At 70.5% G+C, this 57671-nt stretch carries 53 protein-coding genes and 1 tRNA gene (1 of these 54 cut by a window edge); 36 read left to right on the top strand and 18 right to left on the bottom strand.

Annotation, left to right across the window (positions count from 1 at the left end):
• The 4 genes in view from ACFVN5_RS11855 to ACFVN5_RS11840 are tightly spaced (at most 40 nt apart) and all read left to right on the top strand, a layout consistent with a single transcriptional unit that may run on beyond the window.
• A protein-coding gene (locus ACFVN5_RS11855; RefSeq protein ID WP_376955348.1) for a cyclase family protein crosses the window boundary here: on the top strand, window positions 1-231 show its final stretch. Its footprint begins 783 nt before the window's first position; 231 of the gene's 1014 nt are visible here — the last part of the coding sequence; its start codon lies beyond the left edge, outside the window; the stop codon is at window positions 229-231.
• 40 nt (window positions 232-271) lie between these two features.
• Window positions 272-1405 carry an FAD-dependent oxidoreductase gene (locus tag ACFVN5_RS11850; RefSeq protein ID WP_376955346.1) on the top strand — a complete coding sequence of 378 codons (1134 nt, stop codon included), beginning with the start codon at window positions 272-274 and terminating at the stop codon, window positions 1403-1405.
• Window positions 1402-2451: an amidohydrolase family protein gene (locus ACFVN5_RS11845; protein WP_376955345.1), complete on the top strand. Its 1050-nt coding sequence runs from the start codon at window positions 1402-1404 to the stop codon at window positions 2449-2451. Before ACFVN5_RS11850 ends, ACFVN5_RS11845 begins: the two co-directional genes overlap by 4 nt.
• Window positions 2448-3485, top strand: coding sequence for a fumarylacetoacetate hydrolase family protein (locus tag ACFVN5_RS11840; protein ID WP_376955344.1), 1038 nt, complete (start codon window positions 2448-2450; stop codon window positions 3483-3485). Before ACFVN5_RS11845 ends, ACFVN5_RS11840 begins: the two co-directional genes overlap by 4 nt.
• 10 nt (window positions 3486-3495) lie before the next feature.
• On the opposite strand, the gene ACFVN5_RS11835 is transcribed toward ACFVN5_RS11840, so the two are convergent.
• Complete coding sequence (locus ACFVN5_RS11835) at window positions 3496-4428, bottom strand: LysR family transcriptional regulator (protein ID WP_376955343.1); 933 nt, start codon at window positions 4426-4428, stop codon at window positions 3496-3498.
• Window positions 4429-4552: 124 nt separating this feature from the next.
• Here ACFVN5_RS11835 and ACFVN5_RS11830 point away from each other — a divergent pair, with 124 nt between their 5' ends.
• Complete coding sequence (locus ACFVN5_RS11830; RefSeq protein WP_376955342.1) at window positions 4553-4780, top strand: YkvA family protein; 228 nt, start codon at window positions 4553-4555, stop codon at window positions 4778-4780.
• Window positions 4781-4804: 24 nt separating this feature from the next.
• Here the strand turns inward: ACFVN5_RS11830 and ACFVN5_RS11825 are convergent, their stop codons facing one another.
• From ACFVN5_RS11825 to ACFVN5_RS11800, 6 genes are all read right to left on the bottom strand, one after another.
• Window positions 4805-5362, bottom strand: a complete 558-nt coding sequence (locus tag ACFVN5_RS11825) for a putative immunity protein (protein WP_376955340.1) — start codon at window positions 5360-5362, stop codon at window positions 4805-4807.
• 18 nt (window positions 5363-5380) lie between these two features.
• Window positions 5381-6262, bottom strand: a complete 882-nt coding sequence (locus ACFVN5_RS11820; RefSeq protein WP_376955338.1) for a nucleoside hydrolase — start codon at window positions 6260-6262, stop codon at window positions 5381-5383.
• Entirely contained in the window at window positions 6259-7314 is a 1056-nt protein-coding gene (locus ACFVN5_RS11815) for a restriction endonuclease subunit R (RefSeq protein WP_376955337.1), read from the bottom strand. Before ACFVN5_RS11815 ends, ACFVN5_RS11820 begins: the two co-directional genes overlap by 4 nt.
• Window positions 7311-7715: a hypothetical protein gene (locus ACFVN5_RS11810; RefSeq protein ID WP_376955336.1), complete on the bottom strand. Its 405-nt coding sequence runs from the start codon at window positions 7713-7715 to the stop codon at window positions 7311-7313. The genes ACFVN5_RS11815 and ACFVN5_RS11810 overlap by 4 nt, the downstream gene beginning before the upstream one ends.
• 6 nt (window positions 7716-7721) lie before the next feature.
• Entirely contained in the window at window positions 7722-8540 is an 819-nt protein-coding gene (locus ACFVN5_RS11805) for a ThuA domain-containing protein (RefSeq protein WP_376955644.1), read from the bottom strand.
• A 139-nt stretch (window positions 8541-8679) separates the two neighbouring features.
• Entirely contained in the window at window positions 8680-9945 is a 1266-nt protein-coding gene (locus ACFVN5_RS11800; protein WP_376955335.1) for an ROK family protein, read from the bottom strand.
• A gap of 125 nt (window positions 9946-10070) precedes the next feature.
• Here ACFVN5_RS11800 and ACFVN5_RS11795 point away from each other — a divergent pair, with 125 nt between their 5' ends.
• The 8 genes from ACFVN5_RS11795 to ACFVN5_RS11760 all read left to right on the top strand — a co-directional run bounded on the left by ACFVN5_RS11795 (window position 10071) and on the right by ACFVN5_RS11760 (window position 20541).
• Window positions 10071-11126, top strand: coding sequence for a Gfo/Idh/MocA family protein (locus ACFVN5_RS11795; protein WP_376955333.1), 1056 nt, complete (start codon window positions 10071-10073; stop codon window positions 11124-11126).
• On the top strand, window positions 11123-11947 hold the full coding sequence (locus tag ACFVN5_RS11790; protein WP_376955332.1) for a hypothetical protein: 825 nt from the start codon (window positions 11123-11125) through the stop codon (window positions 11945-11947). Before ACFVN5_RS11795 ends, ACFVN5_RS11790 begins: the two co-directional genes overlap by 4 nt.
• A gap of 128 nt (window positions 11948-12075) precedes the next feature.
• Window positions 12076-13590, top strand: coding sequence for an MDR family MFS transporter (locus ACFVN5_RS11785; protein ID WP_376955331.1), 1515 nt, complete (start codon window positions 12076-12078; stop codon window positions 13588-13590).
• Window positions 13591-13619: 29 nt separating this feature from the next.
• Window positions 13620-15215, top strand: coding sequence for a GMC oxidoreductase (locus tag ACFVN5_RS11780; protein ID WP_376955329.1), 1596 nt, complete (start codon window positions 13620-13622; stop codon window positions 15213-15215).
• Between the two features lie 37 nt (window positions 15216-15252).
• On the top strand, window positions 15253-16554 hold the full coding sequence (locus ACFVN5_RS11775) for a DUF6379 domain-containing protein (protein WP_376955328.1): 1302 nt from the start codon (window positions 15253-15255) through the stop codon (window positions 16552-16554).
• A 44-nt stretch (window positions 16555-16598) separates the two neighbouring features.
• Window positions 16599-18083, top strand: a complete 1485-nt coding sequence (locus ACFVN5_RS11770; RefSeq protein WP_376955327.1) for a DUF6379 domain-containing protein — start codon at window positions 16599-16601, stop codon at window positions 18081-18083.
• Window positions 18080-19060 (top strand): alpha/beta hydrolase, encoded by a 981-nt coding sequence (locus ACFVN5_RS11765; protein ID WP_376955326.1) that lies wholly within the window; start codon window positions 18080-18082, stop codon window positions 19058-19060. Before ACFVN5_RS11770 ends, ACFVN5_RS11765 begins: the two co-directional genes overlap by 4 nt.
• Window positions 19057-20541 carry a family 43 glycosylhydrolase gene (locus ACFVN5_RS11760; protein WP_376955325.1) on the top strand — a complete coding sequence of 495 codons (1485 nt, stop codon included), beginning with the start codon at window positions 19057-19059 and terminating at the stop codon, window positions 20539-20541. Before ACFVN5_RS11765 ends, ACFVN5_RS11760 begins: the two co-directional genes overlap by 4 nt.
• Before the next feature lie 24 nt (window positions 20542-20565).
• Here the strand turns inward: ACFVN5_RS11760 and ACFVN5_RS11755 are convergent, their stop codons facing one another.
• From ACFVN5_RS11755 to ACFVN5_RS11740, 4 genes are all read right to left on the bottom strand, one after another.
• Window positions 20566-21807, bottom strand: a complete 1242-nt coding sequence (locus tag ACFVN5_RS11755) for a BtrH N-terminal domain-containing protein (RefSeq protein WP_376955323.1) — start codon at window positions 21805-21807, stop codon at window positions 20566-20568.
• Window positions 21808-21987: 180 nt separating this feature from the next.
• On the bottom strand, window positions 21988-24168 hold the full coding sequence (locus tag ACFVN5_RS11750; RefSeq protein WP_376955322.1) for a glycoside hydrolase family 3 N-terminal domain-containing protein: 2181 nt from the start codon (window positions 24166-24168) through the stop codon (window positions 21988-21990).
• Window positions 24169-24262: 94 nt separating this feature from the next.
• Window positions 24263-25504, bottom strand: coding sequence for an ABC transporter substrate-binding protein (locus ACFVN5_RS11745; protein WP_376955321.1), 1242 nt, complete (start codon window positions 25502-25504; stop codon window positions 24263-24265).
• 194 nt (window positions 25505-25698) lie between these two features.
• Window positions 25699-28962 carry a glycosyl hydrolase gene (locus tag ACFVN5_RS11740; RefSeq protein ID WP_376955320.1) on the bottom strand — a complete coding sequence of 1088 codons (3264 nt, stop codon included), beginning with the start codon at window positions 28960-28962 and terminating at the stop codon, window positions 25699-25701.
• Window positions 28963-29116: 154 nt separating this feature from the next.
• On the opposite strand from ACFVN5_RS11740, the gene ACFVN5_RS11735 reads away from it, so the two are divergent.
• The 12 genes from ACFVN5_RS11735 to ACFVN5_RS11680 all read left to right on the top strand — a co-directional run bounded on the left by ACFVN5_RS11735 (window position 29117) and on the right by ACFVN5_RS11680 (window position 40946).
• A complete protein-coding gene (locus ACFVN5_RS11735) occupies window positions 29117-30082 on the top strand; it encodes a carbohydrate ABC transporter permease (protein WP_376955319.1) in 966 nt (321 codons plus the stop codon).
• Window positions 30083-30085: 3 nt separating this feature from the next.
• The gene (locus ACFVN5_RS11730; RefSeq protein WP_376955317.1) at window positions 30086-30922 is read left to right on the top strand and encodes a carbohydrate ABC transporter permease; all 837 of its coding nucleotides are present in this window, start codon (window positions 30086-30088) and stop codon (window positions 30920-30922) included.
• Between the two features lie 5 nt (window positions 30923-30927).
• Entirely contained in the window at window positions 30928-31302 is a 375-nt protein-coding gene (locus ACFVN5_RS11725) for a nuclear transport factor 2 family protein (RefSeq protein ID WP_376955316.1), read from the top strand.
• 15 nt (window positions 31303-31317) lie between these two features.
• Complete coding sequence (locus ACFVN5_RS11720) at window positions 31318-32112, top strand: TIM barrel protein (RefSeq protein WP_376955315.1); 795 nt, start codon at window positions 31318-31320, stop codon at window positions 32110-32112.
• Window positions 32109-33686 carry a GMC oxidoreductase gene (locus ACFVN5_RS11715; protein WP_376955314.1) on the top strand — a complete coding sequence of 526 codons (1578 nt, stop codon included), beginning with the start codon at window positions 32109-32111 and terminating at the stop codon, window positions 33684-33686. Before ACFVN5_RS11720 ends, ACFVN5_RS11715 begins: the two co-directional genes overlap by 4 nt.
• 103 nt (window positions 33687-33789) lie before the next feature.
• Window positions 33790-34209: a DUF6379 domain-containing protein gene (locus ACFVN5_RS11710; protein WP_376955313.1), complete on the top strand. Its 420-nt coding sequence runs from the start codon at window positions 33790-33792 to the stop codon at window positions 34207-34209.
• The gene (locus ACFVN5_RS11705; protein ID WP_376955312.1) at window positions 34206-35306 is read left to right on the top strand and encodes a sugar phosphate isomerase/epimerase family protein; all 1101 of its coding nucleotides are present in this window, start codon (window positions 34206-34208) and stop codon (window positions 35304-35306) included. The genes ACFVN5_RS11710 and ACFVN5_RS11705 overlap by 4 nt, the downstream gene beginning before the upstream one ends.
• A 5-nt stretch (window positions 35307-35311) precedes the next feature.
• Window positions 35312-36352, top strand: coding sequence for a sugar phosphate isomerase/epimerase family protein (locus tag ACFVN5_RS11700; protein ID WP_376955643.1), 1041 nt, complete (start codon window positions 35312-35314; stop codon window positions 36350-36352).
• On the top strand, window positions 36345-37145 hold the full coding sequence (locus ACFVN5_RS11695) for a nuclear transport factor 2 family protein (RefSeq protein WP_376955311.1): 801 nt from the start codon (window positions 36345-36347) through the stop codon (window positions 37143-37145). The genes ACFVN5_RS11700 and ACFVN5_RS11695 overlap by 8 nt, the downstream gene beginning before the upstream one ends.
• Before the next feature lie 11 nt (window positions 37146-37156).
• On the top strand, window positions 37157-37573 hold the full coding sequence (locus ACFVN5_RS11690) for a DUF6379 domain-containing protein (protein WP_376955310.1): 417 nt from the start codon (window positions 37157-37159) through the stop codon (window positions 37571-37573).
• Window positions 37574-37632: 59 nt separating this feature from the next.
• Complete coding sequence (locus ACFVN5_RS11685; protein WP_376955642.1) at window positions 37633-38799, top strand: Gfo/Idh/MocA family protein; 1167 nt, start codon at window positions 37633-37635, stop codon at window positions 38797-38799.
• A 233-nt stretch (window positions 38800-39032) separates the two neighbouring features.
• Window positions 39033-40946: an FAD-binding monooxygenase gene (locus tag ACFVN5_RS11680; protein ID WP_376955308.1), complete on the top strand. Its 1914-nt coding sequence runs from the start codon at window positions 39033-39035 to the stop codon at window positions 40944-40946.
• Window positions 40947-40961: 15 nt separating this feature from the next.
• On the opposite strand, the gene ACFVN5_RS11675 is transcribed toward ACFVN5_RS11680, so the two are convergent.
• Both ACFVN5_RS11675 and ACFVN5_RS11670 read right to left on the bottom strand, forming a co-directional pair.
• Window positions 40962-41678: an IclR family transcriptional regulator gene (locus ACFVN5_RS11675; RefSeq protein ID WP_376955307.1), complete on the bottom strand. Its 717-nt coding sequence runs from the start codon at window positions 41676-41678 to the stop codon at window positions 40962-40964.
• A gap of 48 nt (window positions 41679-41726) precedes the next feature.
• A complete protein-coding gene (locus ACFVN5_RS11670) occupies window positions 41727-42377 on the bottom strand; it encodes a uracil-DNA glycosylase (RefSeq protein WP_376955306.1) in 651 nt (216 codons plus the stop codon).
• 177 nt (window positions 42378-42554) lie between these two features.
• Here ACFVN5_RS11670 and ACFVN5_RS11665 point away from each other — a divergent pair, with 177 nt between their 5' ends.
• Both ACFVN5_RS11665 and ACFVN5_RS11660 read left to right on the top strand, forming a co-directional pair.
• Window positions 42555-43601: a CorA family divalent cation transporter gene (locus tag ACFVN5_RS11665; protein WP_376955305.1), complete on the top strand. Its 1047-nt coding sequence runs from the start codon at window positions 42555-42557 to the stop codon at window positions 43599-43601.
• 116 nt (window positions 43602-43717) lie between these two features.
• Window positions 43718-43903, top strand: coding sequence for a hypothetical protein (locus ACFVN5_RS11660; RefSeq protein ID WP_376955304.1), 186 nt, complete (start codon window positions 43718-43720; stop codon window positions 43901-43903).
• A gap of 28 nt (window positions 43904-43931) precedes the next feature.
• Here the strand turns inward: ACFVN5_RS11660 and ACFVN5_RS11655 are convergent, their stop codons facing one another.
• A complete protein-coding gene (locus ACFVN5_RS11655) occupies window positions 43932-44159 on the bottom strand; it encodes a hypothetical protein (protein ID WP_376955303.1) in 228 nt (75 codons plus the stop codon).
• Window positions 44160-44613: 454 nt separating this feature from the next.
• On the opposite strand from ACFVN5_RS11655, the gene ACFVN5_RS11650 reads away from it, so the two are divergent.
• The gene (locus tag ACFVN5_RS11650; protein ID WP_376955301.1) at window positions 44614-45903 is read left to right on the top strand and encodes a glycosyltransferase; all 1290 of its coding nucleotides are present in this window, start codon (window positions 44614-44616) and stop codon (window positions 45901-45903) included.
• Window positions 45904-46065: 162 nt separating this feature from the next.
• Window positions 46066-46539: a hypothetical protein gene (locus tag ACFVN5_RS11645; protein WP_376955299.1), complete on the top strand. Its 474-nt coding sequence runs from the start codon at window positions 46066-46068 to the stop codon at window positions 46537-46539.
• Window positions 46540-47481: 942 nt separating this feature from the next.
• Here ACFVN5_RS11645 and ACFVN5_RS11640 read toward each other — a convergent pair.
• Entirely contained in the window at window positions 47482-47916 is a 435-nt protein-coding gene (locus ACFVN5_RS11640) for a hypothetical protein (RefSeq protein WP_376955298.1), read from the bottom strand.
• Between the two features lie 454 nt (window positions 47917-48370).
• On the opposite strand from ACFVN5_RS11640, the gene ACFVN5_RS11635 reads away from it, so the two are divergent.
• From ACFVN5_RS11635 to ACFVN5_RS11620, 4 genes are all read left to right on the top strand, one after another.
• Window positions 48371-48913, top strand: a complete 543-nt coding sequence (locus ACFVN5_RS11635; protein ID WP_376955297.1) for a hypothetical protein — start codon at window positions 48371-48373, stop codon at window positions 48911-48913.
• Window positions 48914-49031: 118 nt separating this feature from the next.
• Complete coding sequence (locus tag ACFVN5_RS11630) at window positions 49032-49340, top strand: hypothetical protein (RefSeq protein WP_376955296.1); 309 nt, start codon at window positions 49032-49034, stop codon at window positions 49338-49340.
• 94 nt (window positions 49341-49434) lie between these two features.
• Window positions 49435-49950 carry a hypothetical protein gene (locus tag ACFVN5_RS11625; RefSeq protein WP_376955294.1) on the top strand — a complete coding sequence of 172 codons (516 nt, stop codon included), beginning with the start codon at window positions 49435-49437 and terminating at the stop codon, window positions 49948-49950.
• Window positions 49951-50423: 473 nt separating this feature from the next.
• The gene (locus tag ACFVN5_RS11620) at window positions 50424-50687 is read left to right on the top strand and encodes a hypothetical protein (protein WP_376955292.1); all 264 of its coding nucleotides are present in this window, start codon (window positions 50424-50426) and stop codon (window positions 50685-50687) included.
• 552 nt (window positions 50688-51239) lie between these two features.
• On the opposite strand, the gene ACFVN5_RS11615 is transcribed toward ACFVN5_RS11620, so the two are convergent.
• Window positions 51240-51896 (bottom strand): hypothetical protein, encoded by a 657-nt coding sequence (locus tag ACFVN5_RS11615; protein WP_376955291.1) that lies wholly within the window; start codon window positions 51894-51896, stop codon window positions 51240-51242.
• 339 nt (window positions 51897-52235) lie between these two features.
• Window positions 52236-52317, bottom strand: a tRNA-Leu gene (locus ACFVN5_RS11610).
• Between the two features lie 120 nt (window positions 52318-52437).
• Here ACFVN5_RS11610 and zwf point away from each other — a divergent pair.
• The 3 genes from zwf (at window position 52438) to ACFVN5_RS11595 (ending at window position 55716) form a co-directional block, all read left to right on the top strand.
• Window positions 52438-53979 carry a glucose-6-phosphate dehydrogenase gene (zwf, locus tag ACFVN5_RS11605; RefSeq protein WP_376955289.1) on the top strand — a complete coding sequence of 514 codons (1542 nt, stop codon included), beginning with the start codon at window positions 52438-52440 and terminating at the stop codon, window positions 53977-53979.
• Window positions 53980-54054: 75 nt separating this feature from the next.
• Complete coding sequence (locus ACFVN5_RS11600) at window positions 54055-54453, top strand: PPOX class F420-dependent oxidoreductase (RefSeq protein WP_376955287.1); 399 nt, start codon at window positions 54055-54057, stop codon at window positions 54451-54453.
• Between the two features lie 120 nt (window positions 54454-54573).
• The gene (locus ACFVN5_RS11595) at window positions 54574-55716 is read left to right on the top strand and encodes a hypothetical protein (protein ID WP_376955286.1); all 1143 of its coding nucleotides are present in this window, start codon (window positions 54574-54576) and stop codon (window positions 55714-55716) included.
• Window positions 55717-55719: 3 nt separating this feature from the next.
• Here ACFVN5_RS11595 and ACFVN5_RS11590 read toward each other — a convergent pair whose 3' ends face one another.
• The gene (locus tag ACFVN5_RS11590) at window positions 55720-57543 is read right to left on the bottom strand and encodes a serine/threonine-protein kinase (protein WP_376955284.1); all 1824 of its coding nucleotides are present in this window, start codon (window positions 57541-57543) and stop codon (window positions 55720-55722) included.
• Window positions 57544-57671 lie beyond the last annotated feature (128 nt).

The following is a 57671-nucleotide window of genomic DNA, read 5'->3' as shown; positions in this document are numbered from 1 at the left end:
ACCGACACCTGGGGCTTCGAGGTGCGGCCCAACGAGTTCGACGACGCGTTCCAGCCGCTGCACCAGGTCGTGATCCCGAACCTCGGCCTCACGATCGGCGAGATGTGGGACCTCGAGGCGCTCGCCGCCGACTGCGCGACCGACGGATGCTACGAGTTCCTGCTCGTGGCGCCGCCGCTGCCGATCACCGGGGCCGTCGGCTCGCCCGTCAACCCCATCGCCTTGAAGTAGTTCCCGAACCACTGGCACGAATCCAACGGAGGATCCCCTGATGTCCGCAGTCTCACGCGTCGCGATCGTCGGTTCCGGCGTCGCCGGCACCGCCGCCGCCATCCTGCTCGCCGAGGGCGGCGTCGAGGTCGACGTCTTCGAGCGCAAGCCCGACCTGTCGGCCCTCGGCTCCGGCATCACGCTGCAGGGCAACGCCCTGCGCGTGTTCGACCGGCTCGGCGTCTGGGATCGGGTGCAGGAGGCGGGCTACTCCTTCGACCAGACCGGCCTGCGGGCCCCCGGCCCCGACGCGCCGTTCATCGCGCAGATCCCCGATGCGCGCACGGGCGGCCCCGAGTACCCGGCGGTCGCGGGCATGTACCGCCCCGACCTCGCCCGCATCCTCGCCGATCGCGCGACCGAGCTCGGCGCCCGCATCCACTACGGCACCACCGTGACGAGCTTCACGCAGGACGACGACGGCGTCGACGTGACGATCTCGGACGGCTCGACCGGCCGGTACGACCTGCTCATCGGCGCCGACGGCCTGAACTCCGACATCCGCCGGCAGCTCGGCATCGACGTCGAGCCCGAGCGCACGGGCATGGGCATCTGGCGCGCGTTCGTGCCGCGCCCGGAGGACGTCACGCAGACCGACCTCTACTACGGCGGCCCCGTCTACATCGCCGGGTACACCCCGACCAGCGACGAGATGATGTACGCCTTCCTCGTCGAGCCCGCCCAGGACCGGCATCTGAACTCGCCCGAAGAGGGCGTGCAGGTCATGAAGGAGCTGTCGCAGGCCTATGGCGGGCCGTGGAACGAGATCCGCGAATCCCTCGATGCGGCGTCGCGCGTGAACTACACGTGGTTCACGCAGCACGTCGTGCCCGACGCGTGGAACCGCGGCCGGGCGGTCATCATCGGCGAGGCGGCGCACAGCTGCCCGCCCACGATCGCGCAGGGTGCGGCGCAGGCCGCGGAAGACGCCCTCGTGCTCTCCGAGCTGCTGCTCGAGCGCGACGCCGTCGACCAGGCGCTGTGGGACGAGTTCCACGCACGGCGACTGCCGCGCGCGACCGAGGTCGTCGAGGCATCCGTGCAGCTCGGCCAGTGGCAGATCGACCACGTGCAGGACGCCGACGTGCCCGGCCTGATGCGACGCATCGCGATCCTCGTGAGCGAGCCCGCATGAGCGCCGCAGCGTCGTTCCAGCGCGAGACGGCCGTCGTCGACGTGCACGCGCACCTGCTCCTGCCCGCGCTGCAGCAGGCCGTCGCCGGTCGCGATCCCGAAGGGTTCGCCGCTGCGCAGGCGCTCGAAGCGCGCCGCAACGGCCCCGAGAGCCTCGCCGCGTCGGGGCGCATGATCCAGGAGCGCATCCCGCTGCTCACCTCGCTCGACGCGCGGCTCGCCGAGATGGACCGGCAGGGTGTCGACGTGCAGGTCGTGTCGCCGTCGCCGAGCCACTACTACCCGTGGGCGGGCGAGGAGCTCGCCGCGTGGGCGGCGCGAGAGGCCAACCGCGCCATCGCCGAGCACGTCGCGGGAGCGCCCGAGCGCCTGCGCGGCCTGGGGCTCGTGCCGCTGCAGCATCCGCAGCTCGTCGTGGACGCGCTCGAGGACGCCGTCGTCGGCCACGGACTCGCGGGCGTCGAGCTCTCGTCGTTCGCCGGCGACGTCGAACTCTCGGACGAGCGGCTGGAGCCGTTCTGGGCTCGCGCCGTCGAGCTCGACGCGGTCGTGTTCCTGCACCCCTTCGGCTGCAGCCTCGACGAACGGCTCGACCGGTACTACCTCTCGAACACGGTCGGGCAGCCCGTCGAGAACGCGGTCGCGCTCTCGCACCTGGTCTTCTCGGGCGTGCTCGACCGGCACCCCGACCTCACGCTCGTGGCCGCGCACGGCGGAGGCTACCTGCCGACCTTCCTCGGCCGCAGCGACCACGCGTGGCACGTTCGCCCCGAGGCGCACGGATGCCGCGAGCTCCCGTCGTCGTACCTGCGGCGCCTGCGGTTCGACTCGCTCGTGCACGCACCCGGCGCGCTGCGCGCCCTCGTGGACGCCGCCGGCGCGGACCGGGTGCTGCTCGGCACGGACTACCCGTTCGACATGGGCGTCGACGACCCCGTGGAGCGCGTGCGCGAGGCCGGGCTCGACGCGGACGCCGAGGCGGCGATCCTCGGCGCGAACGCCGCGGAGCTCGCGGCGCTGCGGCTGCCCGTCGGGAGCCGCGCATGAGGTTCGCGCGGTGGCGTGCGGCGGGGGAGCACGGGTCCGCCGGATCCGTCCGCGAGGGCGTCGTGGCCTCCGTGGAGGGCGTCGACCGGCTCGTCGCGTTCGACGACGGCACGACCGTGCGCGACCTCACGCGGGCCGGGCTGCCCGCGGCGCTCGAGCGCGGGCAGGCCGCGATCGACGCGGCCGCGGCATCCGGAGCGCTCGACCGTGCGCCGGTGCTCGCCGACGTCGAGTTGCTGCCGCCCGTCGAGCCCGCGAGCGTGCGCGACTTCGTGGCGTTCGAGGAGCACGTCGAGGGCGTCGTGAAGTCCGTCGGCGGGGGAGCGGTGGTCGACGCCGAGTGGTACGACGCGCCCACGTTCTACTTCACGAACCCGCACACGCTCGTGGGCAGCGGCGCGACCGTGCGTCCGCCCGCGACCGAGCGCCTCGACTTCGAGCTCGAGGTCGCCGTCGTGATCGGCGCCGTCGACGGGCGCGAGGGCCGCGACCTCTCGCCCGAGGAGGCGGGCGACCACGTGTTCGGCTACGCGATCTTCAACGACTGGTCGGCGCGCGACATCCAGGCGCGCGAGATGAAGGTGCGGCTCGGCCCGTGCAAGGGCAAGGACTTCGCGTCGACGCTCGGCCCCTGGATCGTGACCGCCGACGAGTTCGCCGGGCGGCACGACGACGAGGGCTTCCTGCCCATCGGCATGGAGGTGCTCGTCAACGGGGAGCGCATCGGCGTCGACCTGCTCTCGAACATGGGCTGGCCGTTCGCCGAGCTCGTGGCCTACGCGTCGCGCGACTCCGTGGTGGTGCCGGGCGACGTGCTCGGCTCGGGCACGGCCGGCAACGGCGGATGCCTCGGCGAGCTCTGGGGCCGACGGGGCGAGCTGTCGCCGCGGCCGCTGCGCGCGGGCGACGAGGTCGTCATGCGCGTCGAGGGCATCGGCGAGATCCGCAACGTGGTCGGGGCGGCAGCGCCCGCTCCCGAGATCTCGCGCGCGCGGCCCCGGCCGCGGAACCGGCCCGCGGCTGTCGTCGCCTAGCGGCGAGCCCTCAGGCCGCCGCAGGCTCGATCCCGCTCGCCGCCTCGACGGCGAGCGTGCGGAGCCACTCGTGCTCGGGGTCGCGACGGTGCACCGGGTGCCACCACATCGCGTTGTGGATCGGCGTCGCGTCGAAGGGCGGTTCGAGCACCCGGATGCCGCCCACGTTGCGGGCGTAGTCGGCGAGGCCCGCCTGGAGGAGTCCGAGGCGGTCGGTGCCGGCGATGAACAGGGGCATCGCGAGGAAGCTCTCGACGACGGCCTCGACACGCGGCTCGATGCCGAGCTGCTGGATCTGCCGCGTCGCCGACGTGAACGCCGAGCGCGAAAGGTACGTGAACACCCAGGGCAGCCGCCCGACGTGCTCGAGCGTCACGCCGTCGGCGACCGCCTCGTTGTCGTCGGAGGCGATGACCACCCAGGTGTCGTTCCACAGGTCGGTGAATGGCAGGTCGGTGAGGAAGCCGTGCGGCATGAGGAGCGCGTCGGCGCCGCGCAGCCGGTTGACGGCCTCGTCGACGATCTGCGGGTTGTGCATCATGAAGCGGAACCGCACGCCCGGTGCGCGCTCGGCGGCAAGGGAGGCGATGCGTCGTCCGGTCGTGGCGAAGCTGTAGTCGGAGCCGTAGATCGCGAACTCGCGGGTCGACTGGCTCGGGTCCCACTCGGCCTGGCTGTCGAACACGCGCTGCGCGGCATCCAGCGCAGCGGCCGTGTGCTCGGAGAGCCGGGAGGCGAGCGGGGTGAGCTCGTAGGTGTTGCCGGTGCGCGCGAGGATCGGGTCGTTGAAGTGCGTGCGCAGCCGTGCGAGCGACGCGCTGAGCGCGGGCTGGCTGAGGTGCAGCCGCTCGGCCGCGCGCGTCACGCTGCGTTCGGTGAGGAGCGCGTCGAGCGACACGAGCAGGTTGAGGTCGAGCCGGGAGAGCGAGGACTTGTCGGACACGCCGTTGTGTTCCTTCGATGAGGGCTGGGATGCCAGTCTATCAGCGGGATCGATCCCGACCCTAGCGTCATCGCGGTGAGTGATGCGCGATCGAGACCTCTCCGACGTACCGCACACTTGATGCATGTGGGGATTCCTCAAGGCGATCAAGCGCAAGGAGCACCGCGTCGCGCCGACGACCTGGGCCGCCGCGATCGCCGCCGTCGTCTACACGTTCGCGCCGATCGACCTGATTCCTGAACTCGTGCTCGGCCCGTTGGGGCTGGCCGACGACATCGGGCTGTGGAGCGTCTTCGCCGTGCTCTTCCTCCGCGAACAGGAGCGGTGGCGGGCCGGCCTCGCATCGGAATAGGCATCCGAGGCGCGGAGGTGGTGGCTACCCAGCGCCCTCCTGCGGGGACGCATCACCCAGTGCGGCTTGCATCTCCCGGATGATCGATCCGAGGACGCCCGACGCGAGCAGTCCGGCGCCGAGCGGGCCCGCGGGGTCCTCACCGACGGGAGGCAGCTGCCGAAGGGCCGACCTCGTACGGTCGGTCATGTGCCTGAGCTGCCAGGCGATCTCGTCCTCGAGCGCCTCGGGCCGATCCGGGGCGGCGAGCCCGGCCGCGTTCGCGGCGTAGGCGGCTGCGCCGAGTGCATGCGCGCCCATGTGCGCGACGCCGGCTGCCTGGGCAGCGGCCCGAGCGGCAGCCACCGCCGCCGGAGAGCTCACGGCTCGCGCAGCCCGACCGGCGACGAACCGGCGGCGTATCTCACCGGCCGTGTCGAGCTCGCCGCGAGCGAACCCCCGAGCTCGAGCGATCGCATCACGGGGTCGGCCATCCTCCGGCGCCTCCGTCTCGAACACGACCAGGACCCGCTCCGCGCAGTCGGCCGCCCACGCGGCGACCTCACGGCGATCCGATTCACTCAGCGACTGCGACGAGGGCATGCCAGCAGCCTCGCACTCTCAGGGAATGCGTGTGTGCAGTCGCAGCCGCGCGGCGAAGTCGCCCAGCAGGAGGCGCGTGTCGACGAGCTCGCAGACGACGAGGTCGCGCGGGTCGGGATGGTCCTCGTACGACAGGTCGTCGGCGATCCACGGCATCGGGACGGAGCGCCAGCGCGACGACTCGACCCCGAGCGCCGTGGCCAGGATGACCGGGCTGTCGCCCATCGGCCACGAGTCGCCGATGCGGATCATCTCAGGCGGCGTCGTGAAGTGGTCGTACAACCAGCTCCCGAACTCGCCCGCGTCGGCGAGCACGAGCTCGAGCTCCGCCACCGAGAACGCGCACTGCCGGTAGGCGCCGACCGGGAACTGGATGACAGGCACCCTCGACGCGTTGAACACGAACTGCGCGGCCTCGGGGTCGAGGGCGAGGTTGTACTCCCAGCCGCCGGCCGGATGGTCGCCGCCGCCGATCCACGCGACCGTCATCCGCTCGGCGATCGAGGGGTCGGCGCGCAGCGCGGCGGCGACGTTGGTGAGCGGGCCGCCGCACGTGACGAAGAGCGGCAGGTCGCTCGCCCGGTTCGCCTCCTCGACGATCGCCGCCGCACCGGCCGGCAGCTCGGCGAGGTCCGCGAAGCGATCGCTCGTGTCCTCGGTCACGAGCGGCCGTCGCACGGGAGCGAGGCGATCGATGAGCTCCTCGGCGACCGCTCGCGCGGCGCCGCGTCCGCCCCCGGGCAGGCCGTGCGGCGGCTCGAGCGACGTGCCGCACACGACGCGCACGTCGGTCGATTCGGTCAGCAGCTGGTGCGCGAGCGCCACGAGTCCGTCGGGGTCGCCGGCGAAGTCGTTGTCGACGATCACGCGCGCGAGCGTCGAGATCGGGATCCGCCTCACGCGCGCGCCAGCCCCTCGGCCAGCGCCTCGCGGGCGAGGGCGAGGTGCCGGCGCGTCATCTCCCCGGGGTCGTCATCGAGCCACTCGTGGCCGCCCCACTCGCTCGCGAGCGTGCCGGCGAAGGCGCCGCCCGCCAGGAGCTCGCCGAGGTCGCGGATGGGCGCGGAGACCCGGCCGTCGGCGTCCTCGAGGTCCCAGAACTTGAGGTGGAATCCGGAGACGAGCGGCAGCACGTCGTGCAGCACTGCGGCGTCCGAACGGCCGAACCGCACGAGCATGTCCATGTACAGCGTGTGCGCCTGGTGCGGCACCTCGCCGGCGCGGAGCGCGGCGACCACGACCTCGGCGGTGGCCGGATCGCGCCACTCCGCGGCGATCCGCTCGAGCAGCGTCGGCGAGACGCCTGCGGCGGCGAGCGCCTCGACGTAGGTCACGGGCAGCGCGGGCATGAGCATGCTGAGGTCGATGAGCACGCGCACGTGCGGGTCGTCGATCACGGCGATCGCCTCGAACGCCGCGGCGGTGCCGGGATCCGACGGCGTCTGCCGGCCCTGAGCCTCCTCGAACAGCACGAGGTCGAGCTCGTGCAGCACGGGCAGGAGTCGCGGCAGCAGCGCCGGGCCCGCCTGGCCGATCGGCAGCCGAACGCCGGTCGCACCGAGCCGGCTCGCGGCGCGCAGCTGCGGCACGAGGAACGCGAACCGCTCGTCGTCGTCGCGACGCCGACGCTCGGGCAGCGCCCAGTCGTCGATGCTCGCCCCCACGATGCTCACCCGGCCGCCCGCCGCCTCGAGGTCGCGCCGGAGCGCATCGACCTCGCCGTCGTCGGGATCGGGGAACGAGCGCCAGGCCTGGCCGGCCTCGAGCTCGATGACCGGCGCGACGCCTCCGCGCACGATGCCCACCGCGATGTCGGTGGCCGGATGCTCGGCGCGCACGACGTCGGGCGTCCAGTTGAATGCGCTCGCCGTCAGCGTCCAGGTGTCGGGCAGCCGGGGCATGGTGGTCTCCGGGGTGCCGGCCCGGTGCGTGGTCGACGTGCCAGCGCTCATGCGACGTCCCGTCCGGCGAAGGCTCCGGCCGCGGCATCCGCGGTCAGCGTGCGCTCGGTGCGGAAGGGCAGCTCGAGCGGCCCGTCGGGGCCCGCCTGCAGGTACGGCACGGCGAGCCGGAACGACACCGCGACGTAGTGCGGCCCCTCGTCGAGCGGGCGGTCGCCCTCGACGACGAGGCGGTCCTGCACGTACCACCAGCCCGTGACGTCGGCCGTGTCGGTCACGAGCCGCTCGCCGACGCGCAGTCGGATGCCGCGGACAGGCGCACCGTCGACGGCGACCTCGAGGTCCGACAGGCTCGCGAGCGGCAGCGAACGGATCCACGGCAGGCCCACGCGCAGTGCGAAGCCGTCGGGCGTGCGGGTGAGCGCGTCGTCGCGCAGCGCGGAGAGGCTCACGATCGCCTACTTCTGCGCCGCGGGCTCGCCGGCGGCCACCCACTCGTCGAACATGGTGCGCACCATCGGCTCGAGCGTCGTCGGCCACCAGTCGCCACCCTCGACCGCCTCGCCGAGGTCGTCTGGGGTGGGGATCGTCACCCGGCCGGTCGCCGCCCACTCGGCGCTGCGCGGGAACAGGGCGCGGAAGGCCGGGTGGCCGATGGCCGCGACGTTGTGGCCGATGCCGATCGACACGGCACGGCCGGCGCCGTACTCGACGGTCCAGGCGACCGGATGCTCCTCGCCCATGCCGGGAAGGGCGCGCCACTGCGACGGCACCTGTGTGTAGCGCAGGGGGTTGTCCCAGCCGGTGAGGAGGACGGTCTTCCGGACGCCCTCGGGCCACTCGAGGCCGACGTAGAGGTCGTCGCCGTAGTGCGGGAACTCGGCCGGCCAGCCCGCCGTGATCGGGTGGTCCTCCGCCGTGTGCAGCAGGAAGTCGTTGTTCGGCGCGCGGCGCGAGGTGGTCTCGCGCATGACGCCGCCGAGGAGGCGCTCGTACTCGGGGTCCCAGCCGACGCCGCCCGCGAGCGTGGGGTGGTAGGCGATGAAGCCCTTGCCGCTCGCCACGAAATCGAAGAGCGCCTGCTCGGCCTCGGGGCCGAAGCGCTCCTCGGGCACGTCGCGCCACGGGTCCTGGCGCCCGTAGTAGTTCACGATGACGAGGTCGTACGGCTCGAGCGTGGCGGCGGACGCGCCGCGGAACTCCTCGGTGACGCGCACGTCGAAGCGGCCGGTGCCTTCGAGCAGCTGCGTGAGGGCCGGCGTGGTCGCCCGCCAAATCGTGGTGGACGTCCGTCATCCCCGTGATGATGAGCGTCCGGATCTTCGACTCGGGCATGGCACTCCTTCGTGTCTCGGCGAGCGTGGGCTCACTTGAGACGAAAAGGTACACCCTTATGTCTGAAAAGGAAGAAGCCGGTCAGGATGCCGCCATGACCTCGGTGATCGTCGGCCGGCCGTCGGCGAACCAGCGCGGGAACGTCGCGTCGAACAGCTGCTCGCGCACCATCTCCGCGCCGCCGCGCAGCGGCTCCTTCTCGTCGCCGAGCGATCGCACGATCTGGAGGTCGCGCGTCGCGAGGGGGAGCGAGAGCTCGTAGACGCGCTGGCGGATCTCGGCGAGGAACACCTCGCCGGCCGACGAGACGGCGCCGCCGACCACGATCACGCCGGGGTTGAACATGTTGACGAGCGCCGCGATCGACTCGCCCACGAGTCGCGCTGAGCGCTGGATGAGCGAGATCGCCAGGGCGTCGCCGTCCATGGCCGACACGGCGATGGCCTCGGGCGTGATCGGCGCCCCGCCGTCGACGAGGCGTGCGAGCGCGCCGCCGCCGCCCTCGGCGACCGCGAGCTCGGCGTCGCGCACGAGCGCCCAGCCGCCGGCCTCGGCCTCGAGGCATCCGATCTTGCCGCAGCGGCACTGGGCGTCGGAGTCGCGCACCCGGACGTGCCCGATGTCGCCCGCCGCGCCGTTCGCACCGCGGTGGATGCGCCCCCGCGAGAGCAGGCCCGCGCCGATGCCGCTGCCCACCTTGCAGAAGATGAGGTCGAGCGTGTCCTCGTCGCGGCGCGCGCGCTCGCTGAAGACGAGGAGGTTGACGTCGTTGTCGACCCAGGTCGGCGCGTCGAAGCGCTGCTCGAATCGGCGGCGCACGTCGAAGCCGTTCCAGCCGGGCATGATCGGCGGTGCGACCGGGCGGCCGCTCTCGAAGTCGACAGGCCCGGGGATGCCGACCGCGACGCCCCACACCGGCACGTCGGGGTGACGGGCGAGGATGCCGTCGAGCATCTCGAGCGCCTGCTCGATGGTCTCGGCGGGGCCCTTCGCGATGTCCCACTGCTCGTGGCTGTGGTCGATGATGTCGCCGTCGAGCGAGGCGATGCCCACGCGGATGTGCAACGCGCCGAGCGCGCACACCACGATGCGGCCCTGCTCGGAACGGAACCGGAGCGTGCGGGGAGCTCGGCCGCCCGACGAGGGTCCGAACTCGCCGTCGGCGAGGAAGCCCATGTCGATCGCCTGGTCGACGCGCTGCGTGACCACGCCTCGGCCGAGGCCGGTCACGCGCCCGATCTCGGGGCGGGTGGTGGCCTCGCCGGTGCGGACGAGGTTCACGATGCGAAGCAGGCTCGTGACCTCATCGGTCTGTGCCCCGAAACGAAGGGTTGACTCGCGTGTCATGCACAAGATTCTGACACAACCCACGTCACTCAGCGTCGATTTCGACTCGACTATGGACATTCGGGTCGGGAACTTTTGTATAGTCGAGGCGGAAGTCGACGGCGATGAAGGGCGGGAGTGCGCGCATGACGTGGGGTGTCGGAGTGATCGGTGCCGGTCCGGGAGTGGCCGCGCTGCACCTGCCGACCCTCGAGCGCCTGCGCGAGCTGTTCAGCGTCGTGCACGTCGCCGACAACGGCGGCGGACGTGCCGACGAGCTCGCCGCCCGGGTCGGCGCGACCGCCTCGCAGGGCACGGCCGAGCTCCTCGCGGATCCGGCCGTCGACGTCGTCGCCATCTGCAGCCCGCCCGGCGAGCACGCCCGGCAGATCCGCGAGGCCATCGCGGCGGGCAAGCGCGCGATCCTCTGCGAGAAGCCGCTCGCGACCAGCGAGGCCGAGGCCGAGGAGGTCGTCGACGCCTGTCGTCGCGCCGGCGTCGTGCTGCTCGTCGCCACGAACCACCTGTACGACGAGGCATGGGACCGTGCGAAGCGCCACCTCGTCGCCCTGCAGTCGGAGGTCCGCTCGATCTCCGCGACCGTCGCGCTGCCGCCGAACGGCCGCTTCCATGAGCTCGTGACCGAGTTCGCCGCCGTGCCCGCGGCGACCGGAGCCGGCGGCGCGCGTGGCGCGCCCGACCTCGCCGACCCGGAGGTCGCGGCATCCGTCGTACGCCAGCTGGTCGTCGGGCTGGCCGTGCACGACCTGCCCGCGGTACGCGACCTGGCGCCCGACCTCGAGGGCGTCGACTTCGCGGCGGCGCTCGCGCCGATCGGGTACACGGTCGGCTTCAGGTCGAGCGGCATCCCCGTGCTGCTCACGGCCCTCATGCTGCCCGACGGCCCCGACCCGGTGTGGCGGCTCTCGATCGCGACCGCGGTCGACCGCGTCGACGTCGACTTCCCGCCCGCCTTCGTGCACGCGGGCAGCGCCGTGGTGCGCGTGCGCGGCGGCGACGTGCGCGAGACGACCTACCGGCGCGACGCCGAGGACGGGTACGTGCGCGAGTGGCGCGCCCTGGCCGCCCTGATCGACGGGACGGCGACGACGGAGTACCACGAGATCCTCGACGACGCGCGGTTCGCGATCGCCCTCGCCGACGCGGCGGCCGACGCGGTGCGCCGCGGGGTGGCGGCATGAGCGGCGCCGGGCCGGTTCCCGTCGTCACCAGGTTCGACGCCTACCGGATTGCCGTCGCCGGCCTGCCGATGCGAGCGCGGCTCGCGACCGACGCCGATGTCGAGGCCGCGTCCGGCGCGATCGTCGTCGTCGACGGCGTCACCGGCTGGTGGGATGCCGCGGCGACCGCCGTGGAGGCGGGTGCCCGCGCCGTGCTGGTGTCCGAGCCTCGCGCGGTGCCGGCTGAACCGGCGACCGAGCTGCTCGAGCGGACGACGGTGCCGATCGTGGTGCACCGCGCGCGCCTCCGCCAGGACCTCGTCGCGCAGGCGGTCGCCGCGCGCGACGGCGTCCCGCCCCGGATCGTGGTCGCCGAGGCCCGCGGGTCCACCGCCGCGCTGCACGCGATCGTGCGTGACGCGGTCGGCTGGATCCGAGCGCTCGGCGACGAACGCCTCGCGGTCGCGTCGACGGCTGCGACCTCGCGCGGCGGCGCGGCGATGCTGCGGTCCGTCGGCGACGGGCGGGTGGTCGGGTCGCTGATCCTCGCCGCCTCCGAACCGCGGGGCGAGCTGCTGCGCGTCCGCGCCCTCGGCGAGACCGCGACCGAGGTCGAGATCGACGAGGGAATGGGGCGCTGGGAGGTCGTGACGAGCACCGCCGCGGGCCGTACGATCGCGCCCACCCGGTTCGAGGAGGGGGAGCGGGCGGCGCTGCGTCGGGCCGTCGACGCGGTGACGTCGGGAGTGACCCGCCTTCCCGACCTCGAGGACCTGCTGCACGACGCGGCGGCGGCGGAGACGATCGCACCGTTCGTCCCGGAATCGTCGCTCTTTGGTTGAAATCAGACGAAAGATCGTCTAGAATCGACGTGACGTCGGGATCCAGTCGGATCCGATCCTCACCGTGACGCTGCGGAGGAGGGCACAACCGGTCGCGTCGACGGCCCGATCGTTCGGGCGATCAACGAATGTCGCTTTCTCCGCTGAGGCTCCGCCTCCTCGTCGCGTCGCTGCTGACCGTGTCCATCCTCGGTGCGCTCGACCACACCATCGTCGCGACCTCGCTCGCGACCGTCGCCGGCGAGCTCGGTGCGCTCGAGCAGATGGGCTGGGTCGTCGTCGGCTACACGCTCGCGAGCACCGTGCTCCTGCCTGTGCTCGGCAAGGTCGGCGACCTCGTCGGTCCGCGCCTCGTGTTCCTGGCGTCGCTCGTCGTCTTCCTCGTCGCGTCGCTCGCCTGCGGCTTCGCGCAGGACATGACGCAGCTCGTCATCGCCCGCGTCGCGCAGGGCATGAGCTCCGCCGGCCTGCACCTCATGTCGCAGACGATCGTCGCGCACGTGACGACCCCTCGCGACCGCCCCAAGTACATGAGCATCATCGGCGCCGCGTTCCCGATCGCGATCCTCGTCGGCCCGGTGCTCGGCGGCGCCATCACCGACTACTGGGGCTGGCCATGGGTGTTCTGGATCAACCTGCCGTTCGGCCTCGCCGCGCTCGCGCTCGCGGCCTTCGCGATCCCGCACATCGAGCCTGGCGCACGCCGTCGCTTCGACGTCGCCGGCTCCATCGTCTTCACGCTCTCGTTCGTCGCCCTCGTGCTCGCGGTCACGTGGATCGGCGATCCCGCTGCCGTCACGGCCGCGCTCGTGGCCTTCGTGCTCGCCGCCATCGGCTTCGCCGCGTTCTTCGCCATCGAGCTGCGCGTACCCGAGCCGATCGTGCCGCTCAGGTGGTTCGCCGATCGCACGGTCGCGGCCGGCGTCGCGCTCTCGGCGATCATCGGCGTCGGGTTGTTCTCGGTCACCGCCTACCTCCCGACCTACTTCCAGATGGCCTATCGCACCACCGCCACGGTGTCGGGTCTCGTCCCCATCGCGACGGTGTTCGGCATGCTCGTGTCGAACCTCGCGACCGGATGGCTCGTCAGCCGCACCGGGCACTACCGCGTGTACCCGATCGCCGGGACCGCGCTCGGGGCGGTCGGCCTGCTCGCGATGGCGCTGCTGCCGGTCGGCACGCCGCTGTGGGTGCCGATGGCGGTCATGGCCGTCGTCGGCATCGGCACCGGGGCGTTCATGAGTCTCGTCGTCGCCGTCGTGCAGGGCGCCGTGCCGCGCAGCGAGACCGGCACGATCACGGCGACCGTGAACCTCGTGCGGCAGTTCGGCTCCACCGTGGCGACCGCCGTCATCGGCGGCGTGATCGGCGTGGGTGTCGCCGCGGCGCTGCCCGCCGGCCTCGATGCCTCGACGCTCACCCCGCAGCTGGTGCAGCAGTCGACGCCGACAGTGCAGGCGGAGGTCGCGCAGCTCTACGGCGGGCTGTTCGTCCCAGTGTTCCTGGCCCTCGCCGTCACCTACGCCCTCGGCATCGTGGCCGCCGTGCTGCTGCCGGCCGGGCAGCTGTCCGACGAGCTCGAGCCGGCCGCCGAACCGACCGAGCCCACCACCGACCCCGCATCCGAACCGCTCACCGCCTGAGCCCGCCCGACCTGGAAGAGGAGATCCCCATGTCGAACCACCCCACGATCGCCGTCGTCGGCAGCGGGCCCATCGGCTCCGCCTACGCCCGGCTGCTGCTCGAGGGCCTGCCCGACGCCCGCGTCATCATGTTCGAGGCCGGGCCCCAGCTCACCGACATCCCCGGCGAGAGCGTCCGCAACATCGCCGACCCGACCGAGAAGGCGCGCGCCCGCGAGCGGTCGCAGGGCCCGCAGGCGGGGGACTTCCGCGAGTCGCTCGGCATCCCCGGCGGCACGGTCGTCGAGGGCATGTTCACGGCACGGCAGGGCACGCACCTGTTCGACTTCGGCGGCGACGGCTCGGCGCACGCGCCGACCTTCCCCGCCGCCGCCGCCGCGACGAACGTCGGCGGCCAGGGCGCGCACTGGACCTGCGCCATCCCGCGGCCGGCCTTCAGCGAGAAGGTCGCGTTCATCGCCGACGACGAGTGGGACGACCTCATCGCCACGGCCGAAGAGCTGCTGCACGCGCAGAGCGCCGCGTTCGCCGACTCGGCGGTCGGCGGCGGCATCCGCTCGCTGCTCGAGGAGGAGTTCGCGGGCGAGCTGCCCCAGGGCTACGGCCCCGGCACGCTGCCCGTCGCGGGCGACCCGCAGCCCGACGGCTCGATGCGCTGGGCCGGGGCCGACGTCGTGCTCGGGCCGCTGATCGAGGCCGGCGACCCGCTGTCCGAGCGGTTCGAACTTCGCGACCTCACGCTCGTGCGCCGCGTCGAGCACGACGGCGACCACGTGACCGGCGTCACGGTCGAGGACCTGCGCACGAAGGAGACCAGCTTCGTGCCCGCCGACCTCGTCGTGGTCGCCGCCGACGCGTTCCGCTCGCCGCAGCTGCTGTGGGCCTCGGGCATCCGTCCGACCGCGCTCGGGCACTACCTGACCGAGCACCCCGTCGTCATCTCCACGGTGGCCCTCGATGCCGAGAAGATCGGCCGCTTCGCGACCGAGGACCAGCTCGACGAGGAGCTCGCACGCCGGGCGTCGAACCCGGCCGACCCCGTCGCGGCCGTGAACCGCATCCCGTTCTCGGAGCCGGGACATCCGTTCTCGCTGCAGGTCATGTACTCCGAGAACACGCCCTTCCCGATGCCCGACGACGCGCCGCACGCGAAGAACCGCTGGGGCTACGTGAACATGGGCTACGGCATGCGCAAGTTCCCCCGCTACGAGGACGCCGTCACCTTCGACGACGCCGAGCTCGACTATCGCGGGTTCCCGAACATGACGATCACGTACGAGCTCACCTCCAGCGAGCTCGAGGAGATCGAGGCCGCGACCGGGCGGCTGCGGCGGGCGGGCGGCGCGCTCGGCGTGTTCGTCGCCGAGCCGCGGCTCATGCCGAACGGCTCGAGCCTGCACTACCAGGGCACCATGCGCATGGGCGACGCCGACGACGGCACCTCGGTCGCCGACCCGTGGTCGCGCGTCTGGGGCTACGACAACCTCGTCGTCGGCGGCAACGCCCTCATCCCCACGGCCACCGCGATGAACCCGACGCTCATGAGCGTCGCGATCGCCGTGCGCGGTGCCCGCAAGGCCGTCGAGCAGCTGCGAGCGGATGCCGCGGCATCCGTCACGGCCTGACACCATCACCCACCGAACCCAGAGAGAGCGAGCGAAGGTGCTTCTCGAGCGAGACCTCCTCCAGTCCACCGGTTTCCGCAACGTCCGGGAGGGCGGACGCGTGACCGGCTTCCAGTTCCGCGTGCGGATGCCCTCCTACCGGGGCATGGCCGCGTCCCTCATCGACGGCATCGCCGTGCGCGTCGGCGACCTCGTCGACGTCGGTCCCGACGTGCCGCTGTGGACGTTCGGCGGTCGCACGTACACGCTCGCCGAGCTCTGGGACGCCGACGGCGTGCGGTGGCCGCTCGAGGACGCGGCGATCGTCACGGTGCCGCTCGAGGGCGGGCTGCCGGACGGCATCCACGAGGTCTCGATCGAGCTCCGCCTGCGCATGTCGTACATCCCCGAGGAGCACCAGCCGAGCACCTACCGGGTCACTCGCCACATCACGCTCTCGCCCGAGGGTGACGGCGGACCGTTCCAGTACGGCGTCTCGCTGTACAGCTACATGACCGACTACGGCACCGTGCTCGACCTCGAGACGGCGCTCGCCCACGTCGCCGACGTCGGCGCGACCGGCGTCGAGATCCTGGGCGAGGGCCACGTCGCGGGATACCCCGAGCCCACCACCGAGTGGATCGACCGCTGGTTCGCGCTCCTCGACCGGTACGGGCTCGAGCCGACGAACTACGGCTCCTGGATCGACACCCGCCTGCACTCGAGCGGTCCGAACGCCCGTCGACTCACCGTCGAGGAGGGCGCGGGCATGCTGCAGCGCGACCTGCGCCTCGCGAAGCGCCTCGGCTTCCGCTTCGTCCGGCCCAAGATCGGCGTCGTCTCGAGCGACCTGGTGCCAGACCCCATCTGGACCGAGTCCGTCGAGCGCTCGCTCGACCTCGCGGCCGAGCTCGACGTCGTCATCTGCCCCGAGATCCACTCGCCGACGCCCATCAAGCACCCGGTCGTCGACGACTACGTCGACCTCATCGAGCGCACCGGCACGAAGCACTTCGGCCTGCTGCTCGACACCGGCATCTTCCAGGACCGCCCGATCCCTCTGCGGCCCGGCGAACTGCCGGGGCAGCGGCCGGCGTTCCTCGACGGCATCGGCGTGGACCCGGCCGACATCGCCGGCATCGCGAAGTACGTCGTGTTCATCCAGGCGAAGTTCCACGACATCGACGAGCACCTCGAGGACCAGCAGATCCCCTGGGAGCCCGTGCTCCGCGGGCTGAAGGACGCCGGCTACACCGGCTACCTCTCCAGCGAGTACGAGGGCGAGCGCACCCCGTGGCGCTCGATCGAGCAGGTCCGCCGCCAGCACTCCCTCATCCGCCGCGTCGTCGCCGGGCTCTGAGCCGCGGCACCCGCATCGAACACACCACACAGACAGGACGCAACATGCCGAACGGACTCATCCAGGACGACAGCCTGCGAACGCACCCCGAGGGGCTCGCCCTCTCGCTCACCCTGCCCTGGTACCGCAGCCTCTGGCTCTCGTCGGTCTCCACGCTCGGCCTCACCGTCGACGGCGAGCCGGTGGATGCCGCGGACCTCTCGCTCGAGCTCGACGGCGTGCGGTACGCGCTCGACGAGCTGCCTACGCAGCACGACGTGCTCTGGTACCTGCAGGCGCACCCGCTGCTCATCGTGCAGCGCGCGGAGCCGATCGCGCTCGGCGAGGCGCACGACGTCGAGCTGTTCGGCGAGCTGCGCCTGCCGTACATGCAGATCGCGCCGGGCGCCGACGGCGGCCCCGGCATGTACGTGCCGAACGTCGTCCGCCAGGCGCTCACGCTCACCGCGACCGACCACGACGCGGCGCCGCCGGCGGAGCTGACCGAGGTCGCGGACGTGTCGTCGCCGGCGCCGGCCGCCGAGGAGGACCCCTTCAAGCTCGGCCTCACGCTCTACTCGGCGAGTGCCGAGTTCCGTGCGGGCTGGTACGACTTCGAAGGCCTGCTCGACCGCGTCGCCGAGCTCGGCATCGGCCCGGGCATCGAGATCGTGGCGTCGCAGGTGCTCCCGACCTACCCGGTCGTGTCCGACGAGTTCGTGCGCACCTGGCGGTCGGCGTTCGACCGGCACGGGTTCGACGCGAGCTCGTTCGGCGCGAACCTCGACATGGGCCGCCGCCGCGATCGCGACATGACGCCCGACGAGGAGTTCGCGTTCAGCGAGACGCTCTTCCGCGGGGCGAAGCGGCTCGGCTTCCCGCTCGTGCGCATCCAGAGCGCCAAGCCCGAGCTGCTTCGCCGGCTCCTGCCGATCGCGGAGGAGCTCGAGCTGAAGCTCGCCTACGAGATCCACGCGCCGATGGGTCCCAACGCCGAGCCGATCCTGAAGGTGCGGGACGTCTACGCCGAGCTCGACTCGCCGCTGCTCGGCTTCGTCGCCGACTTCTCCGCGACGATGCACAGCATGTCGCCGACGCTGCTCCGCGCCGTGCGCCGGGCCGGCCTCGACGACGACGCGGTGCAGGTGCTGCAGGACATCTGGGCGACCGACGCCCCGATGCGCCAGCGGCAGGAGGAGTTCATCGCCTACCTGCGCGGGCGAGACTTCGACCCGGGTCGCCTCGGCTCCTTCGCGCACCTCGCGTTCAACATGCACGGCCACGTCGACCCGCGCGAGTGGGCCGACATCATGCCGCAGATCCTCCACGTGCACGCGAAGTTCTACGACATCGACGAGCAGGGCGAGGAGCCCGCGATCGACTACCCCGAGCTCGTGCGCGTCTTCGTCGAGGGCGGCTACCGCGGCTACTGGTCGAGCGAGTGGGAGGGCCACGCGTTCGCCGAGCTCGCCGAGGTCGACCCGCTGCTGCTCGTGCGCCGCCAGCACGACCTGATCCGCCGCAGCATGCGCGCCCTGCAGCCGGCGTGAGCCGCACGACCGACACCGAGGAGCGGGACGTGACCGACGTGGCATCCGCCGGCGTTGCCGACTTCCGGCGGCTGCCGGTGCCCGACGCCATCCGCTGGCTGGCCGAGCACGGGGAGCCAGCTGACCCGCGACCCGACATCGACACGGCGTCGCTCGTGCGGCGCTTCCCGCACCTCGCGGGCGTCGAGGCCGTCGACGAGGTCGTGCGCGGGCCGCACGGTCCGGTTCCGGTCCGGGTCTACCGGGATGCCGCGGCGACGCCGACCGGCTCGGCGCTCGTCTGGGTACACGGCGGCGCCTTCATCGGCGGCCACCTCGACATGCCCGAGTCGAACTGGTTCTCTCGGGAGCTCGCGGCACGCGGCATCCCGGTCGTATCGGTGGACTACGCGAAGTGCCTGGGCGACGTGCACCACCCCGTGCCGTCCGACGACGTGCTGGCCGGGTGGGAGTGGGTGCGGGCGGTCGCCGCCGACCGACTCGGCGTGCCCGCGGCCGCGCTCGTGCTCGGCGGTGCGAGCGCCGGCGGCACGCTCACGTCGGGCGCGGTCACGCGACTCCGCGACGCGGGAGAGCCGCTGCCGGCCGGCCTCGTGCTCGTCTACCCGGTCGTGCACCCCAACGGGCCGGATGCCTCGTCCCACGTCGACCTCGACTCGCCGCACGGCCAGCTCGCGCTGAACTTCGCCGGCTCCGCCGAGGCGCTCGCCGACCCGCAGGCGTTCGCGGGCCTCGGCGACGGACACGGGTTCCCGCGAACGCTCATCGTCGTGTGCGAGCTCGACGACCTGCGTCCCTCGGGCGAGGCGTTCGCCGCGACCCTTGCGGCCGCGGGCGTCGACTCCGAGCTGCGGCTCGAGGCGGGCGCGCGGCACGGGCACATCGACCAGCCCGGCGACGCCGGCGCGCTGCGCACGATCGACGCCGTGGCCGAGTGGATCGGCCGCGGCATCCGTGGACCGGAAGCCGGCGCATGACGGAGTTCACGAACCCGGTGCTGGCGGGCGACCGCCCCGACCCCGCGATCATCCGCGTCGGCGACGAGTACTGGATGACGTACTCGTCGTTCGAGTCGGCACCCGGGCTGCTCCTGTATCGCTCGACCGACCTCGTGAACTGGACGTTCGAGACCGCCGCGCTGCCCGAGCCGCTCGGCAGCACGTTCGCCGTCGACATCGCCGAGCACGACGGGCGCTTTCTCATCTACATCCCGTTCATCCCGACGCCGTGGTCGTCGCTGGCGGATGCCTCGATCTTCGTGATCCACGCACCGTCGATGGCCGGGCCGTGGTCCGAGCCGATCGACCTCGGGATCCGCGGCGCCATCGATCCCGGGCACGTCGTGGGCGAGGACGGCCGTCGGTGGCTGTTCGTCAACGGCATCCGGCGCATCGGCCTCGCCGACGACGGCCTCTCGACGGTCGGCGAACTCGAGCACGTGTACGACGGCTGGCGATATCCCGACGACTGGGTGACCGAGGCGTACGCCCTCGAAGGGCCGAAGCTGCTCCGCCGCGGCGACTGGTGCTACCTCGTCAGCGCCGTCGGCGGCACGGCCGGACCGCCGACCGGGCACATGGTCATCGTGGCCCGCTCGCGCTCGGTGCACGGGCCATGGGAGAACAGCCCGCACAATCCCGTCGCGCGCACGCAGCACGCCGACGAGCGCTGGTGGTCGCGCGGGCACGCCACGATCCTGCAGGGGCCGGCGGATGCCTGGTGGATGGTCTCGCACGGCTACGAGCACGGGTACCGCACGCTCGGCCGACAGATCCTGCTCGAGCCGATCGCCTGGACCGACGACGGCTGGCCCGTGGCGGGTGCCCTGGACATCGGCGCTCCCCAGGAGGCCCCCGCCGGGGCGGCGCCACAGCTCGCCGCCCCGGGCTTCGACGACGACTTCGCGACCCTCCAGCTCGGCGAGCGGTGGGCGTTCCACGCGCCAGGACCGGGGGAGGCGGAGCGGTTGCGCTCGGACGACGGGCTGGTGCTGGCGGCGAAGGGGGGCGGACCCGCCGACACCTCGCCGCTGTGCCTCGTCACGGGCGACCACTCGTACGAGCTGGAGGTCGAGGTGTCGCTCGAGCCGGGCTCGGGCTCGGGTTCGAGCTCGCTCGAGGGCGGCCTGCTGCTCTTCTTCAGCAATCGGCTCTTCTGCGGCATGGGGATCGACGGCGAGCGGATGCTGAGCTACTCGGGCGGCGCGCGCACGCACTGGCGGGAGCCCGTGGAGCCGACGCGCAGCCTGCGACTGCGCATCCGCAATGAGGAGCACATCGTCACCGGGTGGTACCGCCTGCCCGGGCAGGACTGGGTGCGGCACGGCGTACGCTACGAGACCTCCGGCTACCACGCGAACACGATGGGCGACCTGCAGAGCCTGCGACCGGCGCTCTACGCCGCGGGCGACGGCGCGGTGCGGTTCCGCGAATTCACGTACCGGGTGCTCGGCGGCTGACGGGCGCGTCCGACCGGCGAAGCCTCACACGGCCGACCTGAGCCGTGCCAGCGCGGCGACCTCCGCCTCGTACATCGCCGACACGAGCTCGCCGACCGCGGGCGGTTCGTCGACGGCGTCGTCGCGCTCGCGTTGGAGCGCCCACCGCGCCCCCGCCACCTCGGAGGCGTCCTCGCCGCGGGCGATCAGCTCGTCGGTGCGGTCGATCAGCGTCCGCAGCTCGTCGCCGGGCGGGAGCGCGACGTCGACGATCCGGTCCCAGGCGTCGGCGGCCGTGCGCCATGCTTCCGACCCGAGATCGCGGCCGAGCAGCTCCGTCGCCTCGTCGAGGAAGTCGGCGTACAGGCCGCGCAGGTTCGCGCCGTGGCCGGCGCCCGTGTAGATCGAGGCGCGCAGGCTGCCGGTGCCGCGGCCGTCGGCGAACACCGTCGGCCAGCCCTTCCGGTTGCGCGTGTCGGTGGTCATCCGCGCCCACTTGCGCCAGGCCGGCAGCGAGAACGAGTCCGACGTCTCGCCGAGGTGCTCGACCTGCAGGCGGAGGCCCTCCTCGACCGCCGGAACCAGGTCGAGGTCGATCCGGTCGGGATCGATCGTGACCAGCCGGTGCTTGTAGGAGCCCACACGGGCACGCGCGGCGGCCAGCCGTTCGGCGGGAACCATGATCCGCGCCGCCGAGCGGTCGTCGATCGCGTACTCGCCGCCGTCGCGCTCGTAGACCACCAGGGGATCGCCGCCGTAGCCGCTGCGCCAGGCCGGCTCGAAGCGGTGCCCGAGCGTCTCGGTGTCGATCCAGGCGATCGCCGGCAGTCCGTGATCGAGCTGCGCGTCGAGCGCCGCAGCGGCGCCCTTCGCCCCGCCGGTCTCGTGCAGCTCGGTGTGCAGGCCGAGCCGCTCGGCGGTGCCGCGCACCCACCGGTCGGGGTACTGCCACAGCCGCCGAAAGCCGAGGGTCAGCACGCGTGCGCGGGACGGGAGCGTGTCGAACTCCCACAGGATGTAGCCGGCGCCGAGCCCGCCGCCGACGCCGAGCACCATGGCCTCGGTCAGCGGTCGACCCGTGTGCGGGGCGACGACGCCCAGGTTGGCCAGCACGTTGGCGAGCGCCGCGGTGTCGCCGTGGACGCCGCCGCGCAGCTCCCACGACGACGATGATGACGATGACGATGAGTCAGCCTCGACGACGTGGCGGCGTGCCACGGTGTAGCGTTCGCCCGTCTTGCGCATTCGGTCGCGGACGAGTTGCTTGAGATGCTTGCGAGCGGTCATGATCGTGTCCTCCACCGGCGTTCGGCCCGGACTCCACGCGACCGAGGCCCGCCGGATACGGGAACGGTGCACTGCTCGCTCGTTCACCGGGGACACGCATCCCCTCTGCCCCCGCATCGTCGGCCGGCGTGGACGGCCGATCAGGAGGTCCGGCGCGGAGAACCCGCCGTGGCCACGACCCTACACCTCGCGGACGACGAGCTCGACCGCCTGCGTGCGGTCGAGGGTCGGCCCGACGTGGAGACGGAACAGCCCGGGCTCGACGACGAAGCGCGCGGTCGCGGCATCCGTCGCCCAGAAGCCGAGCTGGGCCGTGCCGAGCTCGAACCGCACGGTGACGGTCTCGCCCGGGTCGATCGTGCGCCGCTCGAATGCGACGAGCCGACGCACGGGCGGCGCGACGCTCGCGACGACGTCCTCGAGGTAGAGCTGTACGACCTCGTCGCCGCGCCGGGCCGACGTGTTGGTGACGTCGAGCTCGAGCGTGACGGTGTCGCCCCGCTCGGCGGGCTCGAGGCCCAGCTCGCCGGCCGACAGCCGGGGCACCCCGTGTGCGAACGTCGCATAGCCCGACCCGTGCCCGAAGGCGAACTGCGGCCCGAGCTCGAGGTCGAGGTACTTCGACGTGTACTTCTCCTGCACGTTGTCGGGTCCGTGGAGCCCGACGTCGACGGTGGTCTCGGTGAGGCTGCCGCCCACGGTCGGCGGACGGCCGGTGCGCTCGTGCGCGTAGTACACGGGCACCTGGCCCACGGACCGCGGGAACGACATCGGCAGGCGGCCCGCGGGCTCCTCGTCGCCGAGCAGCACGTCGACGATGGCGGCGGATGCCTCGGTGCCGCCGTGCCAGGCCTCGAGCACCGTCGGGGCGTGGTCGATCCAGTCGGCGACGACGAGCGGTCGCCCGTTCTCGAGCACGACGACGAACGGCGTGCCCGTGGCGGCGACGGCCCGGATGAGGTCCTCCTGCCGCCCGGGGAGCCGCAGGTCGCTGCGCGAGGCGGCCTCGCCCGAGAGCGAGCTCGGCTCGCCCACGGCGACGAGCACGAGGTCGCTCTCGCGCGCCGCGGCCACGACGTCCGCGATGCCCGACGTGTCGTCGTCGAGGAAGCCGACGCCCGGGAGGGCTCGCACCTCGGCGTGCTGCATCCGCGATCGGAGCTCGTCGACGATGGAGCCGGCCGGGGCGGCGAACGACTGCGTCCACGCGCCGAGGTGGTCGGTGGACTCCGCGTACGGACCCGTGACGAGCACCCGGCGCGGATCGCGCAGCGGCAGCGTCCCGTCGTGCGTGAGCAGGACCATGGCGCGCGCGGCCGCCCGACGCACCAGCCGTCGGGCCGCGTCGGTCGGCTCGAGCCGTTCCGCGTCCTCGGGCACGTACGGGTCGTCGAAGAGCCCGAGCGCCTCCTTCAGCACGAGCACGCGGACGACGGCGTCGTCGACGCGTGCCGGGTCGAGCAGCTCGGGCGCGGTCGCCGCGGGCGGGAGATCGGATGGCGCGCCGCCCATCTCGACGTCGAGCCCGGCCGCGTAGGCCTGACGGACCGCGTCGGCGAGGTCGGCCGCGATGCCGCGCGGAAGCAGGTTGCGCACGCCGTCGGCGTCGCCCACGACCACACCCTCGAAGCCCCACTCGCCCTTGAGCACGTCGGTGAGCAGTCGCCGGTTCGCGTGCATCGGGCGTCCGGCCACGGTGTTGAACGACGCCATGATGGACGCGACTCCCTCATCGACCGCCGCGCGGAACGGCTCGAGGTGCACGTTGCGCAGGCGGTGCTCCGAGGCATCCATCGCGTCGTAGTCGCGCCCGCCCTCAGGCTGGCCGTAGCCGACGAAGTGCTTGGCGGTGGCCGCGATGGCATCGGATGCCGCGAGCCTGTCGCCCCGGTACCCGCGCACCATCGCGCGGCCGAGCTCGGCGGTGAGGTGCACGTCCTCGCCGAATCCCTCGACGACCCGGCCCCACCTCGGATCGCGCGACACGTCGAGCATCGGCGAGAACGTCCAGGTCACGCCCGCCGAGCGGGCCTCGGCGGCGGCGAGTCGCGCGAGGTCGGCGACCAGTTGCGGGTCGAAGCTCGCGGCCTGCGCCAGCGGAACGGGCCCGATCGTGCGGTGTCCGTGGATGACGTCGAGCCCCACGAGCACCGGAATGCCGAGCCGGGTCTCCTCGACGGCGACGCGCTGGAGGGAGTTGACCGCGGCCGCCGACCGCGGCCAGAACACCGAGCCGATGCCGTCGCGTACGAGCTGCGCTGCGTCGTCGAGCGACGGGCGGAACACGATCTGCAGCTGCCCGAGCTTCTCGGCCCAGGTCATGCGACCGAGCAGGTCGCGGATGCGCGGGCTGGGGTTCATGCTCGGCTCCAGTGCTCGTTGGAAACGGGGGAGAACGGGGTCGCCGCCCGGAGCGCAAGGCTCCGGGCGGCGACCGATCGATCGGACGGGTGGATCAGCTGTCCCAGGCCGCGTCCATCTCCTGCAGCACCTGGTCGACCGTCTTCTGGCCGGTGAGCAGGCCCTGCACGCCGACGCCGAGGGCGTCGTAGACGGCCGGGTTCGGCCAGGTCGCGTTCGGCAGTCCGGTGTAGGCGCCCGACTCGAGCAGGTCGGCGACCGGCTGGTACACGGGCAGGAGGGTGTCGGCGCTCACGCCGGTGATCGGCACGGCACCCGAGAGGTCGGCGTACTGCTGCGCCTGCGCGGGCTCGGCGACCCAGTCCAGGAAGTCCTGCGCCGAGGCCTTGGCCGAGTCGTCGGCCTTGGCGTTGATCGCCCAGGCGTAGTTGGCGGACGCGAGCATGAACTCGCCCTGGTCGTCGGCCGGCGGGAACGCCTGGATGTCGGTCTCGAGGCCGGCACCCGCGTTGATCGAGGTCGCGGCCGAGCCGGGAACCGCGGCGCTCAGCGACGTGCCGCCGCCGATGCCGTTGGTGATCGAGTCGAACGTGCCGCCCGCGGCGCCGTCCTGGAAGCAGCCGCCCTCGTTCATCGCGACGATGTCCTCGAGGGTCTGCTTCCACCCGCTGTCGGCGAACGTGACGTCACCCGACGCGCGCTGCTCGTTCCAGTCGGGAGTCTCCTCGTAGACCCGGGTCGCCGAGATGATCTGGGCGAGGAGGCCGGTGTTGAACGAGACCGAGCCGGCGAGGGCGGTGAAGCTCTTGCCGCCGTCCTTGGCCGTGGTGCAGGCCTTCAGCAGGTCGTCGAACGTCGCCGGGAACTCGTCGACGCCGACCTCTTCGGCGGCGGCGGGGTTGTACACGAAGCCGACGGGCGAGAGCGCGGTGGGCTGGCCGTAGACCTTGCCGTCGACCTCGTAGAGCGACTCGGTGCCCTCGGGGATGACGCCCGCTGAGGTGTCGTCGAGCGGCTCGAGGAAGCCCGCCTCGGCGAGCGTGATCACGGAGATCGGCTGGCCGGTTCCGGGCGAGAGGATCGCGACGTCGGCCGCGTTGCCGGCCTGGAACTGCGTGGTGACCTGCGTGTTGTACGCGTCGGAGGGGTAGGGGATCACCTCGATCGGGGTGCCGGTCTCGTCGGTGTAGGCCTTGGCCATCTGGGCGTAGAAGTCGTCGGCGTCGTTCGCCTGGGCGACCATGAGCGAGAACCCGGCGGCTGCGCCGTCGGTGCTGCCTCCGCTGTCGCCGCCGCCGGAACAGCCGGCGAGGACCATGGCTCCGGCGACGGGCACTACGAGGAGCGACCACCGGAGGGGCTTGGAAACGGGGTGCTGTGGCATTTCGGACCTTTCGTGACGTCGTTGTCGCCAGCCCTGGGCTGGCTCGGCCGCTGGCCGCAGATCCAGCCTGACACACATTCGCACGATTCTGACATTAGTATCGCTTATGCAGCGCAATAGTCCCGCTGATCCGGGGTTCGTCGTGCTCAGCGCGGGGTCGACATGCGGCGCAGCAGCACCGGACCGGCCAGCCCCGCATCGAGCGGTTCGGCGGATGCCTCGAACACCCTCGTCATGGGCTCGAACACCTCGCCCGTCGGCGCGCCGGCCTCGGCGATCAGGCGATTGCGCCACGGAGTCACGACCTCGACCTCGAGCACGTTCGGGCCAGCGGCGACGGCCGCCGTGACGTCGACGCGGAACGGCGCCGTCCACGCGACGCCGCAGTCCTGCCCGTTCACGACGACGTGCGCGAGGTCGCGCACGACGCCGAGGTCGAGCACGAGCCGTTCCCCGTCGGCCGGCCTGGTGTCGAGGTCGAACTCGAGCCGGTGGGTGCCGGTGCCCGAGAAGCCGCGTGCCGCGACGTCGAGGTCCGTCCAGAGTCCGGGCCCGTCGGGCATCGCGAGAGGTGGGCGGCCGGGCAGCGACAGCGTCCAGGCTCCGTCCATCGGCACCGGCTCGGACGTCTCGACGGATGGCGCCGCCTCGGGCTCGGTCGACGGAAGCACGAACACGGATCCGAACGCCGGCAGCGACAGGCGCAGGGTCGTTCGGCCCTCGGCCGCCGGGTCAGGCTCCAGGGGCACCGAGCGCACCTCGACGGGATCCCACGCGACGAGGCGAGTCGCGGCATCCGCTGGCCGCAGTAGCAGCTCGATCGGCTCGCCCGACGGGTTCGCGAGGAACGTGACGAGCCGGCCGTCGACCACCCGGGCGATTCGGCGGACCGGTGGGCCCTCGACCTCGAGCTCGGGCCGGAGGCCGAGCTCGGCGAGCGCCGGGCCGAGGTCGGACGTGGCGAGCACGCGGCCGCGCGTCCGTGGCACCGCCCAGATGCGTTCGCACGCCTCCGCGAACGCCCGCGGGTCGTCGCCGAGCGACGGCGAGCCGTCGGGCCGCTCGCCCACGACGGTCGCGCCGTCGTCGAGCAGCCGCTCGATCGCGTCGAGGGAGGCGAGCGTCATCCGTCGGCTGGACCCGCCGAGGAACAGCACGCGGTAGGCGGCGCCGTCGCTGACGAGCCGGTCGCCGTCGACGCGCAGCACGCCGGCCAGGGCGTCGGGTCCGACGTAGTCGAAGTCGAAGCCCTCGGGCACGCTCGTGTCGAGCCGATGCTCGAACAGGCCCGTGACCGGGGCCTCCTCGCCGACGAAGACCGCGACGTCGACGGCCGGAGCGCCGGCGGCGAGCACGGCCGAGCACCGCGCGAGGTAGTCGATCCACGGGCGGGCGTGCGCCGACCACGTCTCGTTGACGGTGAAGGCCTGGCCGAGGAACGGCGCGAGGGCGACGCCGGGCGGGGGCGTCGCGAGCGGCTGGTGCGGCGACGTGTGGATGCAGAACCGCGTGACGCCGAGGGCGAGCTGCAGGTCGGCGATGTGCTTCAGCGTCCGCGGGGTCCACGCCCACGGTCGGTCGAACGACGTGAACGCCTCGGCGCCGACGCGCGCCTTCCCATGCACGTGGGCGACGGAGGCCGCGCCCTTGAGGTCGGCGACGTACGTCGGCTGCGGTCCGTGGTCGGGATCGAACGTCCACATCGCGCCCATCGGCACGTCGGCGTGCGAGCGCATCGCGAGGTCGTCGCCGAGCTGGGGCCGGCCGTCCTCGAGCGCCTCGGCGTAGTAGGACATGCCGCGGCGGTGCGCCTCGTCGGCCAGCGTGCCGTAGTACTCGTCGGCGAGGAGCTCCGCGATCGTGCGGCGCCAGTCGGAGAGGAAGCGGTCGGCGTCGTCGGGTCCGCCGACCAGGACCCCCGCCAGCGCGGGCAGCCACGGCGACGCGTCGTAGCCGCGGCGCCAGCGGAAGTGGTCGAGGATCGCGTCCGTCCAGTTCTGCGGCCCCGCCTCGATGCTGTCGCTGAGCAGCGCCCCGAAGCGGGCCGTCGCGGATGCCGCGGGCGCGGCGGCATCCGACTCGACGCCGAACCGGCGCAGGTGCACCGCGAGGTACGACCGCACCCGCCCGCCGTCGAGCTTGTCGACCTCGAGGCCGGTCGAGTCGGCCGGCGCGGGCCCGTTCGTCTGTCCCGTGACGGATGCCCCGAGGCGCAGGACCGTCCAGTCGCCGGCGGGCGCATCCCAGCGCAGGACCCCGTCGCGGACGTGCACGGTCAGGTCGACGACGGTCGAGGGGTCGACGGATGCCGCATGCGCGGCCTGGTCGGTGGCGACGGCGTCGTAGTCGGGCACGACGCCGAAGCCCGCCTTCACCTCGGCGTGATGCACGCGACCGCCCGCGCGGAGCGCGAACTCGGAGACCTCGAACGTGGACGCCTTCCGCAGCACGGGCGGCCGGCGCACGCCGGGCGCGACCGGCGGCAGCGCATCGGCGGCACTCCCACCCGAGAGCACGAGCCGGAACCGCCGCGCGGTCACGGGCGCGAAGCTCACGGTGCGGGCGGGGACGGCGGTCGGTGTGAGCTCGGCCACGTCGCGGTACGCCACGCCGTCGTCGCTCGCCTGCAGCACGGCCGCAGCCGGCGGCGCCGCCCCGAAGCCGCGCGGACCCGGCAGCCCGACCACGACCGAGCGCACCGTGACGGGCTCGGCGAACTCCTGCTCGACCCAGGCCGACGACCGGCCGTCGGGGTCGCGGGGAAGCGACAGCGTCGGTCCGAACGACGCGTCGGTGAGGCATCCGGTGACTGCCTCATCGATCGGCGCCGACGCGCGCACGGCGGCGGGGGAGAGCACCCCGTGCGCCGGGTCGGCTGGGAAGGCGACGACGCGCCAGTCGACCGAGAACGCGGCTCCGGGCTCGGCGGCACCCCACCGCGGGCAGTCCTGGTAGAGGCCGGCGACCGCGGGCAGCGGCGGCAGCTCGACCTCGAGCGGCGCGCCGCCGCGCACGACCTGCTCCGACCACACGACCTTCTTCATGGCGTCGGCCGGCTCGACCCACGGCCCGCCGGCTGCGCTCCAGCCCGACGACGTCGCGACCGCGAGCTCGAGTCCGAGTTCCCCGGCCGTGCGCGCGGCGGTGTCGACGGCCTCGTCCCACTCGGGCATGCCCGGTCGAACGGCCTCGGGCACCACGAGTGGCCCGCCCATTCCGCCGTCGAAGAGCTGCACGCCGCGCACGCCGACGCGGTGCAGCCAGCGCAGGTCGCGGTCGATGCCGGCCGGATCGACGTTCCCGTCCATCCAGTGCCACCAGGCTCGCGGCCGCGCGTCATCCGGCGGATCGACGAACGCGTCCCAGAGCGGATCCGCAGGCGGGACGGGCATCGGTGCCGGGTACTCCATGGGGTGCCATCCTTCCAGCCGCACCGTGCGAACGGATCCGCCCCACACTTATACGCGATATCGAGATGACTAATGTGTGATTCAGACGCAAGTATGCGAAAGTGGCCATAGCGCCCGATCCAGCTGGGCGCGTGACGACGAGGTCAGAGAGCAGATGACAGTGACGATCGACGAGAGCAGCACTCGCACACTCACCGTGCCGCCCGAGGCGTGGAACACGCCGGCTCCTCGCAAGCGCGGGAAGAAGCCGCTGATCAGCTTCGGCCACTGGTGGTGGGCCATGCCCGCCGTCCTCCTGGTGATCGCGGTGCACTACGTCGCGACGCTGACGGGCGGGTTCTTCGCCTTCACGAACTGGACGGGCCTCGGCGACTGGGACTTCGTCGGCCTCGAGAACTTCCAGCGGATCTTCCAGGATCCGCTCCTGCTCGGCGCGGTGTGGAACACGCTGTTCCTCGCCTTCGCGTCCGTGATCCTCACCAACGTCCTCGGCCTGCTCTTCGCGCTCGCGATCAACCGCATGCTGAAGTCGCGGTACATCCTGCGGACGCTGCTCTTCATGCCCGTCGTGCTCAGCCCGCTCGCGGTCGCCTACGTGTGGAAGTTCATCTTCCAGTTCGACGGACCGCTCAACGGGTTCCTCGGCCTGATCGGGCTCGAGAGCCTGCAGAAGGTCTGGCTGGCCGACCCGACGTGGTCGATCTGGGCCATCCTCATCACCGTCGTCTGGCAGCAGACCGGCTTCACGATGGTCATCTACCTGGCCGGCCTCGCCAGCGTGCCGATCGAGGTCGAGGAGGCCGCGGCACTCGACGGTGCGGGAATCTGGGGTCGCTTCCGCTACGTCATCGTCCCGGCCATCCGCCCGTCGATCGCCATCGCGACCACGCTCGGCATCATCCAGGGCCTGCGCATCTTCGACCAGATCCTGGCCCTCACCGGCGGTGGTCCGGCGGGCGCGACCGAGACGCTCGCGACCCAGGTCTACAAGCAGGCCTTCTCGCTCGGGCAGTTCGGATTCGGCTCGGCCCTCGCGCTCGTGCTCACCGTCATCATCCTGGCGTTCGCCATCCTCCAGCAGTACATCACCCGCGACCGCGACGCGGTGGGAAGGGCCTGAGACATGTTCCGCTACACCAAGGCCACCGCGGTCCGCGAGGTGCTCGTCTGGATCGTCACGCTCATCGGGCTCCTGCCCTTCTACCTGCTCGTCGTCACGGCGCTGAAGCCCGACGAGGAGGTGCTCACGACGAGCGCCGTCGCACCGCCGTCGTCGATCGACTTCGGCGCGTTCGTCGAGGTGCTCACGACGACGGGTCGCAACAGCATCCCGATGAGCATCCTGAACAGCGTCATCATCACGGCCGGAGCGATCCTCGGCCTCGTGCTCCTCGGCTCGGTCGCGGCTTACGTGATCGCGCGCCGGACCCGCACCTGGACCAACCTCACCTACTACCTGGTGCTGATCGCGATCATCCTGCCCGCGCAACTGGGCACCGTGCCGCTGTACATCGGCGCACGCTCGGTCGGGCTCACGGGCAACGCGCTCGGCATGATCCTGCTCTGGATCGGCATCCTGCTGCCGCTGTCGGTGTTCCTCTACGCGAGCTTCTTCCGCGGGCTGACGACGGAGTACGAGGAGGCCGCGGTCATCGACGGGGCCTCGCCGACGCAGGCCTTCTTCCGGGTGGTGCTCCCGCTCATGTCGCCGGCCACCGGAACCGTCGCGATCCTCGCGGGCCTGATCGTCTGGAACGACTTCTTCAACTCGCTGATCTTCCTCGGCGGGTCCGAGACCCAGACGCTGCCCGTCGCGATGTACACCTACGTCGGCGGCCTCGTCTCGGCCTGGAACAAGATCTTCGCCGTCGTGATCATCTCGATGGTGCCGATCCTCCTCTTCTACATGTTCGCCCAGAAGCGCTTCATCCAGGGCTTCGCCGGCGGCCTGAAGGGCTGAATCCCATGAACGCCGACCACCGGGCGGCGTTCGAGACGTTCGTCGACCTCTTCTACACGCAGAAGCGCGTAGCGGATGCCTTCGCCTTCCTCGTCTCGGACGACTACCGCCAGCACAATCCGACGATCCCCGACGGGCCCGCCGCCGCGATCGAGATGCTGACCCCCAAGTTCGACGACTCGCCGGACGCCGCGTTCGAGGTCCAGCGGATCCTCGTCGACGGGGACCTCGCGATGGTGCACCTCAAGGCTTCCCGACCAGGCGCTCCGGACGCCGCGGTCGCGGACATCTACCGATTCGAGGGCGGCCGGATCGTCGAGCACTGGGACGTGTTGCAGCAGGTCCCCGTGCATGCCGCCCACGACCACCCGATGTTCTGAACCCAGGAGACGCACGTGTACCGACTCGCACCCAACATCGAACTCCTCTTCACCGAGGCCGGCGACTACCACGACCGCGTGCGCGCGGCCGCCGCCGCCGGCTTCACCGCCGTCGAGATGTGGGGCCCCACGGGAGTGGACGCCCCCGCCAAGCCGAAGGACCTCCCGGCGCTCAAGGCCGCGCTCGTCGAGACCGGCACCCAGCTGACCGCACAGCTCTCGGAGCCGCGGACGCAGTTCATGATCCCGCCGAAGGACCACTCCGAGTTCTATCGCAAGCTCGACGAGGGCGTCGAGATCGCCCGGGATCTCGGCTGCCCGCGGATCGTCGTGGGCAGCGGAACGGGTTTCGGGGGCGCGAAGCGCCAGACCCAGCTCGACGAGCTCGTCGAGATCTACCGGAAGGCGATCGCGCAGATCGATGGCTCCGACATCACGCTGGTGCTCGAGCCCGTGAACATCCGGGTGGACCACCCCGGCTCGCTGCTCGACCGCACGAGCGAGGCCGTGTACGTGGCGCGCGGTGTCGACTCGCCGTACTTCGGCGTCCTGTACGACATCTACCACTCGGCCGTCGAGGGCGAGGACATGGCGGCCGAACTCACGAACGCCGGCGCGCTCGTCAAGTACGTCCAGCTCGCCGACGCTCCCGGCCGCGGAGAGCCCGGGTCGGGGTCGCTCGATTGGGTCGAGCGCCTCGGCATCCTGCGCGCTTCGGGGTACGACGGACCGATCGGACTCGAGTACTACCCGACGCAGGAGTCCGAAGCATCCGTCGCGCTCATCCGCGAATTGTCGGTCTCGGCATGAGCGGCACCGACCTGGAACGCGCCGCGCGCTACCCCGACGCGGTCGACGTCGCCATCGTCGGCAGCGGTCCGACCGGCGCCGCGTATGCGCGCATCCTCAGCGAGGAAGCGCCGGGCCTGACGATCGCCATGTTCGAGGCGGGACCGACCGTGTCGGACCCGCCCGGCGCGCACGTGAAGAACATCGAGGACCCCGACCGGCGCGCAGCGGCCCAGCGCGCGTCGGAGGGTCCGGGCGCGGGCGCCGACACCGTGGACTCCCCGGGCGCCGTGAAGAGCGGCGAGCGCCGCGCGCGTCCCGGCACGTTCCTCCTGGCCGACGGCTACGCGTTCCCCGGCGAGGACGGCCTGCCGGTCGCCGCGATGTCGACGAACGTCGGCGGCATGGCCGCGCACTGGACCGCGGCGTGTCCGCGGCCGAGCGGCAGCGAGCGCATCGCGTTCCTGCCCGACCTCGACGACCTCCTCGGCGAGGCCGATCGTCTCCTCGGTGTGACGACCGACGCGTTCGACGGCTCGCCGTTCGGCGCCGTCGTGCGCGAGCGGCTCGCCGCCGCCGTCGACGAGGGCCGCGTGCCCGCGACGCAGGTGCAGCGGATGCCGCTCGCCGTGCACCGCCGCGAGGACGGCCGCCTGGTGTGGTCGGGCTCCGACGTGGTGCTCGGCGATGCCAGCCGGGAAAACGCGAACTTCCACCTCGTCGACGAGTCGCTCGTCAGGCGGGTCCTCGTCGAGGACGGCCGGGCCGCCGGCGTCGAGGTGCGCGACGTCCGCACGGGGGAGACGCATCGGGTCCGCGCCCGCGCCGTCGTCGTGGCGGCCGACGCGCTCCGTACGCCGCAGCTGCTATGGGCGTCGGGCATCCGCCCCGACGCGCTCGGCCGGTACCTCAACGACCAGGCCCAGGTGGTGTTCGCCTCGCGCATCCGCGACGCCGAGCGACTCGTTCCCGAGTCGAACGGCGCGCACGGCGCCCGCGAGCAGGTCGCCGCCGAGGGGGCGCTCAGCGAGCAGAGCGGCGTCAGCTGGGTGCCGTTCACCGACGACGTGCCGTTCCACGGCCAGATCATGCAGCTGGACGCCTCGCCGGTGCCGCTCGCCGTCGACGACCCGGTCGTGCCGGGCTCCATCGTCGGGCTCGGCCTCTTCTGCGCGAAGGACCTGCAGCGCGACGACCGCGTCGAGTTCGCCGACGACGCGACCGATGCGTATGGCCTGCCGGCGATGCGGATCCACTACCGCCTCACCGAGCGCGATCACGAGGTCATCGACCGCGCCCGCGAGGAGATCGTGCGGCTCGGTGCGGCCGTCGGCGATCCGCTCGATCCGCGTCCGTTCACGATGCCGCTCGGTGCATCCCTGCACTACCAGGGCACGACGCGCATGGGCCCGGTCGACGACGGCGAGAGCGTGTGCGGTCCCGACAGCGAGGTCTGGGCCGCGCCCGGCGTCTTCGTCGCCGGCAACGGCGTCATCCCGACCGCCACGGCCTGCAATCCCACGCTCACGAGCGTGGCGGTGGCCATCCGGGGCGCACGCAAGATCGCGAGCGATCTCGCCTCCGAATCCGCTTGAATCGAAGGCGAACTGTTGCTTATGTCTAAAACTGACATTAGAATGAGAAAATCATGACAAAGAAGTCCGGCGGGATGCATCCGCCACTGACGAGGAGGTCCCGGTGATCCCCGACCGCATCATCGAACAGGGCACGCTCACGACCGACGGCGCCCGCAGCGCCGTCGAGGTGCGCCTGCCGTGGTACCGGGCGCTGCCCGGATCGTGCATCGCCGGCGCGGGACTCCGCGTCGACGGCGTCGACGCCCCGAAGGACTCGCTGCGCTGGACCATGAACGGCCGCACCTTCACCTTCGAGGAGCTCGTCGACGAGACCGAGGAGTGGTGGTTCCCCACCGACTCGGTCGTGCTGTCGGGCGACGTGCCCGTCGCCTCGGGGGAGGCCGACCACGAGGTCGACGTCGACCTCACGCTCTACATCCCCTACATCGTCATCGGCGAGAACGAGGTGCTCCACATCGAGGAGCACGACACGAAGACCATGACCCTTCGACAGGCTCAGGGACCGGAGGTCGTGGCATGACTCAGCTCGGCACGCCCGTGCAGGGCGTCACCCTCTACAGCTTCACGCGTGCGTTCCACGGTCGCGAGTACGACCTCGAGGGCCTCGTGCGAAAGGTCGCCGCCGACGGCTACGGCCCCGGCCTCGAGATCATCGGCTTCTCGAGCTTCCGCGGCTTCCCCGAGATCGACGACCGCTTCGCGGGCCGGTTCCGCGACCTCGTCGACGAGGTCGGCCTCGTCACCACGTCGCTCGCGGTGAACGCCGACATCGGCATCCACCGCGACCGCCTGCTCACGCAGGACGAGCTCATCGAGTACATGCGCCGCCAGATCGAGGCGGCCGCGAAGCTCGGCTTCCCGATCGCGCGCGTGCAGATCTCGCTGACACCCGACTCGATGGAGCAGCTCGCGCCGATCGCCGAGCGCTACGGCGTCACGCTCGCGCTCGAGGTGCACGCCGACCAGTACGCGTCGCACCCGCGCATCCTCGCGCTGCGCGACCGCTACGAACAGGTCGGCTCGCCGTTCCTCGGCTTCACGATGGACTGGGGCGCCACGGTCACGGGCTTCGCGCCGTCGCTGCTCGAGGCGTACCGCCGACGCGGCGCCTCCGACGAGCTGCTCGCCCAGGTCGTCGACCTCTGGAACACGTTCTACGAGCAGGGCCCGCCCGCCGACCAGGCCGAGCACGGCCAGCGGTTCGGCGCGTTCATCGGGCTCGCCGCCCGCAACGGACGTCCAGACCTCGGCATCGACTTCGGCATCAACGGCACGGGCCTGTTCGGCCCGGCGCGCGTCGACGACTGGCTCGAGATCATGCCCTGGATCCGGCACGTGCACGGCAAGTTCTTCGGCATCGACGAGCGCGGCGAGGAGCCTTCGGTTCCCGTGCGCGATCTCGTGAAGCTCCTCGTCGACAACGGCTACTCGGGCGCCATCTCGAGCGAGTACGAGGGCTGGCACTGGAACTCCTGGCAGAGCCCGTTCGACATCATCGCGGCCGAGCAGGCCGTGCAGCGATCGGCGGCGAAGGACGCCGGCTCGCGCATGATCACGGATGCCGCGGAGGCGCGGCGCATCCTCGACACCCATCTCAGGAAGGCGGTCCAGGCATGACCGACATCACCGACGGCATCGCCGGAACGGGCATCAAGCTGGGCACCACCCTGTACTCGATGACCAGCGAGTTCGCGGCAGGGCTCTACACCCCAGAGACGCTCATCAAGGCGGTGCACGACGAGGGCATCGGCCCGGGCGTCGAGTTCAACATCGCCCAGCTGCTGCGCACGTATCCCGACGTGGATGCCGACTTCGTCAGGCTCTGGTTCGACTCGCTCGAGAAGTACGGACTGGAGGCGAGCGCCGTCGGCACCAACCTCGACATGGGGCGCCGCAAGGACCGCGACATGACGCCCGACGAGGAGCACGACTTCCTCGCGCGCCAGCTGAAGACCGCGCACACCCTCGGCTTCAAGAAGGTCGTCATCCGGTCGCACGGCAAGGAGTTGCTGCGCAGCCTGCTGCCGCTCGCGGAGCAGTACGACCAGTACCTCGGCTACGAGATCCACGCGCCCTCCGGGCCGAACGACCCCGCGGTGCTGCAGATGCGGGAGATGTACGACGAGCTCCAGAGCGACCGGCTCGGCTTCACCGCCGACTTCTCGTCGACCATGCACAGCCTCTCGCCCATGCTGCTGCGAACGTTGAACCAGATGGGCATGGACGAGAAGCACTTCCCGGTCATGGAGGAGATCTGGCACGAGCCGACCCCTATGCACGTGCGCAACCAGAAGTTCGAGGACTACCTCACCGGCGAGGGTGTCGACCCGCTCACCTTCGGACCGTTCACTCGGCTCGCGTTCAACATGCACGGGCTCGTGCCTCCGGAGGAGTGGCTCGACATCATGCCGCAGATCTTCCACGTGCACGCGAAGTTCTACGACATCGACGCGAACGGCGACGAACCGGCGATGGACATCCCGCGCATCGTGAAGCAGTTCGTCGACGGCGGCTACACGGGCTACCTCTCCAGCGAGTGGGAGGGCCACGCATTCGCCGACCTCGGCGAAGCCGACCCCATCGACCTCGTGAAGAAGCAGCACACGCTCATGCGGCGCGCCATCGAAGACACCGTCGCCGCGAAGGAGGCCGCCCATGTCTGACGCTTCGACAGGCTCAGCGACCGTGGCCGAGGCATCCGTCGCCGACCTGCAGGCCGAGATCGACCGGCTCCGCGGCCAGGTGGAGGACGCGACCCGGCTCGCCCGCCGTGCCGCCGACCGGGGCGACGTCGAGAACCTCTTCAACCGATACATGTACCTGCACAACGCGTTCCAGGACGAGCAGATCATCCCGCTGTGGGTGAAGCGCGGCACGCCCGGCATCCGTGCGCGGTACACGAACGCGGGCCAGTACACCGACTACGACAGCGTCATCCGCTACCACCAGGGGCGGCCGACGCCGGTCGGCAAGCTGATCCTGCACGCGACGACCACGCCGGTCATCGAGGTCGCCGCCGACGGCGAGACCGCGAAGGGCGTGTGGATCATGGCCGGCACGGAATCGGGGCTCACCGATCCCGAGGTCGCGACGGCCTTCCCCGACATGTACTCGCCCGGCGAGGTGCAGGGCAAGAAGGTCTGGGCGCACTGGGTGTGGTGCAAGTACGCGATCGACTTCCTCCGCCAGGACGGCGAGTGGAAGATCTGGAAGTTCCGCTGCTACGAGCTCGCGCGCGCCCCGTTCCACGAGGACTGGATCAGCTTCGGCGAGAAGAACCAGGCCGCCTTCGACCTCGACCTCATGTACTTCGGCGACGACGGCAGGCCCGTCTTCATGCCGCCGGCCGACGAGCCGGTGCCGACCGAGTACCACCCGTACAACCCCTCGACCCGTCAGACGCTCGACCCGACACCGCCCGTGCCGCACGAGACGTTCACCGACACGTTCAAGTAAGGCAGGCAACCATGGCCACGCACAATTCGCTCTTCTCCGAGCAGGACGTCCGCCGCACCGGGCATGGCATCGCCGTCTCGGTGCAGCTGCCCTGGTACCGCAGCCTCTGGCTCTCGGCCGTCGACGACGTCGCCGTCACCGTCAACGGCGAGGCGATCCCGAAGGATCGGCTGCGCTTCGCGTTGGCGGGCCGTGAGTACCGCATCGAGGAGCTGCCCGAGCAGTGGGACACGCTCTGGTTCGTCGCCGACCGTCCCGACGTGCTGATCGACCTCGGCCGTGTCCCCGAACGCGACGAGGAGCTCACCGTCGAGGTCGTGCTGACCATGCGCCTCCTCTACATGCAGATCATGCCGGGCGTGGACGGCGGCCCCGGTCGCTACGTCACCAACCGGGTGCCCGTCGAGCGAGCGGTGGTGCTCGCATGACCCTTCGACAGGCTCAGGGCACCGCCCTTCGACAGGCTCAGGGGCCGCTGCGCGTGGCCATGATCGGCCACGGCTTCATGGGTGCGGCCCACTCGCAGGGCTGGCGCACAGCGCCGCGCGTGTTCGGCCTCCCGGCCGAGCCCGACATGGCGGTCATCGTCGGCCGCAACCCCGAGACCGTCGCCGAGTCGGCGGCGAAATGGGGCTGGGCCGAGTGGACGACCGACTGGCGCGAGGTCATCGCCCGCGACGACATCGACATCGTCGACATCGTCACGCCGGGCGACTCGCACGCCGAGATCGCGATCGCCGCGCTCGACGCGGGCAAGCACGTGCTGTGCGAGAAGCCCCTCGCGAACACCGTCGAAGAGGCCGAGGCGATGGCGGATGCCGCGGCTCGCGCGGCCGCCCGGGGCATCCGTGCCATGGTGGGCTTCACCTACCGGCGGGTGCCGGCCGTGACGTTCCTGCGCGACCTCATCGCGCAGGGCGCCGTCGGACGCATCGCGCAGGTGCGCGCGAGCTACCGCCAGGACTGGCTCGTCGACCCCGAGATGCCGCTCGCGTGGCGCCTGCAGAAGGAGCACGCCGGGTCGGGCGCGCTGGGCGACATCGGCGCGCACGCGATCGACCTCGCGCAGTTCGTGACCGGCCTGAAGCTCGAGCGCGTGTCGGGCGTCGTCGACACGATCGTGAAGCAGCGCCCGCTGCTCGGCAGCGGATCGGGCCTCTCGGGCACGGCGACCGCCGGGTACGGCGAGGTCACGGTCGACGACGTCGCGATCTTCACCGGGCGGTTCGACAACGGGGTGCTCGGCTCGTTCGAGGCCACCCGGTTCGCGACGGGGCGCAAGAATGCGCTCTCGATCGAGGTCTCGGGCGACAAGGGCGCGCTCGCGTTCGACCTCGAGGACCTCAACACGCTCTCGTTCTACGACCGCACGAAGCCGAACCAGACGCAGGGCTTCACGCGCATCCTCGTCACGGAGTCCGAGCACCCGTACGTCGGCGCGTGGTGGCCGGCCGGGCACATGCTCGGCTACGAGCACGGATTCTCGCACCAGGTGAAGGACCTCGTCGAGGCGATCGTCGAGGGCGTCGATCCGCATCCGACGTTCGCCGAGGGCCTGCAGGTGCAGCGCGTGCTCACCGCGGTCGAGCAGAGCTCGGAGCACGAGTCCGCCTGGGTGCGCGTGGGCAGCGGAGCACTGACGCCCGCCGCGTAGCATCCGGCACGCGCCATGCGGCGCGAGGAAGGGCCCCGGTTCTGGGCGGACCGGGGCCCTTCGTCGTGCGTCCACGGGCTCGAGCGGATGCCGCGTCGGGTCCTCGGCGGCGCGGCATCCGCTCGGCTTGCTCGACGCGGTGACGGGCTTTACCATCGAACTGCGCGATATGTGAATGTCATGTTCGATAATCGAACACCGATCGTTGCCACACGATGGAGTGAGGAGAGCCCGTGCAGTTCCACCACCACGGCTACGTGTCCGGAGATCCCCGGGTGAAGCCCGCCGCGGGCGTCGGCCTCGACCGGCCCGAGGAGCTTCCCGACGAGGTCGACGTGCTCATCGTCGGCGCCGGACCTTCGGGCATGATCGCCGCCGCGCAGCTGTCGCAGTTCCCCGACGTGATGACGCGCATCGTCGACCGCCGCCCCGGCCGGCTCGAGATCGGGCAGGCCGACGGCATCCAGGCGCGCAGCGTCGAGACGTTCCAGGCGTTCGGGTTCGCGCAGGAGATCATCGCCGAGGCGTTCTGGCAGACCGAGATGGTGTTCTGGAAGCCCGACCCCGCCGACCCGTCGCGCATCGTGCGGGTCAAGCGGACGCCAGACGACCCTGCGGGCGTCAGCGAGTTCCCGCACCTCCTCGTCAACCAGGCGCGCGTGCTCGACTACTTCGGCGACGTCATGGCGAAGTCGCCCACGCGGGCGAAGCCCGACTACGGCTACGAGTTCGAGCGCCTCGAGGTCGCCGACGAGGCCGATGGCGCCGAGTACCCCGTCACGGTCCACCTCGTGCGCACCGCCGGCGAGCACGCGGGCGAGCCCCGCGTCGTGCGCGCGAAGTACGTCGTCGGCGCCGACGGCGCGCGCAGCCGGGTGCGTTCGGCGATCGGATGCCACATGGCCGGCGACCAGGCCAACCACGCGTGGGGCGTCATGGACGTGCTGGCGGTCACCGACTTCCCCGACATCCGCCTGAAGGCGTCGATCCAGTCCGAGGCCGGCAGCATCCTGCTCATCCCGCGCGAGGGCGGCTACCTGTTCCGCATGTACGTCGACCTCGGCGAGGTGCCCCTCGACGACCACCATCACGTGCGCCAGACCACGATCGAGCAGGTCATCGCCCGCGCGAACGAGATCCTGCACCCCTACACGCTCGACGTGAAGGACGTCGCGTGGCACAGCGTCTACGAGGTGGGGCACCGCCTCACCGACCGGTTCGACGACGTCGAGACGGATGCCGCGGGCACCCGCACCCCGCGCGTGTTCATCGCCGGCGACGCCTGCCACACGCACAGTGCGAAGGCCGGCCAGGGCATGAACGTGTCGATGCAGGACGGCTGGAACGTCGGTTGGAAGCTCGGCCACGTGCTCGAGGGCCGCGCCCCCGAGGCGCTGCTCGCGACGTACTCCGCCGAGCGCCAGGTCGTGGCGCAGAGCCTCATCGACTTCGACAAGCAGTGGTCGTCGATGATGGCGAAGAAGCCCGAGGAGTTCTCGTCGCCCGACGAGCTCGAGGAGTTCTACGCGGCGACGTTCGAGTTCCCGGCCGGCTTCATGACGCAGTACTCGCCGTCGCTCATCGTGGGGGCGGGGGAGCACCAGGCACTCGCCGACGGCTACCCGATCGGCAAGCGGTTCAAGTCCGCGATGGTCACGCGCGTGTGCGACGGCAACCCGGTGCACCTCGGCCACCACGCGACGGCCGACGGCCGGTGGCGCATCTACGTGTTCGCCGACGCGGCGCGCGCGGGCGAGGCATCCGCCGTCGCCGACTTCGCCGAGTGGCTGGCGACCGCACCCGACTCGCCGATCGCGGCGACGCCCGAGTGGGCCGATCGCGACGCGTGGTTCGACGTGAAGGTCGTCTACCAGCAGGCCTACACCGACGTCGACCTCGGCGCCGTGCCGAAGGCGTTCCTGCCGACGAGCGGGCCGTTCGAGCTCACCGACTACGAGAAGGTGTACGCCGCCGACCCGGCCGACGACGTCTTCGAGCAGCGCGGCATCGACCGCGGGGGAGCCGTCGTGGTGGTGCGCCCCGACCAGTACGTGGCGAACGTGCTGCGGCTCGCGGCGACGGACGAGCTGGCGGCGTTCTTCCGGCCGATCCTGTCGGCGAAGGAGGCGCAGCCGGCGACGGCGTGAGCGAGGATTCGACCTTCAAGCGCCGAGGGCGCTGCGGATCGACCGCGACGCGCCCGCGAGCCGCTCGGCGATCTCGGGGTCGGTGCGTCCGCTCGACACGTAGACGACCGCGAGTGCGGCCGGCTGTCCGCTCGGCAGTTGCAGTGGCACGGCCGTCGACCGCAGGCCGGGGATGACCTCGTCGTGGCTGATCGCGAACCCCTGCGTGCGGGCCTCCTCGAGCTCCGCCCGATGCGCGGCATCCACCTCGCCCCACTCGCCCTGCGGCGTGAGGGTGCGGATGACCTTGCCCGGCGCGCCGACGCCGATCGAGTGCCGCGTGCCCGGACGCTGCGCGACCGACGCGATCGCGTGGCGCGGCTCGACGCTCGTGAGGGTCACGATCTCGTCGCCGTCGAGCACGGCGAGGAAGCACGTCATGCCGAGGTCGTTCGCCGCGGCGGTGAGCTCGGGCAGCGCCTCGGCCTGCAGGTCGTGCGCGACGCCTGCCGCAAGCGCGGCGAGCCGGGCCCCGAGCGTGATGCGTCCGCGCGCGTCGCGCACAGTGAGGCGGTGCGCCTCGAGCGTGCGCAGCAGCCGGTACGCGACCGAGCGGTGCACGCCGAGCCGCTGCGCCAGCTCGTCGATCGAGAGCGGCTCGCGCGCGTCGGCGAGGATCTCGAGCACCCGGATGCCGCGCGACAGCGTCTGCGACTGGGTGCCGGGCGTGGTCTCGTCAGTGGCGGCGGGCATGGGCTCCTGCTTCGGTAGTCGAACGGCGTGTTCGATTTTAGAACAGCGCTACCCGATCACGCCATCGTCGAGCAGCTCGCGCAGCCCGCGCGTGAACTCGGCGCGGCCGCCGTGCGCGGGGTGCCGCACGCGGGGCTCCGCGCGGCCGGCCCGGGCGAGGGCCTCCGCGGCGACGTTGCCGACCGCGACGACGGACTCGATCGGGAGGATCCGCTCGAGCTCCTGCCACGACCATGTCCAGGCGGCGGTCTCGGCGGCCGTCGGCTTCCGATTCGTGAGCGGCGCGCCCGGCCGGTGCGGATGCAACGGGAAGGCGCTCCACATCACGGGCACGAAGTCGAGCTCGACGAGCGTCGTCCACATCACGGTCGCCGTCGGCTCGGCCGCGACCGTCGGCAGCGGGTCGGGCAGGGCATACCCGTTCGCGGTCCCGAGCAGGCCGAACTCCGGGATGCCGCGGGCCAGGATCGCCGTGTTCGTGAACGGCACGCCCGTGATCCGCATCCCGCGGTATCCGGGCGCCTCGCCAACGAGCAGCGTCGACGCGCCGCGCTCGGCGAGCTGCTCGAAGTACCGGGTGAGGTTGCGCCGCCGCACGGCGTTCGACGGGTCCGCGTGGTCGAACATGTTCGCGCTGTTCGGCCCTGCCGCGGCATCCGCGACACGCTCGACGAAGGCCTCGATCGCCGCGTCGGTCACGTGGCCGCGCCTCGCGCGCGTTCAACCGGCATCGTGCGCCCTGCCCGCATGCCCTCCACCGTAATCGGGGGAGCGCAACCCCGTTCCGGGACTCCGTCGCGCATGCTGGGCTGGTTCGGACCTCGACTTCGGCCGTCACACCCGGAACCGAGCGCGACGGCCCGGAGGAGGACCACGATGACCGACACGCGAGCCGACCCGAAGCAGACCGAATCGGATGCCGCGGAGGCGCCGCCCCAGTCCCTCCGGGCCTACCTCCTGACGCCCGACATCGAGGAGCTCGACGGACTCCACACCGACGACCTCCAACGCGTGATCGGCACGGCCAAGCGGAAGCACGCGTTCGTGTGGCTCTCGCTCCTCGATCCCGACGAGGACACGATCCACGAGACACAGCGCGCGCTGGGGATCCATCCGACCGCCGCGGCCGACGTCGTGTCGGGTCGGCAGCAGCCCAAGGTGCAGAAGTTCGAGGGGCACCTGTTCGTGCTGCTCTGGGGCATCCTGTACAGCACCAAGACCGACGACCTGGTGCTCGGGCAGACCTTCCTCTACATCGGTGACGGCTGGCTGCTCACGGTGCAGCGGAGCGTCGATGGCGCGGCAACCGACCTCCGCGAGCTCCTCGATCACACTCCGGCGAAGCTCCGCGACGAGACGATGAAGGCGGCCTACACGATCATGGCCGACCTCGTGGACGGGTACGCGAAGGCCGCGGCCGACGTCGAGACCGACCTGGAGGAGCTCGAGGTGCAGGTCTTCTCCGAGGGCACGAGCGAGGACCACCGCCGCATCTACGAGATCCGCAAGGACATCGGTCGCATCGACCGCGCCGTCTCGAGCATCGCGGCCGCCCTCCGCGAGAGCACGCGGCACCTCGAATCGACGAAGGTCGGACGTGAGGAGATCGTGCCCTACCTCCGCGACCTCCTCGACGACGCCGCCGGCACGGCCGCGCTCATCAACAACCAGAGCCGGGCGCTCGACGCGATCCTCTCCAGCCACGAGAACAACGTCTCCGCCCGCCAGAACAAGGACATGCGCACCATCTCGGCCTTCGCCGCGCTGCTCGCGCTTCCGACCCTCATCGCGGGCCTCTACGGCATGAACTTCAAGGACCTGCCGCTCGTGCAGTGGCAGTTCGGCTGGGTCGTCATCGCCGGTGTGATCGTCGTCGTCGACGTCATCATCTACGTGCTCTTCAAGCGACGCCACTGGCTCTGATCCGCCGGGTCCGTGCCTGTCAAGGGCTCGTGCACCGACCCCAGAACAGGGTTGGATCAACTGGGCGGCTTCGTCGCCCGACTGCGTGACCCGAACGCGAACTGGAGACGAACCCGATGAACGAACTGACGGAGGGCCACCATACCGGCGCCCGGCTCACCGACCGAGCGGCCGGCGGGCTGCTGCTCGCGTTCCTCACGACCGTGATCGTGGTGCTGGCGGTCGCGACCTCCATCCCCACCCTGATGGACGACCTGAACACCGGCGAGGTGACGCAGCAGACGTCGGCGGGCAACGACTGACGGGCGCTCGTCGCCGGCCCATCGGTCGTCAACTCGGCGTGTCCTGCTCGTCCTCCTGGCTGTCGTCGATGCTGCGCCGTCGCTGGGCCCGGGCGTGCGACATCCGTGCGACGCCCACCAGCGCCGCGACCGTGCCGGCGGCGAACAGCGCGAAGTACCAGAGGGAGGGCTGGTCGATCACGGTCAGCACCACGCCGACGACGGCCGCGACCACGCCGCCGATCAGCAGGGGCAGGCCGCCGCGGGTCGAGTTCATGGAACCAGTATCGCCGGATGACGACCACGGTCGATCGCCGGATTCTGTCCACCCCGGTCGCTACCAGACGGCCAGGACCCCGTTACCGAAGCCATCGCTCTCCCAGAGGCTGAACACCGAGAGTACTTACGATCGACCAACCCTTCGCGGTCATCGATGCGATCTGCGTCGAGAGGCTCGATTGAAGGTGGCTGGAGGTCTGCTGGCCGGTCTCGATGACGGTAACAGTCTGCTGCATGCGCCAAACTTACGAGTCGAAGCGGCCGTCCCGGAACCAGACGACCACATCGGTCACCCAAGCGATGTGGCCAGCAGACTCACCACCACCGATCTGGTTGCCCACGTTGCGGACCGGGCTCCGAGCGCACGTTGCTGAGCTTGTCGTACCGTTGACGCTCTTGTGTGTGAGCGCCAGCATTCTCCTGACGACAAGTGGGCCGAGGAGGTTCGGGCGATGCTATCAATCCTGCTCGCAGCGAACGTCGCGGACGGCCACGTCGCGCCCATGCTGGGCGTCGCCGAGCAGTTCATAGGCTCGGGGCACCGCGTGCGGTTCCTCGCGGGCGATCGGTTCGCCGACGCGGTGCGCAAGACGGGGGCGGAGTTCTTGCCTTGGCCAGCGGACGCTCAGGTCGATCACCAGGCCCTGCTCGCCCAAGATCTCGCGGAGGGTGGTCGTCCGACGGGCGTCAAGGCGATCGCGCATAGCGTCGACCGGCTGTTCATCGCGCCGGCGCCCGCGCAATACGCCGCACTGCGGCAGGCGATAGCAGCCGAGCGGACCGACGCAATACTTCCCGAGTACACGGTGGTCGGTGCCGGGGCCCTCGCGGTCTCGGACCGGCCCCGCCCCCCGGTGGTGACCTGCGGCATCCTCCCCCTCGGTCTCTCGAGCGTGGACACGGCTCCGTGGGGACTCGGAATCCTGCCCCGCACCGATCTCGTGGGCAGAGCCCGCAACCGGTTCCTGAACTGGGCCGCCAAGAATGTCGTCTTGCGCGGCCCGCAGCGGCAAGTCGAGAACATGATGCGCACGCTCACTGGCGCCGACGTGCACGACTTCTTCATGGACGGGGCAGCCAACGCCGATCACTACGCGCAGTTCACCGTCGCCGGATTCGAGTACCCACGCCGCGACCTGCCTGTGAACGTCAGCTTTGTCGGGCCGGTGATGCGTGCGCCGAAGCGTGTGGCCGAACTCCCGGAATGGTGGGGCGACCTCGACGACGACGTCCCCGTCATCCACGTCTCGCAGGGCACGTTGGCGAACGAGGATCTGGAGGAACTCGCGTTGCCGACAGTGCGTGCGCTCGCCAATCGACGCGTGCTCGTGGTCGTCTCGACCGGCGGAGTGCCTGTCGAGAGGCTCGGGCCGCTACCGGCGAACGCGCGCGCCGCGGAGTTCCTGCCATACGCCGATCTCATGCCCAAAGTGGATGTGTTCGTCACGAACGGCGGTTACGGCGGCCTGCATTTCGCCCTCGGACACGGAGTGCCGATGGTCGTGGCCGGTGACACCGAAGACAAGATGGAAACGACGCGTCGCGTGGAATGGTCGGGAACGGGCGTCAACCTGCGCAGCGGCAGGCCGACCGAGGCGCAGATCGCCGCAGGCGTGGATCGCGTGCTTACCCAACCCAGCTTCCGTGACCGGGCGCAGGCGCTCCAAGCTGAGATCGCGGCCGCGCCGGGCATGCCGGGTCTCGAGCGGATCGTCACCGAACTCGTTGCGAGCAAGCGCTGAGCAACCATGGGTTTGCGCTCGGCTGGCGACCAGTCAGGTGGCGGAAGGGGATCCCCCAGCGGTAGCTCACCCTGGTTGCGCTCAAGCGATTGCCCTTCAGTTCGTACATCGCGGGTAGCCCGGGTGCGATCACGGGACGAACGAGGAATGTACAGTCGGGACGTGGACGAACTTCCCGTTATCGGAGCGGATATCGTGCACCTCAACAAGCACACATTCATGTGGGTGCAAGTGACTCATTTCGGGAAACCTCCCGAGGACGACATGTCCGCGATCGCCGCCCTGATCGCAAGCCCTGGGTACGCGGACGACTATGCGTCCCCCCTCCAGATCGAGCAGCAACTCGTCGACCCTCCCGTCCACGGACGCTGGTGGCTGAATGCGATCCAGGCGGGCAGCTTCGAGCCCACGACGGCAGCGGAGGCAGAGGAACGGATCCGATCAGATCATGGGCCAACGATCAAGACTGGATCGACTCGTCCTATCGGCAACCGCCCGACGTTCTTCGACGCCTCCAGCCGGTCTTCGACCTATTACGGGTTGGGAAGGTGTTCACCCTCTCGAATCCCGGCGACGACGCGGTGCACGACTACGGGGCTGCAACAGGCGGTTTGGGGTTCCACGAGTTCGTCGTGATTGATCGCAGCCGCGGAACGGTACACGTCGTGGTTGCCTCCGACGATTGAAGTGACCCGTCACCAGCGGCAACCGACCGTGGCTTGAATGACGCCCGTGAGCCGCTCGAGCACCCGCAGAGATGTTCACCGGCGCTCTGAGGGATCCGCCTGCGGACGTCCGTTGATGGACCGCTGATGGGTTCGATCTGGCAACCGACGCATGAACGCGGTCAAACGCCCGCTCGGAGGCCGGTGAGCCGATCTTGTCGAGTAACGCGGAACGATGGGGTGCTCCCAGGCGGCCACGGTCACGTAGGGCGTGCGCCACGCGGTGGCTATCGCGATGTCGATGATCGCTGCACGGCCTGGTGGCATCACCGTGGCCGTGGCGGTACTCGGGAGCTCGTGATGCGATTTCCGGTTCGTCCATGCTGGTCCTGTCGATGATCGATCCGCAGTCCGGCCCGTTCTCGAAAGTCGAATGCCAAGTGTCGATTAAGCAGCCAGATCGGAGGACGATTGAAGGACGTCCACCGTAAGGAGGCTGGTGATGTGCTACGCGTGGTACGAGGATGTCGAGAAGAGTGTGCAGAAGGATGTCGCTCAAGAAGATCTCCGGAGGAGAGTGCCTGAACGGCGCCCGGAGAACCGGGTCCGGTCAGAACTTCTGAGATTCTGGACTGTCCGAATTGATCGGCGCGACCGCACGACCGAAGAGGCGACATCGGACCGCATCCTCGAGAAGGTTTAGCGGCAGGAGACACAGGTAGGCCTCGCCCTCGGGCGAGGCCCCCTGCCTGAACAATTCTTCACTTATGAATTGGAGCACGGGCCTGTAGTGGCCCGCGGAGAGACCTCCGGTCAGCGCAGCGACACCGGTTCAACGGGAGCGGAATTGGTGCCCGTTCATGGATCCCGCACCGCGATGGCTATCGGAAGGCCGGCGTGGGGTGGTGCGGAGCTACTCCAAGCGCGAGCAGCGGAGAGCCCAGACGACCAATGCAACTCCTCCGATTGCAGACGCCGCGATTCCTGTCCAGAACGCAGGACCGAAACCTCCCAGAGGGCCGGCCATGACGAGGGCGACCGCCACTCCCGTCACCACCACACCAAGCCCGCCCATGATGGCTTCCGTGCGTACCGAAGGAACGAGCCGTGCGGTGAGCGCTCGCGACCCCAGTCCAGCACTGAGTGCGAGGATGCTCGCGATCACGCAGATGGGCAGTGCGATCAGCAGCGCATACAGAAGGAAACCCAGCGTAAGCAGCGGGTTGGGGGTCCCGATGAATAGCTGGGTGACGCAGGCGATGATCGATGTGGCGATCCCGACCCCGCTTGCGAGCAAGAACAGGTCCGGGACATCGATATGCGAAATCTCGCGCAAGCGAAGCAGCACCTCAGTCCGATCTCCCTCAGCAACAGCGTCGAGGCGACGCTAACAGCTACGCGCGAGCGGTGCCCTTAATCGTCACCGGGTGGATGAACTGGCCGAGAGAATTGATGCAATACCAGGTGCGGGGCATGACCAGTTCTCCAGAGACCGAGCGCGGCGCGCCCGCTAGCCGGTCCCTCAGCGGGGGAGCGAAGCGTCGAATCAATGGGGTCTTCATCGCCTAGGCTCTTCGAACGATGAATGCAGATCGGATGGAGAAGGATCCGGACTGCGCGCACTGCGGCAGCGGTGCGTTCGCCTCCACCGGAACGATGCGCGGGGTTCGCATGGTGGCAGTGATCGAGCGGTTCGGGTCAGACCGATGATCAAATCGTCTCGGTTAGGCGCTTCCGATTCAGATGCGTTCGCAGTTGACGTGAACGCGCTCTTTCAGCGTTCGAGACGGAGCAGGCACGTCGTGGCGGGCGCTGCGTTCGTTCTGTTCCTTGCGTTCGGTGTTGGAATTCTCATCTGGTTCTTGGCGCTTGACGGCGACGTCGGCGTGATCTGGGGCGTTCCCATGCCCGGCATCGTGATGATGGTTCTTGGTGGGGCGGGAATCGTCTTTCTCATCGCGCTGCCGTTGGCGCTTCCACACGAACGACGCGCTGCCCGCGAATACGGAGCACCGGTTTACCGAATCGGAACGACCCCCTGGGGGCGGTCCATGTTGGTAATCGGGAACACGGCGCTGGTGGCAATGAAGCGTGACGGTGATTCTCTTGGGCGCTGGGCGATCGAGGACGTCGACGTGGTAATCCTGTCGCCGGCGGCCAGTGCATTGTCGATCGTGATCGCCGCACAGGACCAGTTCTTCGAGATTCCCCTTGTGCTGCGAGCGAATGGCCCCGCGGCCCCCGCGTGGTCATGGGACACCCTCTCGGGGCGCCACGCGCTTGAGCGCTCGCTGCGGGGGGACCTGACCGAGCGGGGATACGCCGTCGCGATGGCGCCGGCATAGAGCGCGAAGCCCTATCGAGTTTGGCGGCGAACGTCTCGTTGGCGGGTCCATCTGCGGAGGTCCGCAAGCGGATCCGTTCGAGGGCCGTCCTGGCGCCGTCTGCCAGTACGCTCGCGTCATGGAACGGGCCACGCGCGAAGCACTCGGCGATACGGGTGTGCTCGCCCTGTTGGTGATACGAGGGCTGTTGCTGTGGATCGTCCTCCCGGTGGGCTTCGTGCTGTGGCTGGTCATCGTCAGCTGGAGTGCTCGCGTCGGTCTCGGCACCTTTCTCGGTTGGCTGGATGTGAATATCACCGCCGCGCTGCAGCGGGTGTTGGGTCTGTCAGTTCGTGAGGAGGGCTCGATGCGTAGAGCCGATTTCGTTCCGATTCGTCTTATGCAGTCCGTGAGGCATCGCGTCCACATCGTCCGTGACCCTTTCTAGGTGCGGTCCGGATGGCGCGAGTCCGGTGAACACGCTGTCTGCACCCGTAGAGGGATCCATCACAGATACCTGCGGCTGACGGCAGACTGGCGCGGTGAGTAGCGACGCTGCGACGGAATCTACCGGTCTGTTCGACTTGATCGTCGCCCGAGCACTCTGGAAGCTGCAGAGCGATGAAGCGCCGACCGCCATCGATGCTGCGACGCGCGCGTTGGTCGAGGGCCAGGACAGCGGACCGCTGCGCGAACTTGCCGGAGTAGCCCCCGACATCAACGTCTTCGAGCTAGGTGCTCTGATCGAATCCGCACTGACCTGGGCGGGAGTCGACGTCGGCGAGCTAACCGAGGACGACGCACTCCACCTGGTGACGCGCCACCACGTGGAACGGGTGCTCCGTGGGGAGATGGATATCCGCGAGCTCACCGGATGGGCGCACTACAAGATCGGGCACGAGGGACCGGCCTGGGCTCAGGACCTCGTCGACCTCGACGATCGGTACGACGGCTTCGCGAGCGGTTGGGGCGAGAAACCAAACTGCGTACCGACACTCGAGCGGTACCTCATGACGTCGCAACCCGCATTGAGGAAGTGGGAGCGGCACGTCCGGTAGCTGGTCGCCCCGTGGAGCGAGAGCGTCACTGCTGGTGTTACGTGAGCTGTGACTTCGCCAACCATGCTTCGCATCGGCGAACCATCTCATCTCGATCAAGGATGTACTCATGATCGTCGTCGAACGAGGGCGCATGCCAAACGCGACTTCCCGCGTCGCCCACGAGATCGAATCCATGCACATACTGGGCACCTGAGTGCGCCCTGCCGCTCGATGGTAGATCTCCCTCAACCCAGGGGGCTACGAATCGACATGCGATGGGACGCGTTATTTCTCCGGAGATCAATAGGTGCATGACAAGGGCGACAGTCTCCTCGGTGAGGCACATCGCAGGTCCAGATTCAATCACAGTCCCATTGTGAGCCCGCTCCGGTTTTCCGTTCACGGGGCCGAAAATCAGGCGAGTGCCGCAACCCGGTCCCGGTACGACTCCGACTCGAGTATGTAGAATTTCGCCCGCGTACCGTTAGGGGGTGAGGTTCGTGGACGCCTTCATCGATAAGGCCTATCGCTACTCCCTCGGAGTCGAGGAGGAGTCTGCTACTGCCTATCTCTCGATCCCCGTTGGGAGCAGCCTGATTGACTACGAGGAGTACTACGCGTTGAGCGATGAGGAATACTCGGGTCTCCTTGCCGATTCGGGTGCGGCCAGGTTATTCGCGGAGCAGTGCCGGCACCGCGACCACGACGACCGGCTGATCCTGAAGCCGGGATGGAACCGCGGAACTCCCTGGTAGCCGAAACAACTGCCGAGTCCGGCCGTAAGCCGGTCCTGCCACGGAGGATCGCAAGGGGATCCGCTTGCGGACATCGCTGGCGAACCGCCTCCCCCTCGCCGCGGGCACCGTACGATCCTCATTTGGTGGACGACGAGCGAAGTAGCGCATGCCTGGCGGAGGCGGTGGCCCGCGGCGTCGTTGCGCTCCATCCCGCCGTCGCGGTCGAACTGACGCCGGAGAGAGACCAACAGCACTTCACGATCGCGGAATTCACGCCCCGGAACCCGCGAGGGCGAGGGTGGTGCTTTACGTCAACTATGACTGGTCCTTCGGCCTGGAATGCGGACGCTTCGTGCTCTTCGAGGACGAGGAGTTTATCGGCGCGGAGGCGGACCACATCGATCGAATCATCGCGGAGATTGACTCAATAGCACGGCGCAGAGTCGCTCGTTCTACGCTCGACCGTGCCCTCAGCTTTGGCGCCGATCGGTGCCAACCATGGTCGGGATAGAGCATCGACTGCTGGCGGCGCCATCGCACTCGGGGATCCTCGTCCGTCCGTCCGGGACCTCAGTCGATCCTGCGTTGGATATGGAGCGCGCCAATGCCACTCACGGCTGGCCCGACGGCGTGGGTGCGGTAAACCTCGGAGACCTCGAAGTCGTATCCGAGTTCGTCTTCGACTTGGGTTAGCGCAGCACGAGCACACATTGTCGGTAGGTCATCCGAGCAGGAGCAGAGCACGATCACCTCGCGGAGGCCATCGCCAGTTCTCGCGAGGCCGTGCACCGAGTACCATTCGCGGTTCTCGAGTTGGGCCCGAGTCCAGTACTCGTCGAAGAAGGTGCCAGGCGGTGGGTCCGCCTTCAGTCGCGCGAGCGCCGCCTCCAACTCGGGCGGGTTCATCCGGGGTCGGCGGAACCAGGACTGGTCATGAAGCTCTTCACTCCTCCGTGACCCTAGCCGCACCAACCATGGGCTGCTGTTCCGCTTGAACTGCGTTACTGAAGTTGTAAGCGCGGACTCGATCGGACAGTCGTAGAGCACGGCCGGTCCAAGCTTGGGCTGGTCGCTGAAGCCGACAACGCCGACAAAGCCATCGAGCAACGGATTCGTTTCCCGGCCGGGGAGCCACGAGAACGACAAGCTCTCGGACCTGCGCCGTACCCAGCGGAAGACCTGGAGCTCGCCGCTCACAAGCGGCGAACCAGGCGACACCGTTCTCACCCGAGGCAGCCTTCCATCTGGTGCCACCCGGCACAAGTTGAGCAGTCCGGCATGCAGCCCAATAGTGAATTCACCCAGGCCTTGCCGTCGAGCGAAGAGGTCCGCGCGCTCGCAATGGTCGCGGTCGCGACAGGCGCCCGATAGCCGGTCCCTCACCGGATGTCCGAAAGCGGATCCCGCCCCGATTTACCTCGCGGCTGGCGGCGTGACTGCGTTGATACGCCGTCTGACCTGGAGAATGCCCCGAGGTCGACAGTTGACCCGGCCTTATGAACAGAGCTGTTCAAGAGCGCGCCCAGATGCCCCGGAAAGTCGGGCGAGGCGGCGCGTAGGGGTGAGTGCGGAAGGAGGGACTTGAACCCTCACGCCCGAAGGCACAGGAACCTAAATCCTGCGTGTCTGCCGATTTCACCACTCCCGCGAGTGCCCGTTCAGTCTAGGCGTCTCCCTCTCCGGCACTGGCGGGCGCTGCCCGCGCCGTGGGACGATCGGCCACGAGCGGTCGGGCGCTGGAAGCCCGCCCGAGCGACGGGGGGCCACGATGGCAACGAACGCGGATGCATCGAACGGCACGGCATCAGCAGGGGCATCGGATGCCGCGGTCGCCACGAACCCGACGCCCGATGCCGCACCGCCCGCCGGCACCCCCACCGCGACCGCACCGACCGACCGCATGTTCGCCAGCGGACAGGCCGGGATGGGCGCCCGCGGCGACGTGCTCGTGATCTTCGGGCTCACGGGAGACCTCGCGCGCGTCATGACGTTCCGCTCGCTCTACCGCCTCGAGCGCCGGAACATGCTCGACGTGCCGATCGTCGGCGTCGCCGTCGACGACTGGACCGTCGACCAGCTCATCGAATACGCCCGCACGTCGATCGTCGCGACGGGGGAGCAGCTCGACGAGGACGTCTTCAACCGCCTGGCCGCTCGCTTCAGCTACGTCTCGGGCGATTTCGCCGACGACAGCACGTTCACCAAGGTCGCCGCCGCGATCGAGGGCAAGCAGCATCCGGTGTTCTACCTCGAGATACCGCCGAACATGTTCGCCACCGTCGTCAAGGGCATCGCCGGCGCCGGGCTCGTGACGGGCGCCCGCGTGATCGTCGAGAAGCCGTTCGGACACGACCTCGCGTCGGCCCGCGCGCTCGCCGCCGACCTGCACCAGTACGTCGACGAGTCGCAGCTGTTCCGCGTCGACCACTACCTCGGCAAGATGGGCCTCGAGGAGATCCTCTACCTGCGGTTCGCGAACACCATGCTCGAGCCGGTGTGGAACCGCAACTACGTGAAGTTCGTGCAGATCACGATGGCCGAGGAGTTCGGACTCGAGAACCGCGGCCACTTCTACGACCCCGTCGGCGCCCTGCGCGACGTCGTGGTCAACCACCTCATGCTGGTCGTCGCCGCCATGGCGATGGAGGCGCCCGCGGGCGGCGACCCCACCACGCTGCAGGACATGCAGACCTCGCTCTTCCGCGCGATGGCGCCCGCCGACCCGCGCACCTACGTGCGCGGCCAGTTCGAGGGTTACCACGACCTCCCGGGCGTCGCGCCCGACTCCACGACCGAGACGTTCGCGGCGCTGCAGCTCGAGATCGAGAACTGGCGCTGGTCGGGCGTCCCCTTCCTCATCCGCACCGGCAAGCTGCTGCCGCTCACGCAGACCGAGGTGCGACTCGTCTTCAAGCCGTCGCCGAAGCTCGGATTCGGCATGCAGAACGCCTCGACCGCCCCCGACGAACTGGTCTTCCGGCTCGACCCGAACACCGGCGTCCGCATCGTGCTCAATGCGAAGCGAGCGGATGCCCCGCTCCCGAGCCCCGTCCAGCTCGACATGGAGTTCGCGTCCGAGGGCGGTGACGGGCCCACCCCCTACGAGGTGCTGCTGCATGCCGCCCTCATCGGCGCGACCCCGCGCTTCGCCCGGCAGGACACCGTCGAGGCGGCCTGGCGCGTGCTGCAGCCGCTGCTCGACTCGCCGCCGCCCGTGCACACCTACAAGCCCGGCACGTGGGGTCCGCCGGAGGCCGAGTCGGTCGCCGCCGACCTCGGCGGCTGGCGCGCGCCCTGGACGGGCGACTGACACCGGGTCGCTTCCGCTGATCCTGCGGCATCCGCAGTGCACGAGACGGATGCCGCGGTGCGCTTGACTGGAGCGATGACCCACGGACTCACCGACCACTTCGCCCGCATCCTCGACGCGCCCGCGTACGGGCATCTCGCCACCGTCCGCAAGCACGGCGGCGTGCAGGTGAATCCGATGTGGTTCGAGTTCGACCGCGAAGCGGGGGTCATCCGCTTCACCCACACGACGAAGCGGGCGAAGTTCCGCAACCTGCAGCACCACCCGGGCATGACGCTCGAGGCGCTCGACCCCGAGAACCCGCACCGCTACGTCGAGGTGCGCGGCCGCCTCGCCGAGGTCGTGCCCGACCCCGAGGGCGCCTTCTACGTGCATCTCGCGAGCCGCTACGGCGAGCCGGATGCCGCGGCGCCGGCCGACCAGGCCGACTGCGTGATCCTCGTGATGCGGGTCGAGAAGGTCAACGGGCGCTGAGGTCGTCCGCGCGAGCGGGCGCCGAGTAGGGCGCAGTCTCGAATGAGCAACGACTACCCATACGCGCGGCGCGGGGCGGCGGCATCCTCGTAGGGTCAGCACGACCTCGGAAGGACACGCATGCTCGCCCTCTTCGCTGCCGTCTCCCTCGGCGTCGCGTTCGGTGGACTCGTCGGTGCGATCTTCACCGGCGATTGGATCTACACGATCGTGGCGAGCATCGCGTTCACGATCGGGTCGATCGCGGGCGCATTCGCGGCGTTCGGGTCGTTCACGGGCGGCCTGCGCGTGGCATCCTCGGACGACGGGCTGAGGCTGCCGGGGGAGATGGCGCTCGCCCGCGTGGAGGGCATCCGCCGCACAGGACTCAGCGTCAACGACCAGCCGCAGGTCGAGCTGACGCTCACCGTGGCGCCGCGCTCACGAGCGGCCTACACGACGGTGCACCGCGAGATCGTCGACATCGTGGCGCTCCCGCAGGTCCAGCCGGGGTCGATCATCGTCGTGCGCCGGCCCGACCCGAACACGGCGAACGTGCTCCTCGACTTCAACCCGCTGCCCGACTGGGCGCGCGCCCGCGACGCCGAGCGCCTTCGCACCGGGAACGAGCGCACCGTGCCGCTCGCCGAGCAGACCACCGCGTGGGCGTCCGAGCCGCAGACGCTCTCGGGCGCACCGCGGACGCCCGGCAACCCGTGGAAGCGCCTGCTGTGGGTCGGGGTGTTCGGGGCATCCGCTGCACTGGTGCTGCTGCCCGTCTACGACACGATCGGTCGCGTCGCGGTGGCGTGGGCGTCGGGCGATCCCACCTCGGCGGGCGTGGTGCACGGCAACCGGCACGACGAGATCGTCGACGCGCTGGAGCAGGAGACGGGTGGCTCGCAGTTCATCCGCGTCGGGTTCTACGACGAGTACGCGGTCGCCGCCGCGCCCTCGGAGCCCGGCGCGCTCACGATCGACTCGTACACCTATCGCTACGACCGCACGACCCACGACGGACCCGAGCTGATCCAGCCGCAGGATCCGGCCGCCGCGCTCTTCGACACGAACGAATTCGACTTTTCGCAGATCCCGGGCTTCATCGCCGCGGCGAAGGAGTCGTCGGGTATCGCCGACCCCGACTCGGTCATCGTGGTCGTGCAGCGCTCATCCGTCGCCGACGAGTCGGGCGCCCTGCCCGTGCAGGCGATCGTGCTGATCGACTCGTCCTACGAGGACGCGAGCGTCACGTTCGACCTGGCGACGGGCGAGGTCGCCGCGTGACGCTCAGAGCGTGACGCTGCTGAGCACGTCGGTCTCGGCGACCTTGAGCACGCCGCTCTCGTCGACGAACCGATAGGCCGTGACCTCCTGCACGACGCTGCCGTCGTTGTAGGTGTAGGTGAGTGTCGCCTGGGCACGGTCGGGTGCGGTGGCGACGACATCGGCGATCGAGATGCTCGCGACGTCGCCCCAGAAGTCGTCGTACGCGACCCGGCCGCCCACGTGGTTCTCCTGGTAGTCCGCCGTCATCAGCGGCCACGCTGCGTCGAGGTTGCCGGGCATGAGCGCGTAGTAGTCGGTGACGGCGCTGGTGAGCCGTTGCTCGGGCGTGGGAGCGGGCGGCGGGGCCTGGGTGCCGTCGGGCTCGGCGACCGGCGGAGGGGTGGACGTCGGCGACGGCGGTTCGGCGGCGATGGTCGGAGTTTCGGAGGGTGTCGGTCTCGTCGTCACCGGGGCGCCGCCCGTCTCGGGTCCGCCCGCTTCGTCGGCCCCGGGCCGCAGCGTGTTGAACAGCAGCACGCCGCCGATCGCCAGGATGGCGACCACGATCAGCCCGCCGATCACGGCAGCGGTGCGGCTTCGCCTCGGCGGGCGACTCGCATGCACGGGCGGCGCGTCCGAGGGCTCGACCGGCGGGCCCTGCACGAGCCACGAGAGCGAGGGCGTGGCCCGTTGGGCTGGGAGCTCCGCCTCGACGTTCGGCTCGTCCAGCCGTGCCGTCGGCACGGTCGTTGCCGCGGTGGCCGCTCCGAGCCGTTCCGTCTCAGCGGTGGGCTCGTCGATCCGGGCCGTCGGCACGCTCGTCGACGCGGTCGCCGCGCCGAGCCGGTCGGTCTCAGCGGTGGGCTCGGCCTGGAGGATGGCCAACCGTTCCGTCTCTGCGGTGTCCCCGACACGACGGGTGTCCCCCGTTGTCGTCGGCGTGGGAGGTTCGGCTGGTGGTGTGACGGGCGCTGCAGCGGCCGGCAACACGAGCGTTGCTGCTGGCGACTCGGATGCCTCGATCCGCTGCTGCAGCTCCGCGAGCCGCTCGGCGACCGACGGCATGTCCGGGCGCTTCTTGGGATCCGCCGTCAGCATCTCGCGGAGGAGCGGCGCGAGCACGCCCGCCCGCTTGGGCGTCGTGAAGCTGCCGCGAGCCACGCGGTGCAGCAGGGCGATCGCGTTGTCGTCGACGCCGAACGGCGGGGCGCCCTCGAGCATCGCGTACAGCGTCGAACCGAGCGAGTACACGTCCGAGGCGAACCCCGAGGGCCGACCGCGCGCCACCTCGGGAGCGAGGTACGCAGGCGTTCCGTGCATCATCCCGGTCGCGGTGATCGTGGCGTCGCCGAGCGCGTGCGAGATGCCGAAGTCGCTGATCATCGCGGACCCGTCCTCGGTGATGAGGATGTTGCCGGGCTTCACGTCGCGGTGCACGATCCGGAGCCGGTGCGCCGCGGCCAGTGCCGACGCCACCTGCGCTCCCATGCGGGCGGTCTGGCCCGGCGTGAAGGTGCCGTGCTCGCGCAGCAGCACCGACGACGGTGTCGAGTGGATGAGCTGCATGACGATGCACGGCTCGCCCTCGTGCTCGACGACGTCGAAGACGGTGACCGCGTGCGGATGATGCAGCCCTGCCGTGATCCGCGCCTCCCGCATCGCTCGGTTGGTCGCCATTTCCCGTTCCTCCGGGCTGAGGTACGGCTGGGTGCGCAGCATCTTGAGCGCCACCGCGCGCTCCAGGCGCACGTCCCACGCCTCCCAAACGATGCCCATGCCGCCCGTGCCGAGCAGCTTCACCAACCGGTAGCGCTCGGCGACAAGGGTTCCGGGCGTGCTGCTCATCGGGCCGTCGTTCTCCTCGGGTCGCTTCGACGGTACGCTCCCGCACCCGATCGCTCAGGGGCCTTGCGGGAATGGCGTGCGGTGTGGAAGGACTCGCGTCACGCGTTGTTCGCATCTGGCCGGGGTGC

The organism is Agromyces sp. NPDC057865 (assembly GCF_042796995.1).
GTDB lineage: Bacteria > Actinomycetota > Actinomycetes > Actinomycetales > Microbacteriaceae > Agromyces.
This window is presented reverse-complemented; position numbering and strand designations above follow the sequence as displayed.

Coding starts and splice junctions, on each gene's coding strand:
- ACFVN5_RS11825 (WP_376955340.1), bottom strand. CDS start 5,362: ATGCCCTCGTCGCAGTCGCTGAGTGAATCGGATCGCCGTGAGGTCGCC.
- ACFVN5_RS11740 (WP_376955320.1), bottom strand. CDS start 28,962: ATGGAGTACCCGGCACCGATGCCCGTCCCGCCTGCGGATCCGCTCTGG.
- ACFVN5_RS11790 (WP_376955332.1), top strand. CDS start 11,123: ATGAGCGGCGCCGGGCCGGTTCCCGTCGTCACCAGGTTCGACGCCTAC.
- ACFVN5_RS11830 (WP_376955342.1), top strand. CDS start 4,553: ATGTGGGGATTCCTCAAGGCGATCAAGCGCAAGGAGCACCGCGTCGCG.
- ACFVN5_RS11800 (WP_376955335.1), bottom strand. CDS start 9,945: ATGACACGCGAGTCAACCCTTCGTTTCGGGGCACAGACCGATGAGGTC.
- ACFVN5_RS11600 (WP_376955287.1), top strand. CDS start 54,055: ATGACCCACGGACTCACCGACCACTTCGCCCGCATCCTCGACGCGCCC.
- ACFVN5_RS11595 (WP_376955286.1), top strand. CDS start 54,574: ATGCTCGCCCTCTTCGCTGCCGTCTCCCTCGGCGTCGCGTTCGGTGGA.
- ACFVN5_RS11845 (WP_376955345.1), top strand. CDS start 1,402: ATGAGCGCCGCAGCGTCGTTCCAGCGCGAGACGGCCGTCGTCGACGTG.
- ACFVN5_RS11660 (WP_376955304.1), top strand. CDS start 43,718: ATGAACGAACTGACGGAGGGCCACCATACCGGCGCCCGGCTCACCGAC.
- ACFVN5_RS11685 (WP_376955642.1), top strand. CDS start 37,633: ATGATCGGCCACGGCTTCATGGGTGCGGCCCACTCGCAGGGCTGGCGC.
- ACFVN5_RS11730 (WP_376955317.1), top strand. CDS start 30,086: ATGTTCCGCTACACCAAGGCCACCGCGGTCCGCGAGGTGCTCGTCTGG.
- ACFVN5_RS11735 (WP_376955319.1), top strand. CDS start 29,117: ATGACAGTGACGATCGACGAGAGCAGCACTCGCACACTCACCGTGCCG.
- ACFVN5_RS11675 (WP_376955307.1), bottom strand. CDS start 41,678: ATGCCCGCCGCCACTGACGAGACCACGCCCGGCACCCAGTCGCAGACG.
- ACFVN5_RS11590 (WP_376955284.1), bottom strand. CDS start 57,543: ATGAGCAGCACGCCCGGAACCCTTGTCGCCGAGCGCTACCGGTTGGTG.
- ACFVN5_RS11815 (WP_376955337.1), bottom strand. CDS start 7,314: ATGAGCGCTGGCACGTCGACCACGCACCGGGCCGGCACCCCGGAGACC.
- ACFVN5_RS11770 (WP_376955327.1), top strand. CDS start 16,599: ATGCCGAACGGACTCATCCAGGACGACAGCCTGCGAACGCACCCCGAG.
- ACFVN5_RS11795 (WP_376955333.1), top strand. CDS start 10,071: ATGACGTGGGGTGTCGGAGTGATCGGTGCCGGTCCGGGAGTGGCCGCG.
- ACFVN5_RS11695 (WP_376955311.1), top strand. CDS start 36,345: ATGTCTGACGCTTCGACAGGCTCAGCGACCGTGGCCGAGGCATCCGTC.
- ACFVN5_RS11630 (WP_376955296.1), top strand. CDS start 49,032: ATGGAACGGGCCACGCGCGAAGCACTCGGCGATACGGGTGTGCTCGCC.
- ACFVN5_RS11705 (WP_376955312.1), top strand. CDS start 34,206: ATGACTCAGCTCGGCACGCCCGTGCAGGGCGTCACCCTCTACAGCTTC.
- ACFVN5_RS11750 (WP_376955322.1), bottom strand. CDS start 24,168: ATGAACCCCAGCCCGCGCATCCGCGACCTGCTCGGTCGCATGACCTGG.
- ACFVN5_RS11715 (WP_376955314.1), top strand. CDS start 32,109: ATGAGCGGCACCGACCTGGAACGCGCCGCGCGCTACCCCGACGCGGTC.
- ACFVN5_RS11655 (WP_376955303.1), bottom strand. CDS start 44,159: ATGAACTCGACCCGCGGCGGCCTGCCCCTGCTGATCGGCGGCGTGGTC.
- zwf (WP_376955289.1), top strand. CDS start 52,438: ATGGCAACGAACGCGGATGCATCGAACGGCACGGCATCAGCAGGGGCA.
- ACFVN5_RS11780 (WP_376955329.1), top strand. CDS start 13,620: ATGTCGAACCACCCCACGATCGCCGTCGTCGGCAGCGGGCCCATCGGC.
- ACFVN5_RS11840 (WP_376955344.1), top strand. CDS start 2,448: ATGAGGTTCGCGCGGTGGCGTGCGGCGGGGGAGCACGGGTCCGCCGGA.
- ACFVN5_RS11690 (WP_376955310.1), top strand. CDS start 37,157: ATGGCCACGCACAATTCGCTCTTCTCCGAGCAGGACGTCCGCCGCACC.
- ACFVN5_RS11850 (WP_376955346.1), top strand. CDS start 272: ATGTCCGCAGTCTCACGCGTCGCGATCGTCGGTTCCGGCGTCGCCGGC.
- ACFVN5_RS11725 (WP_376955316.1), top strand. CDS start 30,928: ATGAACGCCGACCACCGGGCGGCGTTCGAGACGTTCGTCGACCTCTTC.
- ACFVN5_RS11665 (WP_376955305.1), top strand. CDS start 42,555: ATGACCGACACGCGAGCCGACCCGAAGCAGACCGAATCGGATGCCGCG.
- ACFVN5_RS11785 (WP_376955331.1), top strand. CDS start 12,076: ATGTCGCTTTCTCCGCTGAGGCTCCGCCTCCTCGTCGCGTCGCTGCTG.
- ACFVN5_RS11760 (WP_376955325.1), top strand. CDS start 19,057: ATGACGGAGTTCACGAACCCGGTGCTGGCGGGCGACCGCCCCGACCCC.
- ACFVN5_RS11755 (WP_376955323.1), bottom strand. CDS start 21,807: ATGACCGCTCGCAAGCATCTCAAGCAACTCGTCCGCGACCGAATGCGC.
- ACFVN5_RS11650 (WP_376955301.1), top strand. CDS start 44,614: ATGCTATCAATCCTGCTCGCAGCGAACGTCGCGGACGGCCACGTCGCG.